The organism is Helicobacter muridarum, from assembly GCF_000765805.2.
Lineage (GTDB): Bacteria > Campylobacterota > Campylobacteria > Campylobacterales > Helicobacteraceae > Helicobacter_A > Helicobacter_A muridarum.
The window spans coordinates 1-49,017 of record NZ_JRPD02000014.1; the positions used below are offsets into that span (position 1 = coordinate 1).

The 49,017-nt window shown below is 32.3% G+C and carries 46 protein-coding genes and 1 pseudogene; 19 read left to right on the forward strand and 28 right to left on the reverse strand.

The annotated features are described in order from the left end of the window. Window positions 1-514: 514 nt before the first annotated feature. From LS73_RS06480 to LS73_RS06495, 4 genes are all read right to left on the reverse strand, one after another. Window positions 515-1,405 carry an alpha-1,2-fucosyltransferase gene (locus LS73_RS06480; RefSeq protein ID WP_138070004.1) on the reverse strand — a complete coding sequence of 297 codons (891 nt, stop codon included), beginning with the start codon at window positions 1,403-1,405 and terminating at the stop codon, window positions 515-517. A 318-nt stretch (window positions 1,406-1,723) separates the two neighbouring features. Further along, the gene (gene trmD, locus LS73_RS06485; RefSeq protein ID WP_034557049.1) at window positions 1,724-2,395 is read right to left on the reverse strand and encodes a tRNA (guanosine(37)-N1)-methyltransferase TrmD; all 672 of its coding nucleotides are present in this window, start codon (window positions 2,393-2,395) and stop codon (window positions 1,724-1,726) included. A gap of 44 nt (window positions 2,396-2,439) precedes the next feature. After that, window positions 2,440-3,366: a D-2-hydroxyacid dehydrogenase gene (locus LS73_RS06490; RefSeq protein WP_034557048.1), complete on the reverse strand. Its 927-nt coding sequence runs from the start codon at window positions 3,364-3,366 to the stop codon at window positions 2,440-2,442. Between the two features lie 55 nt (window positions 3,367-3,421). Then, the gene (locus LS73_RS06495; protein ID WP_034557047.1) at window positions 3,422-4,630 is read right to left on the reverse strand and encodes a DegT/DnrJ/EryC1/StrS family aminotransferase; all 1,209 of its coding nucleotides are present in this window, start codon (window positions 4,628-4,630) and stop codon (window positions 3,422-3,424) included. Window positions 4,631-4,723: 93 nt separating this feature from the next. Between LS73_RS06495 and tal the strand changes: the two genes are divergently transcribed. From tal to rsmG, 3 genes are all read left to right on the forward strand, one after another. Continuing rightward, window positions 4,724-5,782 carry a transaldolase gene (gene tal / locus LS73_RS06500; protein ID WP_034557046.1) on the forward strand — a complete coding sequence of 353 codons (1,059 nt, stop codon included), beginning with the start codon at window positions 4,724-4,726 and terminating at the stop codon, window positions 5,780-5,782. Further along, entirely contained in the window at window positions 5,782-6,636 is an 855-nt protein-coding gene (folD, locus tag LS73_RS06505; RefSeq protein ID WP_034557045.1) for a bifunctional methylenetetrahydrofolate dehydrogenase/methenyltetrahydrofolate cyclohydrolase FolD, read from the forward strand. Before tal ends, folD begins: the two co-directional genes overlap by 1 nt. A 210-nt stretch (window positions 6,637-6,846) precedes the next feature. Beyond that, window positions 6,847-7,554, forward strand: coding sequence for a 16S rRNA (guanine(527)-N(7))-methyltransferase RsmG (gene rsmG, locus LS73_RS06510; protein ID WP_158654950.1), 708 nt, complete (start codon window positions 6,847-6,849; stop codon window positions 7,552-7,554). A gap of 77 nt (window positions 7,555-7,631) precedes the next feature. Here rsmG and LS73_RS06515 read toward each other — a convergent pair whose 3' ends face one another. Beyond that, window positions 7,632-8,411, reverse strand: a complete 780-nt coding sequence (locus LS73_RS06515; protein WP_034557975.1) for a TSUP family transporter — start codon at window positions 8,409-8,411, stop codon at window positions 7,632-7,634. A gap of 421 nt (window positions 8,412-8,832) precedes the next feature. Then, the gene (gene ppa / locus LS73_RS06520) at window positions 8,833-9,354 is read right to left on the reverse strand and encodes an inorganic diphosphatase (protein WP_104692177.1); all 522 of its coding nucleotides are present in this window, start codon (window positions 9,352-9,354) and stop codon (window positions 8,833-8,835) included. A gap of 131 nt (window positions 9,355-9,485) precedes the next feature. On the opposite strand from ppa, the gene LS73_RS06525 reads away from it, so the two are divergent. Next, window positions 9,486-10,445, forward strand: a complete 960-nt coding sequence (locus LS73_RS06525; RefSeq protein WP_052089632.1) for a polyprenyl synthetase family protein — start codon at window positions 9,486-9,488, stop codon at window positions 10,443-10,445. Beyond that, window positions 10,445-11,863: a glutamyl-tRNA reductase gene (locus LS73_RS06530; protein ID WP_034557976.1), complete on the forward strand. Its 1,419-nt coding sequence runs from the start codon at window positions 10,445-10,447 to the stop codon at window positions 11,861-11,863. Before LS73_RS06525 ends, LS73_RS06530 begins: the two co-directional genes overlap by 1 nt. A gap of 206 nt (window positions 11,864-12,069) precedes the next feature. On the opposite strand, the gene rpmA is transcribed toward LS73_RS06530, so the two are convergent. Beyond that, the gene (gene rpmA / locus LS73_RS06535) at window positions 12,070-12,327 is read right to left on the reverse strand and encodes a 50S ribosomal protein L27 (protein ID WP_034557977.1); all 258 of its coding nucleotides are present in this window, start codon (window positions 12,325-12,327) and stop codon (window positions 12,070-12,072) included. A 9-nt stretch (window positions 12,328-12,336) separates the two neighbouring features. Beyond that, complete coding sequence (rplU, locus tag LS73_RS06540) at window positions 12,337-12,657, reverse strand: 50S ribosomal protein L21 (RefSeq protein ID WP_034557978.1); 321 nt, start codon at window positions 12,655-12,657, stop codon at window positions 12,337-12,339. Window positions 12,658-12,869: 212 nt separating this feature from the next. On the opposite strand from rplU, the gene LS73_RS06545 reads away from it, so the two are divergent. Beyond that, entirely contained in the window at window positions 12,870-13,388 is a 519-nt protein-coding gene (locus LS73_RS06545) for a hypothetical protein (protein ID WP_034557979.1), read from the forward strand. A 34-nt stretch (window positions 13,389-13,422) separates the two neighbouring features. Beyond that, window positions 13,423-15,405 carry an ABC-F family ATP-binding cassette domain-containing protein gene (locus LS73_RS06550; RefSeq protein WP_034557980.1) on the forward strand — a complete coding sequence of 661 codons (1,983 nt, stop codon included), beginning with the start codon at window positions 13,423-13,425 and terminating at the stop codon, window positions 15,403-15,405. Between the two features lie 20 nt (window positions 15,406-15,425). Here the strand turns inward: LS73_RS06550 and LS73_RS06555 are convergent, their stop codons facing one another. Then, window positions 15,426-15,674: a FeoA family protein gene (locus LS73_RS06555; protein WP_034557981.1), complete on the reverse strand. Its 249-nt coding sequence runs from the start codon at window positions 15,672-15,674 to the stop codon at window positions 15,426-15,428. Between the two features lie 112 nt (window positions 15,675-15,786). Here LS73_RS06555 and hisC point away from each other — a divergent pair, with 112 nt between their 5' ends. Genes hisC through LS73_RS06585 form a run of 6 tightly spaced genes read left to right on the forward strand, consistent with a single transcriptional unit; the run spans window position 15,787 to window position 21,650 of the window. Next, window positions 15,787-16,899 carry a histidinol-phosphate transaminase gene (hisC, locus tag LS73_RS06560; RefSeq protein ID WP_034557982.1) on the forward strand — a complete coding sequence of 371 codons (1,113 nt, stop codon included), beginning with the start codon at window positions 15,787-15,789 and terminating at the stop codon, window positions 16,897-16,899. 31 nt (window positions 16,900-16,930) lie between these two features. Further along, the gene (fliF, locus tag LS73_RS06565; RefSeq protein WP_034557983.1) at window positions 16,931-18,622 is read left to right on the forward strand and encodes a flagellar basal-body MS-ring/collar protein FliF; all 1,692 of its coding nucleotides are present in this window, start codon (window positions 16,931-16,933) and stop codon (window positions 18,620-18,622) included. 28 nt (window positions 18,623-18,650) lie between these two features. Beyond that, window positions 18,651-19,682 carry a flagellar motor switch protein FliG gene (gene fliG / locus LS73_RS06570; protein ID WP_034557984.1) on the forward strand — a complete coding sequence of 344 codons (1,032 nt, stop codon included), beginning with the start codon at window positions 18,651-18,653 and terminating at the stop codon, window positions 19,680-19,682. Further along, window positions 19,669-20,475 (forward strand): flagellar assembly protein FliH, encoded by an 807-nt coding sequence (gene fliH, locus LS73_RS06575; protein ID WP_034557985.1) that lies wholly within the window; start codon window positions 19,669-19,671, stop codon window positions 20,473-20,475. Before fliG ends, fliH begins: the two co-directional genes overlap by 14 nt. Before the next feature lie 35 nt (window positions 20,476-20,510). Beyond that, the gene (gene hisA / locus LS73_RS06580) at window positions 20,511-21,215 is read left to right on the forward strand and encodes a 1-(5-phosphoribosyl)-5-[(5-phosphoribosylamino)methylideneamino]imidazole-4-carboxamide isomerase (RefSeq protein ID WP_034557986.1); all 705 of its coding nucleotides are present in this window, start codon (window positions 20,511-20,513) and stop codon (window positions 21,213-21,215) included. Window positions 21,216-21,275: 60 nt separating this feature from the next. Next, window positions 21,276-21,650: a chemotaxis response regulator CheY gene (locus LS73_RS06585; RefSeq protein ID WP_034557987.1), complete on the forward strand. Its 375-nt coding sequence runs from the start codon at window positions 21,276-21,278 to the stop codon at window positions 21,648-21,650. A gap of 195 nt (window positions 21,651-21,845) precedes the next feature. Here the strand turns inward: LS73_RS06585 and LS73_RS06590 are convergent, their stop codons facing one another. The 7 genes and pseudogenes from LS73_RS06590 to LS73_RS06615 form a co-directional block, all read right to left on the reverse strand. Then, the gene (locus LS73_RS06590; RefSeq protein ID WP_034557988.1) at window positions 21,846-22,484 is read right to left on the reverse strand and encodes a hypothetical protein; all 639 of its coding nucleotides are present in this window, start codon (window positions 22,482-22,484) and stop codon (window positions 21,846-21,848) included. A gap of 75 nt (window positions 22,485-22,559) precedes the next feature. Further along, window positions 22,560-23,009 (reverse strand): hypothetical protein, encoded by a 450-nt coding sequence (locus LS73_RS06595; protein ID WP_034557989.1) that lies wholly within the window; start codon window positions 23,007-23,009, stop codon window positions 22,560-22,562. Window positions 23,010-23,040: 31 nt separating this feature from the next. After that, the gene (locus LS73_RS06600; RefSeq protein WP_052089634.1) at window positions 23,041-23,718 is read right to left on the reverse strand and encodes a hypothetical protein; all 678 of its coding nucleotides are present in this window, start codon (window positions 23,716-23,718) and stop codon (window positions 23,041-23,043) included. A gap of 173 nt (window positions 23,719-23,891) precedes the next feature. After that, window positions 23,892-24,281: a methyl-accepting chemotaxis protein gene (locus tag LS73_RS10645; RefSeq protein ID WP_407918759.1), complete on the reverse strand. Its 390-nt coding sequence runs from the start codon at window positions 24,279-24,281 to the stop codon at window positions 23,892-23,894. Window positions 24,282-24,407: 126 nt separating this feature from the next. Then, a pseudogene (locus LS73_RS10650) lies at window positions 24,408-25,184 on the reverse strand (PAS domain-containing protein); the annotation flags it as partial. 204 nt (window positions 25,185-25,388) lie between these two features. After that, on the reverse strand, window positions 25,389-26,615 hold the full coding sequence (locus LS73_RS06610; RefSeq protein WP_034557051.1) for a phosphoglycerate kinase: 1,227 nt from the start codon (window positions 26,613-26,615) through the stop codon (window positions 25,389-25,391). A gap of 136 nt (window positions 26,616-26,751) precedes the next feature. Then, complete coding sequence (locus LS73_RS06615; RefSeq protein ID WP_034557052.1) at window positions 26,752-27,039, reverse strand: HU family DNA-binding protein; 288 nt, start codon at window positions 27,037-27,039, stop codon at window positions 26,752-26,754. Between the two features lie 182 nt (window positions 27,040-27,221). Between LS73_RS06615 and gap the strand changes: the two genes are divergently transcribed. Continuing rightward, window positions 27,222-28,208, forward strand: coding sequence for a type I glyceraldehyde-3-phosphate dehydrogenase (gene gap, locus LS73_RS06620; RefSeq protein WP_034557972.1), 987 nt, complete (start codon window positions 27,222-27,224; stop codon window positions 28,206-28,208). A gap of 449 nt (window positions 28,209-28,657) precedes the next feature. Here the strand turns inward: gap and LS73_RS06625 are convergent, their stop codons facing one another. Continuing rightward, window positions 28,658-29,149 carry a flavodoxin gene (locus LS73_RS06625; RefSeq protein WP_034557971.1) on the reverse strand — a complete coding sequence of 164 codons (492 nt, stop codon included), beginning with the start codon at window positions 29,147-29,149 and terminating at the stop codon, window positions 28,658-28,660. A gap of 135 nt (window positions 29,150-29,284) precedes the next feature. Here LS73_RS06625 and LS73_RS06630 point away from each other — a divergent pair, with 135 nt between their 5' ends. Then, the gene (locus LS73_RS06630; protein WP_052089629.1) at window positions 29,285-30,433 is read left to right on the forward strand and encodes a pyridoxal-phosphate-dependent aminotransferase family protein; all 1,149 of its coding nucleotides are present in this window, start codon (window positions 29,285-29,287) and stop codon (window positions 30,431-30,433) included. Window positions 30,434-30,550: 117 nt separating this feature from the next. Here the strand turns inward: LS73_RS06630 and LS73_RS06635 are convergent, their stop codons facing one another. The 9 genes from LS73_RS06635 to LS73_RS06675 all read right to left on the reverse strand — a co-directional run bounded on the left by LS73_RS06635 (window position 30,551) and on the right by LS73_RS06675 (window position 39,836). Further along, window positions 30,551-31,888 carry an MFS transporter gene (locus LS73_RS06635; RefSeq protein ID WP_104692176.1) on the reverse strand — a complete coding sequence of 446 codons (1,338 nt, stop codon included), beginning with the start codon at window positions 31,886-31,888 and terminating at the stop codon, window positions 30,551-30,553. A 322-nt stretch (window positions 31,889-32,210) separates the two neighbouring features. Then, window positions 32,211-32,897, reverse strand: coding sequence for a hypothetical protein (locus LS73_RS06640; protein ID WP_104692175.1), 687 nt, complete (start codon window positions 32,895-32,897; stop codon window positions 32,211-32,213). A gap of 163 nt (window positions 32,898-33,060) precedes the next feature. Next, window positions 33,061-34,317 (reverse strand): TolC family protein, encoded by a 1,257-nt coding sequence (locus tag LS73_RS06645; protein WP_034558710.1) that lies wholly within the window; start codon window positions 34,315-34,317, stop codon window positions 33,061-33,063. 22 nt (window positions 34,318-34,339) lie between these two features. Beyond that, window positions 34,340-35,578, reverse strand: a complete 1,239-nt coding sequence (gltS, locus tag LS73_RS06650; protein ID WP_034558994.1) for a sodium/glutamate symporter — start codon at window positions 35,576-35,578, stop codon at window positions 34,340-34,342. Window positions 35,579-36,065: 487 nt separating this feature from the next. Further along, window positions 36,066-36,278: a hypothetical protein gene (locus tag LS73_RS06655; protein ID WP_034558713.1), complete on the reverse strand. Its 213-nt coding sequence runs from the start codon at window positions 36,276-36,278 to the stop codon at window positions 36,066-36,068. Between the two features lie 358 nt (window positions 36,279-36,636). Next, window positions 36,637-37,581: a thiamine pyrophosphate-dependent enzyme gene (locus LS73_RS06660; RefSeq protein ID WP_034558716.1), complete on the reverse strand. Its 945-nt coding sequence runs from the start codon at window positions 37,579-37,581 to the stop codon at window positions 36,637-36,639. Between the two features lie 33 nt (window positions 37,582-37,614). Next, a complete protein-coding gene (locus LS73_RS06665; protein WP_034558719.1) occupies window positions 37,615-38,835 on the reverse strand; it encodes a 2-oxoacid:ferredoxin oxidoreductase subunit alpha in 1,221 nt (406 codons plus the stop codon). A gap of 2 nt (window positions 38,836-38,837) precedes the next feature. Continuing rightward, window positions 38,838-39,242, reverse strand: a complete 405-nt coding sequence (locus tag LS73_RS06670; protein ID WP_034558720.1) for a 4Fe-4S dicluster-binding protein — start codon at window positions 39,240-39,242, stop codon at window positions 38,838-38,840. A 33-nt stretch (window positions 39,243-39,275) separates the two neighbouring features. Then, the gene (locus LS73_RS06675) at window positions 39,276-39,836 is read right to left on the reverse strand and encodes a pyruvate flavodoxin oxidoreductase subunit gamma (RefSeq protein ID WP_034558722.1); all 561 of its coding nucleotides are present in this window, start codon (window positions 39,834-39,836) and stop codon (window positions 39,276-39,278) included. 628 nt (window positions 39,837-40,464) lie between these two features. Here LS73_RS06675 and LS73_RS06680 point away from each other — a divergent pair. The 3 genes from LS73_RS06680 to dnaK all read left to right on the forward strand — a co-directional run bounded on the left by LS73_RS06680 (window position 40,465) and on the right by dnaK (window position 43,830). Continuing rightward, entirely contained in the window at window positions 40,465-41,286 is an 822-nt protein-coding gene (locus LS73_RS06680; RefSeq protein WP_034558724.1) for a hypothetical protein, read from the forward strand. A 90-nt stretch (window positions 41,287-41,376) separates the two neighbouring features. Continuing rightward, complete coding sequence (gene grpE, locus LS73_RS06685; RefSeq protein WP_034558726.1) at window positions 41,377-41,919, forward strand: nucleotide exchange factor GrpE; 543 nt, start codon at window positions 41,377-41,379, stop codon at window positions 41,917-41,919. 21 nt (window positions 41,920-41,940) lie between these two features. Beyond that, complete coding sequence (gene dnaK / locus LS73_RS06690) at window positions 41,941-43,830, forward strand: molecular chaperone DnaK (protein WP_034558728.1); 1,890 nt, start codon at window positions 41,941-41,943, stop codon at window positions 43,828-43,830. Window positions 43,831-44,608: 778 nt separating this feature from the next. Here dnaK and LS73_RS06695 read toward each other — a convergent pair. Together LS73_RS06695 and LS73_RS06700 are read right to left on the reverse strand one after the other, a co-directional pair. Continuing rightward, the gene (locus tag LS73_RS06695; RefSeq protein ID WP_034558997.1) at window positions 44,609-45,064 is read right to left on the reverse strand and encodes a DUF302 domain-containing protein; all 456 of its coding nucleotides are present in this window, start codon (window positions 45,062-45,064) and stop codon (window positions 44,609-44,611) included. Between the two features lie 787 nt (window positions 45,065-45,851). After that, window positions 45,852-47,768 (reverse strand): DUF1561 family protein, encoded by a 1,917-nt coding sequence (locus LS73_RS06700; RefSeq protein WP_104692174.1) that lies wholly within the window; start codon window positions 47,766-47,768, stop codon window positions 45,852-45,854. Between the two features lie 402 nt (window positions 47,769-48,170). On the opposite strand from LS73_RS06700, the gene LS73_RS06705 reads away from it, so the two are divergent. Then, entirely contained in the window at window positions 48,171-48,815 is a 645-nt protein-coding gene (locus LS73_RS06705) for an HAD family hydrolase (protein ID WP_034558731.1), read from the forward strand. The last annotated feature ends 202 nt before the right edge of the window (window positions 48,816-49,017 follow it).

Consider the following 49,017-nt stretch of genomic DNA (forward strand, 5'->3'; position numbering starts at 1 on the left):
TTACAGAATCCTTAATTATCTGATTGTGGATTGCTTTATGCTTGTTTTACATAGTATTCCTTTTGTGTTATGAGTTTTAATTAACCTTTTATAAAATGACAAGATGATTTTAGATTCTATTTATCATAGAATCTTTTGTTTAGAGATTATAATGATTTAGAGAATTAAAGATATAGAATCTTTTTTGTTATTTATTAATTGTAGATACTTTATCTAGGTTTAGGCTAGTTTAGAGTGATAAGATAGCAAATTAGAATAACAGAGGAGGAAGGTTGTCATATTTGGGCATTTAAAGAAACTAAAGAATCTCTAATTGTCATATTGAAGGAGTGAAATGATTAAAATATCTTTATTAATAGAATCAAATTTGTCATATTTGTAGTCAAGGGTAAATCCTTGAGGATTGCAAGAGGTTTTTACATAGTAAAAGATGAAATATCTCCTTTGCCATGATTTAAGCCTCTATTTTTTGTTATATTAAAGGAGCTAGTGAGTGAAATATCTTAAAAGTAAATTAAGACTTTGCTTCTAGTCTAGACTCTAGCTTTATCCAATCATCACAAATAATATTTTCATAACCAAACAACCAATAGCTAGGAGCAATTATTATCTTTGCTTCATTATTAATAAGATACGCAGCCCACCAGCTATAAGTGCTATTTGCTATTATGCCATGTTTACATGACATCATTAGCATCATATCTAAATGGCTTTGATTAGCTCCAGCATCCCTTGTCGTCATATCTATAAATGGATAACCAAGATCTAGATTCCGCACAAATTCTAAGTCTTCGCAAAATAAAAATAGCTCCATGTTTTCCACTCGCTCAGACATATATTTAATAGCTCTCAACTGATAATCTATATGAAGCTGCCATGATAATCCTACATAATCTCCTCGTCTTATATGCACAAATACACTATTTTTAGATTCTAGAATTTGTGCTAGTTTTTGCTTATATTGCTCTTTGTGTTCGGAATCTTGTGGGGGGAGGGGGGGGGGGGTGAATGTTTGCTTGATTATTGAAGATATAGAAGCAAAATATCTTGGATCTTGGAAACAACCACGAAAGTAGATTAAACGGCTTGGCTTTAGAAGCTTGGGAATATATTCAAATTCTATATTATTGCTAATTCTATACAAATCAAGTCTTTTTAATATACTTCTTATAAGTTTTGGCTTATTTTCCATCATTTTGGCATAATCAATTTGCTGTTGATTGGCATATTTCAAATCAATGTTAAAAAGATTTAAACCCAATTCTCTTAAATCACTATATCCATCAAACCAAGTAACATCAAGTAGCACAGGCACGTCTAAACTCACTTGCAAGCTTTTAGCAAAGGCGTATTGAAACATTTGATTCCCAAGTCCACCAGATATCTGCACAATCTTAAACTCCATAACACTCCTTAGTAAAATATGTTATTTAGTGCAAATAATAGCTAGTCATAAATTTTTTGTCAAAGCTTAAACAGAATTGTATATGATAAATCCAAAGCCAGTAATATTCTAAGATGATTCAATCAAATTTGATTTATGTTTTATTGTTCAATTATTAAGCACGTTTATAGATTTTCATATTTTTTATAGCGTTTATCTTTAGATATTATTCGTCTAAAGCTTCCGCTCTTGTCATATTAAAGAAGCTAGCTAGTGAAATATCTCTTTATTGCTTAAGAATCTTTTTAGATAGTATTAGGATAATTTAGAGCCTAAATATTACTTAAGTAAATCAGGTCTAAAATATAGCGTTTTCATTGTTGCCATATTGTGCTTAATTTTCTTTATCACAGCATGATTACCATTAGAAAATTCAGATGGAGGCTTAATATTATATTTTCTATCAAATTCTCTTGATTTTGTGAAATTGGGAGATTCTAAGAGATTTGCTTCAAAGCTCTCTTCTTCTAGGGATTTAGCATTGCCTAACACTCCTTCCTTATGTCTTATTATAGAATCAGCTATGCACAATGCCCCGAGCTCACCGCCTGTAAGTATGAAATCTCCAATACTAAAAATTTCTGTAGCATAAAGCTCTATAATACGCTCATCAAAGCCTTCATATCGCCCACATACAAAGGATATATGTGAATACTTGCTTAGCCTTTTTGAGTCTTTATAACTAAATTTAGCACCACATGGGCTAAGGAATATAATTCTTGAATCTTTTAATCCTTTCAATGCCAAATCTAATACATAGGGCTCAAGTAACATACCGGCCCCTCCACCTATTAGTGCTTTATCTACCTTTTTATATGCATTAGTAGAAAAGTCTCTAATATTGATATAGTCTATTGATATTATATTTGCTTGCTTAGCGCGTCCAATAATGCTAGAGTTAAGATATGATTCAATCACATTTGGAAATAAGCTCAAAAAGCTAAGTCGCACAGCTTTATCCAGTATCTAGTTATAATCTATATAATAGAAATCAATCATGATCGCAGGAATTCCTTAATATTGTCTACGACCATACTTATGAGCTTATCTTTGGTATCCTTGTAAGCCCATGCTATATGGGGCGTTATTATGACTTTGCTTGCTATGTCTGGATTTAGCAATGGGTGATTTGGAATCATGGGTTCTTTTTCTAACACATCACTACCAAAATAGAAGTCTTGTTCTTTTAGCCGTGCTGCTAAATCCTGTTCATTTACAATACCACCTCGCCCAAGATTTAATAAGATAGCTCCTTTTTTAAGAAGACGCAGCTCTTTGTCTGCAATCAAATTTTGTGTTTTAGGATTAAATGGTGCATGAATAGATATGATATCGCTTGTTTGCAGTAAAGACTCTATGCTTTTGTGTTGAATACCTGCTTGTATATTTCCGCTAGTAGAGTGATAGCTAACTCTAGCTCCAAATGCCTTGACTAAATGACAAACCTGTCTACCGATATTACCAAGCCCAATGATACCCCATTCCTTATCCTTTAGGTCTATTATGGGATAGGCTAGATGGCAGAATATCTCACTTTTTGCCCATTCTCCACTTGCTACATATTGCGAATAATATGTTAGTTTTGATAAGAGATTTAGGGCTAGTGTTAATGTATGTTGGGCTACAGAATATGTTGAATATCCTACTACGTTTTTTACTGGGATACCTCTTTTTTTTGCAGTTTCTAAATCGATATTATTTGTGCCTGTGGCAGCTACGCAAATTAACTTTAGATTACTAAGAGATTCTATTATATTTGCATCTAACACAACTTTATTCACGATTACTATATCTGCATCTTTACAACGAGGTATTACTTCATCTGATTTTGTTGTGGGGTAAAAACTAAAATTTCCAAGTTTTGAAAAGATATTTGTATCAAATTCTCCTAATGTTAGTGAATCTAGCATAACAATATTCATTATATCCTCCTTAAATTGCCCCTTAATTTATTTGTAGCAATATATGCTATTAATATTAGCAAATCTTTTTAAAAGTGCGCAAGATAATATCTGCTATATTTTTTGCAAGTGCTATGTCCATATTTTGGTGACATGGCAAAGATAGCTCTGCGCGCCAAAAATCTTCAGCATTGCGCAAAAGAGTATAAGATATTGGCAATTCTTGATACAGTGTAAAATGATATATAGGCTTATAGTGCACTTGTACGCCTACATTTTGGCTTAAAAGCTCTTGGATTATAGATTCCTTATTGCATAGATATTTTGGATCTAATAACACAGGATAGAGATGTCTGCTGCTTTTTTTGTAGCTTTCAATGCTTGGGGTGTAGAAGTATGGATTATTTTTAAAATAATCATCATAAAATCTAGCAATTTCTTCTCTTTTTGCTATAAATAATTCTAAGCGGTCTAACTGTGAGATTCCAAGTGCTGCGCTTAATTCGTTCATTCTAAAGTTAAATCCAAGCTTTAAGCAATCATGATTATAGTGATTTTTCTTTATCATTCCATGCGAGCAAATTAATCTCGCATTGTTTGCGAAGATTTTGTTATTTGTAGTTAAAGCACCACCCTCGCAAGTGGTAATGGGTTTAACTGCATGAAAGCTAAATATACACATATCAGCTTCTTCATTATTATTGCTAGCTATTTTTTTGTTGTTAAATTCTGCACCAAAGGAATGGCTAGAATCCGAAATCCACAATATTTTATTTCTATTAGCAAATTCTCTTAACTCTACTCTATCTACACTTTTACCACCATAATCAACAGAGCAAATAGCAATCGTATCTTCACGTATGCAAGATTCTAGCTTTTTTGGATTTATGTTGCCGTCCATAGTAATATCTGCAAAAATTGGCAGGATATTATTTGCTAACATCATATTAGCAGTTGATACAAAGCTAATTGGTGTTGTGATGATACTATATGTTTTAGAATCTCTAGCGTGTTTTAGATAAGTGGAATTAGCTAGCATTGAACAATCTTCAAACAAACTATTATCAATATAATCCCTTAATGTTGAAAAAGCAGCATAAAGTGCTGATGTTGCGGAATTATATGCAATGGTGTGGCTTGTGTTAATGTAGCTTGCAATTTTTTGTTCGAATTGTTCTACATATTGCCCTTGCGTTAGATGTGATGAAGACAATGCTTTTATTACCATTTCTTTGTCGGATTCTGTAATGTTTTGCGTGCTATATGGTGTGAAATAAGGAAGCATTTATATCCTTTATGTCTTTTCTAAGGAGTGGAATCTTTAGTTATAATATTGCCTGAATTATAGCTTAAAGGAATGCTATGAAAAGGATAAATTATGATAAGTATATGGTGTGATTTTATTGAACGCGAGTTTTTGCGATTGGATTTTAGGGAATTAGTAAATAAGGGCTTAGTTAACGGGGCTACAAGTAATCCTAATATATTCGCAGAAGCTTTAAAGGGTGATAGTTATTCTAATGATATAGAATTTATTTTTAATGATTCTTCAATTCAATCCATGCCAAAAGATATGCAAAAAAAAGCAATCTATGAACATTTAGCTTTGCAAGACATAAAAATTGCTGCTGATATATTATTGCCTCTATATGATGAGAATCCAATGAATGGGCTAATAAGCATAGAGATTGATCCATACTTTTGTAATAATATAGATTCTAGTGTGAATGAGGGTAAAAGGCTTTGGGAGAGCTTGAAATGCTCTAATGTCATGATAAAAGTGCCAGCTACTAGTAGCGGCTTTGTTATTATGGAGCAGCTTATGAGCATAGGAATAAATGTAAATGCTACATTAGTTTTTAGTCAAGAACAAGCTCAAAAGACTTTAAAGGCGTTTCAAGAAGGATATAAGCAATTAAATAAAAATCTAGCTAGTCCAAATGCAAGTATAAATCATGCAGTGGCTAATCCGCAAGGAGTAATTAGCGTATTTGTTTCTCGTTTTGATAGAGAAATAGATTCAAAGCTAGATTTTTCTTTGCGCGGAAAATATGGTATATGTAATGCTACTGTTATTTATCATGATTTCCTAACCCGTAATAACAATAAAAACTTTAGAATTCTCTTTGCTAGCACAGGCGTAAAGGAACAAAACAGCACATATAACGATCTTGGTTATTATGTCTATCCCTTAGCATTTCCTGATTGTATTAATACTGTCCCCTTATCTACTCTTAGGTCAATTAACTATGATAGGCTAGATGGACAAGTATCTAGTGAATTTAGTAATTCATTGTTAAATGATATAAGAGATAGATTGCATGTAATTGGTGTTGATTATAGGCATGTAGAGGCTAATTTATTAGATCAAGGTTTGCGAAGCTTTCAAGCAAGTTTTAAAGATATGCTAGATTCTCTTGTGAAGAAGGATAATTAATGACTATAATGGATGGTAAAACATTAGCTAATGAGATTCAAAAAGATATAGCAAAAGAAGTGCTAAATCTCTCTAAAGAGGGCATTATACCAAGCCTTGCTGTAATATTAGTAGGTAGCGATCCTGCTAGCCAAACCTATGTAAATATGAAGTCTAAGGCTTGCAAGAATGTAGGTATTACATCAATATTACATGAAATGCCTGATAATATATCACAAAAAGATTTAATCGCTATGATTGAAAATTTGAATAACAACATTAATATAGATGGCATACTCATTCAGCTTCCGCTACCTAGTCATATTAATACTAATGCTATTTTAGAGGCTGTGTTACCTAATAAGGATGTAGATGGATTCCATACCAAAAATAGCGGGAAGCTACATAGCGGAATTTGTGGCTTTGTACCTGCTACTCCGCTAGGTATTATGTCTTTGCTAGCTCATTATGATATTTGTGTAAAGGGTAAAGATGTAGTAATCATAGGTGCTAGCAATATAGTAGGTAAGCCATTAGGTGCTCTTATGCTTAATGCTGGTGCAACCATTAGTATATGCCATATACATACTAAAGACATTGCATCATATACTAAGCGCGCAGATATTATATGTGTGGCTGTTGGTAAACCAAATCTTATTACTAAAGATATGGTAAAGCAAGGAGTAGTTATTATGGATATAGGAATCAATCGCTTGCCAAATGGTAAGATTGTAGGCGATGTGGATTTTGAAAATGTTGCACCTATATGTTCATTTATTACACCTGTGCCCGGTGGCGTTGGTCCTATGACAATTGCATCATTATTGCAAAATACTATAAAAAGCGCGAAATCAAGATTACAAAATTTGGTTTAGTCTTTTTAAATTTTTTATATATAAAACAGCGAACTCTATAAAATATCTAATCATAGGAGCATATATAAAATGATATAAGGTTTTGAGTATGCATAGTAGGGTTAGCATATTTAATCTACCCCCCCCCCCCCCCAATATTATTTGCTAAACCCTAAATTATTGAGCAATAAAAGTTAAATTTCAAAAGAATTTATAAAAATAAGGACTAGTGTGAAGAATCATATAAACGTAAAAAATTCTATTATATTTCAAAATAGCCAAAACCTAAATCAAGATTCTAAAATCACCAAAGCTAGTTTGTATGTAGATTCTATACATACTAAAGACAAATCTGTATTATTAAATACTGGTGAATCCTATAATCTCTCAAATGAATGTATTTCGCGTTTAGATGAGTTTTGCTCTGTTTTATTGCATTGGAATACTATACATAATCTAACTGGAGCAAAAAATACAAGGGATATTCAAATTCACATTAATGATAGCTTATACCCTTTGTCATTTTTGCAACCATTTGATATTTGTGTAGATATTGGTAGCGGAGCTGGATTCCCTGCTATTGCGCTAGCCTGTCATTGTTTGGATTCTCATTTTTATCTAATTGAGCCACGTAAAAAGAAGGCGGCATTCTTACAATATGTAATATCTAGGCTACGCCTTAGTAACGCGAAAGTCATAGCTGATTTTTCCTACAATATATCATCTATTGGAGATTTTGGAGCTAGTTTAATTACTTCCAGAGCTGTTTGTGATGGACATTCTTTAGTTAAGGGTAGCAAACATCTCTTAGCTAATAATGGTAAATATTTACTATTTAAGGGGACTAGTAGCATTCAAGATTGTGAGCATATAGAGGGATTTTTGCTTCAGCGATTTTATTATAAGCAAAGAATCTATGCGTATTTGCATAGTAAGTAATATAGACTTATTTTTGCAATTCAATATAATATTAAACGTTATATTTCTGCTGCAACAACTCAATACTATAATAAAGCCTAAAAAAATTCCTTGATGATTAGTTGTAATGACAAAATAAAAGAAGTCCCAACGATAAGCGGTCTAATGATTTTTGCACCATGTTTTATAGCTAGTTTGGCTCCTATGCTAGCACCTATTACTTGCCCTATGCACATGATAATTCCTAGTGCCCATAGTATATTTCCGCTTATTATAAATATACATGCAGATGCCAAATTTACACTAAAGACAATCCAACGTGAATAAGCTACAGCCTTGCTTAGTCCATATCCACCAATGCTAACAAGTATAGCTAATATAAATGAGCCAATCCCAACACCCAAAAGCCCACCATAGAATCCAGCTAAAACCATTGTGATGTAAAGTATGATTTTATTTGGATTCTTAGCTTTATCTTCATCGCTAATATTTTTTGAAAATAAGAAGTAAGCGCATACTATAATCATTGCAAAAGGTAGGATTTTAGATAGCAAGCTTAGCTCTATATATTGCACTGTAGCAGTGCCTAACGCGCCAAATGTTACTCCAATTATCATTAGAATCCTACCCTGTCGCATATCTACTAAGCCTTGTTTATAATAATGTGCTGCACTTGTGAATGAGCCAACACAGGCTTGTAGTTTATTCACAGCTAGGGCTATTATTGGATTTAATCCGCTAAGTAACAAAATAGGCATGGTTATCATACCAGCACCCCCAGACATAGAGCCAACAATACCGCCAATAGTAGAAGCCATAAATAGCACTATATACCAATATATCTCCATGCCATTATATATGTATGTTGTGTCAAACATACGTTCTCCTTTGTGTGTGGTTATTTATTAAGTATATTCAGAATACTTAAGATTGCGCAATTTTTATCTAAAAAAACAATGTTTGATTTATTAGCAGGGTAAATTATTGAAATTTTTTACATATTAGTTTTGTTTTACGGCTTAACTAAATAAGCCCTATCTTATGCTCTTTTATAGTGATGATTTTCATTCTATCACTCTAATAAATATTATAAAAAGCTTAAATTACTAAAATAGTGTTTTGTGATCAAATAATAGTCTTAATAAAATTATATTGGGTAATAAATGTTTCTATTTGGTAATTCAAGCAAAACACAACAATGTGGTTTAGCCATATTTAAATATGGCTAAGGTGTGACAATCAGCTAAGCTTAATTATTGGTAAATATATGGATTAGTAGTTATTATATTGGGTAAGATTCTAGCCTTTGTAATTTTTCACTGCTTTTTCTAGTATATTTTGGGCTTCTTTTACACCTTTAAAGTCAGTAACCTTTACCCACTTTTCAGGTTCTAACATCTTATATGTTTCAAAGAAATTTTTGATTCTATCAAGTGTTATTTGAGGTAAGTCTTTATAGCTTTTTACGTCTTTATAGGTTGGGTCTATTTTATCAATGGCAACTGCTAAAAGCTTCTCGTCCATGCCGCCTTCATCTTCCATTAATAACACGCCAATTAACCTAGCTTTAATCACAGAGCCAGCTTGAAGTGGATATTCATTAAGGACTAAGATATCCATAGGATCATCATCATCTGCTAATGTGTGTGGGACAAAGCCATAGTTGGCTGGATAATACACAGCCGAACGCATGATTCTATCCACCACAACAGCACCACTATCTTTGTCAATTTCATATTTTATATCAGAGCCAAAAGGAATCTCTATTACTACATTAATGGAATCTGGAATACTGCCTAAGCTAATTTTTGAAATATCCATGATTTCTCCTTTATTAAATAAATTTAAAATTATAGCATATTAAATCTATTAGCCCATTCCAAAGCTAATATCAAAAAAATACTAAAAACATGTTAGAATAGCTGTTCTCATGTTTAAAATAAGGCTTACTTATGGATAATAATGAAAAAAGAAAGATTTCGCAGTTAGCATTATCAATCATACAAGATACAAAAAGCCCCCTAGCTATATCGTTATATGAACATTTGCAAGAGGGTAAGATGTTACGCTCAAAGCTAATTTTGGACATAGTAAATCATGAGTTTGCATATATATTATGCGCTATTGTAGAGCTTATACAAAGTGCGTCTTTGCTACATGATGATGTAATAGATGAGAGCGATTTAAGACGTGGCAAGCCTAGTATAAATGCGGAATTTGGTAATAAAAAAGCAATTATGCTAGGTGATATTTTATATTCGCGTGCATTTTATGAGTTATCAAAACTTCATCCACTCATAGCGCAAAGTTTATCATTAAGTGTTTGTAAATTAAGCATTGGGGAATTAGAAGATGTGCATTTAGAGCAAAATTTTAATGAAGACGAAGAAAAATATTTGCATATGATAGAGCATAAAAGTGCCGATTTGATTGCTGCAAGTGTCAAGAGCGCGTCTATCTTGCAGGATTGTTTGGCAGTTGATTCTATCAATCCACATGCAGTTAAATTAGATATTGCTTCTTGTGATAAGGCTGATTTACATTATAAGTATGGTTTATATCTTGGTATGGCATTTCAAATTGTTGATGATATTTTAGACATTACACAGGATACAAAGACTCTTGGTAAACCAGCTATGATGGATTTTGTTAGCGGTAAAACAACACTACCATATATATATCTTTATCATGAATTAGATAGTGCACAAAAATTTTGGTTACTTTCTCTTTTTAAAAAAAATATGTCCATTGAAGATAAACAAAGACTATGTTCATTATTGGCAGAAAAATCACTTGATAAAGCTAAACAAAAGGCATTATATTATGCAAATATAGCTAAGGAATATGCAGTAATACTTAATAATGCTAAGTTGGAATCCGTAATCGACATAATGATAAAAAGGGATTTTTAATGTATGCTTTGGTAAGTTTTTCACATCAAAATACCGACATGTCGTTACGCGAAAAGTTACATTTCAGTGATAAGGAATCTAAAGCATTTTTGCCTATTTTGCTAAATATTAATGGAATAGTAGAGATTATACTGTTATCTACTTGTAATCGTTGTGAGATATATCTATTTTTAGATTCTGCCAAATTTATAGATTCTAAACCTGAATCTGTATTTGATAATATTATAGAGGCTATCTCTAATAAGAAGTTCATTCAAAAAGAAACTCTAAAGGATAAAGCCTTGATTTTGCAAGGCAAAGATGCTATATATCATAGCTTTTGTGTAGCTAGCTCTTTGTTATCGCTAGCATTAGGGGAAACACAAATTAGCGGACAACTTAAGAATGCTTATAAAGTTAGCTATGATAATGGCTTTTGTGCTAAACATTTAACAAGGCTTATGCATTTTGCATTTCGTTGTGCAGCAGAAGTTAGAAATAAAACAGATATTTCTAAGAATCCTATTTCTATAGCTTCTGTTGCAGTTGGATATGGGCTTGATTTTCTTAATAGTGTGGACAATATAAATTCTATTGTTATATCGAAGAATTTAGAACTTATGAATGATTTGGAGATAGATTCTAATATTAGGCAAGTTGAATATAAAGATGAGGAATATAAGCCACGTATTCTTGTTATTGGTATTGGTGAAATGGGTGTTTTATGTCTAAAATATTTAACTCGTTATCCTCTTGATATTACTATTTGTAATCGTACATTAGCTAACGCGCAACAAATATTACTAGATTTAGGGTTACAAAAGAGTGTAAAAATTTTGGATTTTTCTTCTCTAAAACCTTGTATCAATGATTATGATGTTGTGTTTAGTGCAGTAGGTGGGGGAATATTACTAACCAAAGATAGCTTATATCGTAAGGATTCTAAGAGGTTGTTTATAGACTTGTCAATTCCACGCAATATTGCATTTGATACTCATGATATAGAAAAGTATAAATTAGGAGAAATAGAAGTAATAGGTGTAGATAATCTTAAAAGCAAAGCAGATGAATTTATTAATTCTCGCAAGCAAAGTGCCAAAGAAGCACATGAGATTGTTGCTAGGGTAACGATTGAGTTTTTACATTGGTTATCTACTCTTGAGATTGATCCAATTATTAAGGGCATGAGAGCAAGGGCAAAGCAAGCTAGCATAAAGGAGATAAATAGAGCTATTAAAAAAGGCTTTATACCTGAAGCATTGCGAGATAATGCTATGAAACTCCTTCATAGTGCATTTAATGAATTTTTGCATTCTCCGACTATGAAGCTAAAAGCAATGGCAGAGCATGAGAGTTATGACACTGTGTTAGAATCTATTGGTAATGTTTTTGGAGATGGTGAGCAAGTCTTACTAAATCAATATAAATGTGAAAAATAACTATTATAGAATCTCTTTTATATCCATCCAAATTATATATGTTTAATAGCTTAAGTATAGAGATTTTATTTTTTAATTTGGTTTATTATGTAAATAATTAATTATGGACTTATCCTAAGCCCTATGTAGTTGTAGTTAAATTTTATTGGTTTAGTGGACTAACTACTCAATCATTGAATATATCAATTTTAGTTAGATTCATGAGATTAATTGTTAGGTATAACAGATACCTTTTTTCTATATTTATCCTTGCTTTTAAACTGCACTATACCATCAATGAGCGCATATATAGTGTGGTCTCTTCCTATGCCTACGTTATCTCCTGCATGAATCTTAGTTCCTCTTTGGCGAACTATGATATTACCAGCTCTAACGAATTGAGAGCCAAATTTCTTTATTCCTAATCTTCTTCCTGCAGAATCTCTATTATTCTGAGTGCTACCTTGTCCTTTCTTGTGTGCCATATTGTGTCCTTATTTTGTAATATTAGTAACTTTTACTCTTGTAAAGTCTCTTCTAAAGCCTCTTTTTGTTTTGCTATCTTTTCTGCGCCGTTTCTTGAAGATAATGACTTTTTTGCCTCTGCCTTCATTAATCACTTCTAACTCTACTTTTGCGTTTGGTATAAAAGGAGAACCTAGCTCAATATTATTTTCTATTGAGTCATCTAATATTGCTAGAACCTCATTGATTTCTAGCTTTGACTTTGGCTCAAGGCTTAGTTTATCAAGTAGCAAAATATCGCCTACTTGTGCCTTGTATTGCTTGCCTCCGTTCTTAAATATTGCTTGCATTAGCATTCCTTTCTCAAAATAATTAAAGGCAATGATTATAACGCATTTTACTAAATTTATTATAATTAGTATTTAAATTAATTGTAAAATCTTGTATATTCTATTATATATATTCTATCCGTGTTGTTGTGTGCCTATGTGTAGTTTTGGAGTTTTGTAATACCATGATTAATAATTTAATAAATATCTTATCAGGAAGGAAAATCCTTATAATGTCAATTGTTTTGCTAGTAATACTAATGCTAGCAACCATGTATTATAAACCACATTGGCTATATTCTACAATGGTAGCCATGCTATCATATATAGCTACTGCGATTGCATCATTTTATTCTATTAGCAAGAAAATAAAACAAAAGGTTATTAAAGCGCAAAATGATATGTCCAAGGAGGAACTAGCTCAAAGTTATATAAATGATGTAGACAATATAGATAAAACATCAAGTCAATCTAGCATAGATATTAATGATATGAAAAACATATCAAATTCACCAAAATCATCGCAACAACACAAAAAAGATAGATACAGAAAAATGCTTAAATTCCTAGATATATCTAAAGTTAGTTTAGGCTTTGAGCTTAGTTTTTCATATGTTAGAATCTTAGCTTTATTTTTTATGTGTTTTGGTTTTGCATTATTGATATATTGCAATTTGTTCTATCCTATTGCATATATTTTAGGTATTTTGTTTGGTGTAATTGTAGTGGTTAGTTATTTGCTTTGTAAATAAAGCATTACAATTTTATATATTTTAAGGAAATTATATGTCTCTTCTTAGCTTGCTTGAAGTCTCCAAGCAATATGGGGATAATTTGTTATTAAATAATTTATCATTAACAATTAACGAGAAAGAGAGGATAGCACTCATTGGGAAAAATGGCAGTGGCAAAAGCACATTGCTTGGAATTATTGATTCATCTATTCAACAAGATAGCGGTCAACGTATAGTAAGAAATAATCTAAAGATTGCTACCTTACCACAGCATATTTCATTTGATTCCAGTCACACAGTGCAACAGAGTATAGAATCTAGTCTAAGCCATATTAGAGAGGCTCATGATAGATGGATTCAAATCTCAAATACTCAAGATTTCTTGCATGACTGTATTCTTAAACAAGAATATAATATGCTATATAGCTATATTTCACAGCATGATGGTTGGGATTTGGAATCAAAAGTAAAATACATTATGCAGAGCTTTGACATAATGCAATATAAAGATAGATTAAGCATTTCTCTTAGCGGTGGTGAACAAAAAAGAGTAATCTTAGCATGTATTCTATTGTCAGATTGTGATATTGTTATACTTGATGAGCCTACCAATCACCTAGATGTAGAAATGGTTGAATTCTTAGAAAAAACTCTCTGCAATATGTCAAAATCTATTATATTTGTTAGTCATGATAGATATTTCATTGATAAGGTAGCTACTAGAATTATTGAGCTTGAAAATGGAAAACTAAATAACTTTATTCAAAATAATAGTGCACAAGGAGCATACCTAAGTTATTTACAAGCAAAGCAACAAATGCTACATAATCTCCAAAAAGAGCAAGAGGTGCTAAAAAAGATTCTAAAAAATGAAGAGCAATGGCTACAAAGGGGTGTAAAAGCTAGACTTAAGAGAAATGAGGGGCGAAAAGAAAGACTTTTTGCCCTAAGGGAAAAAGTAAAATCCATGCCAACTTCACTTCGTAGCATTGCCCAAACTCTTGAGAAGACATTTGATAATATTATCCAAGAGAAATCCAAGAATGCTAAAAAGATTTTATTTGAGTTACATGATTTTTCAATCAAGATAGGTAATATTACATTGCTTGATAGCTTGAATCTTATTATCTCACAGGGTGATAAACTTGGTATAGTTGGGAAAAATGGTAGCGGCAAAAGCACTTTTTTGAGAGCTTTATTAGGGAAATTACAAGATTCGCATATTAAAACTTCGGGATTAATCTCTAGGTCTGATATTAGTATTGGCTATTTTGATCAGCATAAAAGTATGTTGCAAGATTCTAAAACTTTGATTGAGACATTTTGCCCAAATGGTGGTGATACAATTGATATTGATGGAAAAAGTATCCATGTATATGGGTATTTGAAAGGCTTTTTGTTTCCTAAGAGTGAGTTACAAAAAAAAGTAGGATTACTTAGTGGCGGTGAGAAGTCGCGTGTTGCTCTAGCCTTGCTTCTTACAAAGCAATATGATTGTCTAATACTAGATGAACCTACAAACGACTTAGATATAGCAACTATGAATATTGTAGAATCGTATCTGCAAAGCTACAAAGGTGCTATTATATTTGTTAGCCATGATCGCTATTTTACAGATAAAATTGCACAAAGACTTTTGGTTATTCAGCCCAAAGATTCTTTGTTTAATAAGGCTACACATTTTATTTCTCATAGTAGCTATAGTGAAATAATAGAGAGACACAATGAGATTAAAGAATTATCATATCAAATTCAACATGAAGTAAATCAAAGTCCAAAGTCCAATAATGTAAATCCTACAAATATTAAGCCACAAAAGAAATTGAGCTACAAGGAACAGTTAGAATATGATACTTTAGAGTTGGAGATACAAGAGCTAGAAAATATAGCAAAACAATTAGAGAGTTATTTAGCAAATCCAGATGAATATATGCGCTATGGTGTGGAGAAGCTTAGCCAAGATCTCTTAACAACTAAAGAAAACCTAGAATTTAAATGGGAAAGATTTATTGAGCTATCTAATAAATGCAGTTAGGCTCTATTGTTAATTTGATTCTAAGACATATTGGAATCTAGCTCTTGTTCTTGTATGACTACTAGCTTTGCTTCACTTTTGCGCAAAGCCACATGAGAGCCCTGAATATTAAAGCTATATGTATCTTTTGCTAGAGATACATGTTGCAATGTAACAACGCTTCCTTCATATAATCCCATAGCATAGAATCTTTGCTGTAAATCGTATGAAACATTATCTATAGCAGTTATAATATATTGTTTATTTGGTTTAGAATCCACTAAAGTCATTAATATCTCCTTTATGTCTTAATGTATATAAGCTTATTATAAAATACTACTCAAAAGTATTAAATCCAAATCATATGCTATAATAATGCCGATATAGATTTTAGGATTTTTTATGAAGTTTCATGACTATTTATTCGATTTACCTACTTATCAAGCTGGCAAACCGTTAGAAGAGGTGATGGCTAGTTACCATATTCCACCAGAGAATATTATAAAGCTAGGTAGTAATGAGAACCCTTTTGGTGTAGCTCCAAGTGCTAAAAAAGCTATTATTGAATATGCTAACCTAGCTAGTGTTTATCCTGATGATTCCTATAGCGATATTAAGAAATCACTAGCCAATAAATATGATGTTAAAAGTGATAATATTATTATTGGTAGTGGGAGTGATCAGATCATTGAATTTTGTGTGCATTCTATTTGTGATTCTGCCAAGACGATACTTATGGCTCAATATACTTTTGCTATGTATGAGATATATGCAAAGCAATGTAATGCCAATATTATTAAAACTACAAGTTTTTTTCACGATTTGGATTCTATGATAGACATGTATCATAGGCATAAACCAGATATTATATTCATTTGCACTCCCAATAATCCACTAGGTGAGGCTCTAAAGAGAGTTGATTTAATTGAATTTTTAAATAAAATTTCTACTGATTGTTTGGTTATTCTTGATTGTGCGTATATGGAGTATTGCGCATACAAAGATAATGATTTTGCCATTTATCCTAAGGATATAGTGGAATTTCCAAATGTCATATATCTTGGGACATTTTCTAAGATATATGGTTTGGGCGGCATGAGAATTGGCTATGGTATAGCAAATGATAATATCATATCTCTTTTGCATAAGCTACGCCCACCCTTTAATGTTACTACCTTGAGCCTTAGGGCTGCTAATGCCTCTTTGCAGGATATTGATTTTATTAGCAAAACACTACAGAATAATTTTACACAAATGCAAAGATATTATGTTTTTGCAGATGAGTATGGTTTAGAGATTATTGAATCTTATGGAAACTTTGTAACTTTTTTATTGCATGATAAGTTAAATTCTACTACAATATCCAGTTTTTTGTTGAAACAAGGAATCGTTGTTAGAGACCTTTCTAGTTATGGGTTGAATGCGATGAGGATTACAATAGGAACGCCTAGTCAAAATGATTTTTTGCTTAGCAAAATGGCAGGGATACTAATTAGTTATAAAGATTCTTTTTGATAACACATTATTTATGATAAGGTAGCTAGCCGTGGATTTTAAAGCGATATTTGTGCAATTACAAAACCTTATTAATAAGCTGAATAAAAAACAACAAATTGTTGTTTTAGTTACTGTTATTGTAATTGTTGCATTTTTGTCATATCTTCTTGTTTCGTCTTTAGGCGAAAGGCAATCAGGAAGTTCAGATGGTTTTCAGGTTTTATTTTCAGCCGAGAATCCCAGTGATACAGGTGCTGCAATTTCTTATCTTAAACAGCAAAATATTCCATATCGTATGACAAATGAGAATACAATAGTTGTTCCTCAAAATAAAGTTTATGAAGTTCGTAATGAGCTTGCAATGCAGGGAATACCAAAAGGTAGAGTTGATTATGGAATCTTTGATGAAAGCACTTTTGGGCAGACTTCTGAAGAGATACGAATTAAGACATATAGAGCTAGAAAAGGACAATTAGAGCAGACTCTTATGGTGCTTAGTCCAATAAAGGAAGCTAGGGTTGAAGTATCAGAGCCAAAAGATGATGTATTTGTTCAAAGTAAGGCTTTACCAAAGGCTAGCGTTGCTTTAGTTTTATATGAAAATACTAGCCTTAGCCCTAAGCAAATATTTGGAATCAAAAATCTTGTTGCTAATTCCTTTAATGGTCTAATTCCAGAAAATGTTTTTATTACAGATCAAATGGGTAGGGCACTAGGTGAGCAAAATCCAGATGAAGTTGAGAATGAAAGAGCTTTCAAGGAGCTTCAATATCGCATTCAGGCTGAAAAAGAGACTACATTAAAGATTCAGCAAGCTATAGCCAAGTATGTTGGTGGACTGGATAGAATGAGTGTTAGTGTCAATATGGACTTTGATTTTGGTAAGCAAGAAAGCATAGAGGAGGTGTATAGTAAGGATTCTGCTGTTGTTAGTGAGAGTGCTTTAGAGGAAAAGAGAGAAGGGCTAGCACCAAAAGAGCCTGGTGGTGTCCCTGGAGTTATCAATAATATTAAAGAAGTTAATGATTTAGATGGTGGCAATAGGGAGAAATATGAGAAGTCCCAATCTGCTACCAACTATTTGCCAGACAAGAAGCAAACTACTACAAAAGTTCAATATCCACAACTAAAAAGAATGACTGTTGCTGTTGTAGTAGATGGGACTTACACAGAGAATGTCAATGAGGAAACAGGTGTTATAACTATGCAGTATTCTCCTAGGAGCGCAGAAGATCTAGCAAACATTCAAAAAACGGTTGAAGCTGCATCGGGATTTAAGGTAGATAGAGGCGATATAGTGAGTGTTGTTCCAGGTCAGCTTAATTCTGTTGGATCTGGTATTCCTCCTCTAACTAATTTTGAAAAAGTGGCTCAAGCTGTAGAGAAGTATCTCGGTCCTTTTATGCCATTGTTACGATATGTGCTAGTAATTATTGTGTTATTCTTCTTCTATAAGAAAGTTATTGTTCCTTTTGCCGAGAGAATGTTAGAAGTTCATGAAGAAGAGGAGTCAGAGCAACAGCCCCTATTTGACTTTGATGATGATGACGATACTCTTAACCGTGCCAATGAGATGAGAAAAAGGGTTGAAGAGCAATTAGGAATTGGGGAAGGATTTAATGAAGATGCTGTAAAATATGATGTATTGCTTGAGAAAATTAAGGAGGCTGTAAGGTCTAAACCAGATGAAGTGGCCGGATTGTTTCAAGCATTGATACGAGATGAAATAGAAATGAAATAATCTATTAATTTTAATTGAGGAGTATGGTATGGCTTTGACATTAACACAAAAGCAAAGATCTCAATATGATGAATTATCAATGTCTGAAAAAGTGGCTATTTTGCTTATTCAAGTTGGAGAGGAAATTACAAGTGAAGTATTTCATCATCTAGATATAGAATCTATTACAGAAATAAGCAAGCATATTATGCAACTTGGTGGCACTGATAAAGCTGTTGGTGCTGCTGTTTTAGAAGAGTTTTATACCATTTTACAATCTAATCAATATATCAATTCTGGCGGTGTTGATTATGCTAGAGAGTTGCTTATACGAACTCTTGGTCCTGATGTAGCTAGAAGAGTGCTTGATAAGCTCGCAAAAACTATGCAATCTACAAAGAACTTTGGTTATCTTGATAAGGTTAAGCCGCAGCAGCTTGCTGATTTTATTGTAAATGAGCATCCTCAAACAATTGCTCTTATTTTAGCTCATATGGATTCAGGTGGTGCGGCTGAAACATTAGGATTTTTTACTGATGAGTTGAGGGCGGAAATATCTATTCGTATGGCAAATCTTGGTGATATTTCTCCATCTGTTGTTAAACGTGTTTCAGCTGTCCTTGAGCAACAAGTAGAATCTCTTACTAGCTACAAGGTTGAGGTTGGTGGTCCTCGTGCTGTTGCAGAAATGTTTAACAGAATGGGACAAAAAACTTCAAAAGCTACGCTTGCGCAGATTGAGCAAAGAGATGAGCAGCTTGCAAATGAAATCAAAGAGATGATGTTTACATTTGAAGATATGATTAAACTTGATAAGTCTGCTATTATTGAGATATTAAAGGTAGCTGATAAAAAAGATTTAGCATTGGCATTAAAGTCTAGCGCAGATGAATTGAAGCAAAAGTTTATGAGCAATATGAGTTCTAGGGCAAGTGAGCAGTTTGCTGAAGAAATACAGTTCCTTGGGGCTGTTAAAGTAAGGGATATTGAAGCAGCCCAAAGAAAGATTATCGAAATTGTTCAAAATCTTTCTGAACAAGGTCTAATCCAGCTAGGGGAACAAGACGATGTTATCTCGTAGTCATAATCTCATACAAGAAGAGCAGATGAGTGCGCATGTTGTAAATAAATATCAATTTAAGTCTATACAACAATATCCTAGCAAGCCTTTAATGCAGAAAGGCGATACGACTGTTGCTAACGGTGATGAGAATTCGCCTCAATTATCTGATGATATTGAAAAAAATTCTATGACTGCTTCTCTTGAGAAAGAACTGATTGAGAAGTTATTGCATAAGAGCGATGAGCTTTCTGGTAATCTTGCAAAACTACAAATGCAGTTTGAAAAATCTCAAGTTGACATGCAAGAAACAATTAATAAAACTACAGATGAGTCATATAAGAGGGGATTTGAAGAAGGTAAAAATGAGGCTAAGGCAGAGATGGAATCTGTTATTTCTCAAGAAAGAGAAAAAATTGTTCAATCTCTAATTACTTTAGAGAATACATTGAAGCAATCTCAAGCTCATTTAGAAGACCTTGAGAAAGAATTAAGCAGTATAGCTATAGATATGGCTAGAGAAGTAATTGTTAAAGAGATTGATGATAATTCTCAAAAAGTTGCATTAGAACTTACAAAATCTCTTTTGTCTAATATTATAGAAGCTACACAAATTAATATAAAAGTGAATCCTATTGATTATGTTTTTCTTAAAGAGAATTTAAAGGGAAATGAGAAAGTTCAGATTGAAGCTGATAATGCTATATCTCGTGGAGGTGTGGTTATTTCCTCTAACCTAGGCAGTCTTGATGGCAATATTATGTCTAGATATAAGATGCTAAAGCAGTCTGTTTTGGATAATTTGAAAGATTAATTTTTGCTCGTTATCTACCTTTTTAGGAGTGTGATATGAAGATATTTCCAGCTATTGATTTGTTGGACTCTAAGGCTGTGCGTTTGGTAAAGGGGGATATTAAAAGTGCGAAGATTTATGGAAACGCGCTAGATTTTGCTAAATATTTTGAAGATTGTGGGGCAGAGTGGATACATATCGTTGATTTGAATGGAGCCTTTGAGGGTAGTCCCAAAAATCTTTCTACAATAGAAAATATTATTAGTGATACTTCTCTTAAGATTCAAGTTGGTGGTGGTATACGTAGTGAGGAATACATTATTAGATATAGAAATAGTGGTGCTACAAGAGTTATACTTGGCTCTGCGGCCTTAAATAACCCTAACTGGGCAAAAGATATGGCAAATTTATATTCAATAGCAATTAGTATAGATTCTAGGGAATCTAAAGTAGCTACAGATGGTTGGGTGGAAGATAACGATGTATCTGCATTGGACTTTGCAGAGAAATTTCGAGCCTCTTGTGTTGAGGCTATTATTTGCACTGATATTAGTAGAGATGGTCTTTTGTCTGGAATTAATATTGAGTTGACTTGTGATATAGCTAGGCGAAGTGGAATCTTTACTATTGCTAGTGGTGGTTTTTCTGGCTATCATGAGTTAGAAGCATTATGTAATTGCGATGAAATATCTGCAGTGATTGTTGGTAAAGCGTTTTATGAGAAAAAGCTTGATTTTAAAAACATAAGATTTACTTTTTAATTTCAAAAGATATGTTATAATAACGGTCATTTTAAAATCTAAGCTATTGAGGAGCAGAAATTGAAATTGCTTGTAGTTGATGATAGTTCTACAATGAGAAGAATTATAAAAAATACTTTGCAGAGATTGGGATATGAGGATATTTTAGAAGCTGAGCATGGAGTAGATGCTTGGAATCAGATGACTTCCGTAGAAGGAATTAACGTCCTCATTACTGATTGGAATATGCCCGAGATGAATGGCTTGGAGTTAGTCAAGAAAGTTAGAGCAGAAGATAAGTATAAAGATATACCTATTATTATGGTAACAACAGAGGGCGGTAAATCAGAGGTTATTACTGCTTTGAAGGCTGGCGTTAATAATTACATTGTAAAGCCTTTTACTCCTCAAGTTTTAAAAGAAAAATTGGAGGTTGTTTTAGGTATAAATGAGTGATTTACTAGTCTCAATAATTGACTTTTGTATTAATTGTTAAATTTTACTATATTAGTGCTTCATATTGTGATGATTCTATCACAGTTATCAAGTCATTATTTTTTTCTAAATATTATCTTGTCTTGCATTTTGATGATTGCTTCTTAGCTTATTCTTAGATTAGTTTTTACTTGGTGTCAGTTTCTATAAAATTTTTTATTGCTTTAACCATGCCATGTTGTCATATATTATGACTTGTTCATTGTATTTTTCAAAGAGCAATTCTCCAACTATTTCCTCTTTTTCATATAATTTTATTTGAATTGCTTTGTCATCTTTCCATTTATATTCAACTGTAATATCATTTTCATGTGTTATTTTAGTATTTTCTTTTGGTAGAATTGGTTCTAACATATCTTTATAATCAGAGATTTCTAATCTCTGTATATATGCAGTTTCTAAGTTGGAATCTTCAAATACATATTTAATAAAGGGCATATTTTTGTCATTGCAATCGCAATAGTATATGCAGGTTTTTGCTCTACATTCTTGCATTAATTGGCATGTACAAGATTTAAAAATCATGTCATCTTTGTTAATTTGCTTCTTATTGACTTTTTCTAATTTATTTTGTTGGTATAAGTTTCTTTGCTTTTGCATTATAGTGGATTCATCTATATCTTCTTTTGTTTCTATGTATTTATATTGTAAATTTCCAAAATTGGATTTATATCCTTTTTGTTCTATAGCATGTATTTTGTTGGCTAGTATTAATATTAATGTAGAAATTATGCATTTATTGATGAAGTTGTATTTTGTTATTGTTTTGTAGATTGTAAAATAGAGGTATACCATATATTGTTTCCTTTGGGAATTGATGTTTAGTAAACTTTCCAAAAGTATATGTATTTAAAGATATATTTATAATAATTATTTTATTTGAAAAGCCATCAACAGTTTGTTTAAGTTCTTTCTACGGGCTCTTGCAGAGATAAGAAATATGTCAATGATCCACCAAATTGTTGCAATAGTTATCATTGTATAACCTATTATAACTAATACAAATGAAAATTCATACTCAGTAAATTTATTAACAATTATGCTTGCTATAATGCTTAATAATGAGATTATGATTAGTGTTATTTTTAGGCTTCCTATTAATTTATCTCCAACCATAAAACGTCCAACACCCAAAATTCCAAGTAGCACACCACCAACCCAAAATACAATTTCAACATTATACATTCGTAATAGCGGCATTCTCAATATAGTCTTTGCTAGACCTAGTTTATCGAGTTTATGTAGTTTATCCTTTATAAAAGGTATGCTTTCAGGTGGAATCTTATTATACAAATGCAACATAATAAGCGAAGCTATCATATCATTCCTTTTTAACTAATACATTATGCGATTATAGCACAATATCTTTGAGTGTATTTTTGAATATAGCATTTAGAATTTCATCTTGTTTTATGCTATTTGGTGAAACTTCTTTGTTATATTTTTTTTCAAGAACTTTACAGAGACTTATAATGCAAAATGGACAAATTTTTAGCGGATGTTCATAAAATAATCTAGTATCCACACCATTAGAACGGACTCTATAATCAAATGCATTTATTTTTGGTATACATATTTTTAGATAATTTGGATTTATTGCTTGTATCTCTTGGCATTTGCTAAAGTGAAGAGCTGGAAATGGATTTTTGCTAAATGTTCTTTCATCTATAATATGATTGTAAGCGCATGCAAGATATAGTGTTGAACCTATATACATTTTGAAGAATATAGAATCTATTTCAATATTTATTGATTTAAATTTTAATCCTTTTTCTAGATCTTTTTCATTAAAGATGCTTAAATTTGAAATTTTATCTAACTCAATTTGTGTTTTCTGGAATATTGATTCTATATTATGTTTCTTTATGTAGTTTGCATGGGACTCTATTTTTGCTTGCGAGCTATTTTCGCTGTTTGTTTTATTTTGTAGATTTGGATTATATGCATCTTTTGCTGGCTTATTTATATCTACCAAGTCATATTTTTGTTCAACATTAGGATTTTTATTAATAGCTTCATTTTGTGTCATATAAAGCCTCCCTCAAGCTAAATAATATCAAATGATAGCTATGTTTTTATTAATTTGATATTTGAGAGTTAATTAACTGATGATTAATAACACTTGAAATACAAAATATTATAATAATAAAGGTGTTTTATGATTACATAGAATTATTTTGTATATTTTGATATTCAATGTTGTTATTGTGTTATTGCTTTTGCAACTTGATTTGAGCTAGCACAAATTTTTTCGATGACTTCTTTTGTCTGATTTGCCAATTCTACACTAGAGCTAACTTCATTGATTGATTCTTCAATGCTGCCAACTACCTGCGACGTTACATCTCTTATTGAATTAATTGTTGCCGTAATTTCTGAAATAGATCTGCTAGTTCTCTCTGCTAGCTTTCTAACTTCATCGGCAACGACTGCAAAGCCCCTACCATGCTCACCTGCTCTTGCTGCTTCTATTGCTGCGTTAAGTGCTAGTAGATTGGTTTGATCTGCTATATCTTTTATTGTTTGAATGATAGAAGTGATTTCATCAGATTGTGTATTTAACTGTGATACTAAGCTAGAACTTGTTTGCATAATTTCTGCAATATGTTGAATATTATTTGTTGTAGTCTGTATTGCCTGTGCTCCTTCATTGCTTAGAGAATCGTTTCGTGAGGCTAGCTCAATGGCTATTTTGCTTCGCTCTTTATCGCTGTTGACTTGCTCTGAAATATCTGTTGCAAACTTAATAACTTTGCACACCTTTCCGCTTAAATCAACTATTGGGTTATAGCTTGCTTCTAAATATACATTTTGTCCATTTTTTCCTATTCGTGTAAATTTACCACTTTGAAATTTTCCGCTTCTAAGATTGTCCCAAAACTTCTTATAATCTGCAGATTGTGAGTAGCCTTGCTCAACAAAAATAGAATGTCTCTTACCTTTTATTTCGCTTAATGTATAGCCCATTGTATTTAGGAAGTTTTCATTTGCGTCTATAATAGTTCCGTCTAAGTCGAATTCTATCATCGCCATAGAGCGATTGATTGCTTTTAAAATATTTTTTGTGTCATTTGATTCTAATTTTGCTTTAGTCACATCAGAAGCGAACTTAATAACTTTTATTGGTTTACCATCTTCGTTAAATACGGGGTTGTATGTAGCTTCTAGCCATACCTGCTCTCGATTTTTTTTAATTCGTAAAAATACACCGCTTTGAAATTCGCCCCTTCTTAAGTTGCCCCAAAATGATGTATATTCGCTGCTATTTACATAATCTGGGTCACAAAAGATTCTATGATGTTTACCTTTTATTTCGCTTAATGTATAGCCCATTGTATTTAGGAAGTTTTCATTTGCGTCTATAATAGTTCCGTCTAAGTCGAATTCTATCATCGCCATAGAGCGATTGATTGCTTTTAAAATTGCTTCTTTATTTGCTAGTATTTGCTTTACTTCTTGTAGTTGTTGTTTTGTTTCACTTTTTTTGAATAACATTTTATTCCTCTTTCTTTATAATTTGATAAAATATAGATTTTACTTAAAGTTAGAAAATATATTACAATATTATTTAATTATTTTAAAATGTGTTAATAATATTTTCTAGTTACACCATCATTTAGTATATTATATTAATAAGGTTTATTTAGTAAACATACTAATCTTATAACCATATTAAAATTTATTTTATATCCTATAAATTTAAACTAATAGAATCTTAGGTTTTTTATCTAAAACTTCAAATGCTGGCAGTATATTGCCTTCTAATAATTCTAAGCTAGCTCCGCCACCAGTTGAGACAAAACTCATATTTTCTCTTTGTCCAGCCTTATCGATTGCATCAGTAGTATCCCCGCCGCCTATAAAGCTAAATGCATAGGTATTTGCTAGAGTATGCGCTAGGTTAAATGTTCCTCGTGAGAATTGATTTATTTCATAGACTCCAAGCGGACCATTCCATATTACTGTTTGGCATGATGTTATAACTTGAGTGAAAAGCTTCACGCTAGCGGGTCCAATATCTGCTGCTATAAGATTTTCTGGAATATCTTGGGAAGGTGTGATATGTATTTGTTTTGGTAGTTCTATACTGTCGGTGCTAACAATATCAACGGGTAGATAAATTTTTACATTTTTTTTCCTTGCAACTTTCATGATTCTAATTGCATCGTTAATTAGGTCTGCTTCTATAAGGCTTTTTTGCATATTATAACCTAATGCCATAAGAAAGGTATTGCTCATAGCACCGCCTATAATGATCTTATCTACAACATCAAGCACTTTTTGCAATAAGCCAAGCTTTGAGCTAACCTTGCTTCCCCCAACAATAAGCAAAAGAGGGCGCAATGGATTGTTTATAACTTTGGCAAAGTTATCAATTTCTTTCTTAAGCAATATTCCAGCTACTTTTTGTGGCACAAATTCTGCAATTCCATATGTGCTAGCATGAGCTCTATGGCTAGTTCCAAAGGCATCATTTACATAAACATCGCATAGACTAGCTAATTTCTTGCTAAGTTCTTTGTCGTTTTTTGTTTCCCCTTCATAGAACCTAATATTCTCTAGGAGTATAACTTGATGAGTGTTCATATCTTGCTGTCGTTTAGCTGATTCAATATTTTCAGCAAAAAATACTTCTCTATTAAGCAATCTTTCAAATCTTTTTATTACATGTTTAAGTGAAAAATTTGGATTCCTGCCTTTTGGTCTGCCAAGATGACTAACTAGTACAATACTTTTAGCTTGATTGTCTATACAGTAATTAATCGTAGGTAATGCCTCTCGTATCCTAGTATCATCGCTAATGTTAAAATCCTTATCCATAGGGACATTAAAGTCCACACGGATAAGAACATTCTTATATTTAATATCTATATCTCTTATACTACTTGACTCTTGCATAAGGGATATACTAGCGACTTTTGACATATTCGCTCCTCTCTAAATGTTATTTATGTAAATTGAAACTCAATTTTATCATCAAAGAATTCAATTCGATGAATAAAAGCAAATATGCAATTTGGAAATTGTTACAATATAATATTTTTCCAAGAAATATTTATTTTTATGCCTTGATTTTTGCTATTTCGTCTTTTAGTGCTTTGCCTGGTTTAAATTTTGGAACCCATTTATCATCAGTTTTATATGTCCTATCACTACCTGGAACTTTACCTTCTTTGCCTTTTTGCAGGGCGTTCTCAAATTTCCCAAACCCTACTAATTCAACTGTATCATTTGCTTTTAATGCAGATTCTACAGCCTTTACAAAAGAGTCTAATGCTCTTTCTGCTTCTTTCTTTTCTTTATATCCTCCAATTTCCTTTATAGTTGCAATAAATTCACTTTTATTCATAAAAAACTCCTTAATTAAGAATATTTAAATATCCCTTCTACACACTAAGTAAGCTAGCTTGGAAGAAACTAAGCAATTCTATTTTTTTTTCGATTTAAAATCAAGCGGTTTTTATGTGAAAGTGCAAAAATCCCAACTTTCTGATACAATTTCAAGCAAATAATATCACTAAGGATAGGTTAATGAGTATAAAATTGGCAATCAATGGGACAGGTAGAATTGGACTTTGTGCTGCTAGAATTATCTCAAAGATGAGTGATGTCGAATTAGTAGCTATGAATAGCACAGCAGATGTTGATACGTTAGTGCATCTTTTGCGATATGACTCTGTTCATGGCTCTTTTGACGTTATAAAAAAGGATTCTAATACATTATCATTTGGAAATAGTAAGAATGTAAGAATTCTAGGAGATAGGGATCCATTAAAGCTAGACTTTGGTGAGGCTACTTGTGTGATTGAGTGCACAGGTAAATTTAATTCTCTAGAAAAGGCTAGAGCACATATTAATGGAAATGTAAAAAAAGTAATTATCTCTGCACCTGCTGATAATGTGCCTACATTTGTTTATGGAGTTAATCATACTCAATATGATAACCAAAGTGTAATATCTAATGCCTCTTGCACTACAAATTGCCTTGCTCCCATAGTAAAACTTATTGATGAGAGTTTTGGTATAGAAGATGGATTGATGACAACCATTCACAGCTATACCAATGATCAAAATCTTCTTGATGTGAAGCATAAAGATTTGCGTAGAGCAAGAGCTGCAGGATTAAATATGATTCCAACTAGCACGGGTGCTGCAAAAGCAATAGGTTTGGTATTGCCACATTTAAGCGGCAAGCTAAATGGTATTGCTGTGCGCGTTCCTACACCAGATGTAAGCTTAGTGGACATTAGTATAAATCTAAAGCAATCTGTTAGCAGGGAAATTATAAATGAAGTCTTTTATAAGGCTCAAGATTCTACAATGAAGGGTATTATTCTTGTTGATGATGAAAAAAGAGTATCGAGTGATTTTATTGGTTCCACATTTAGCGCGATTATTGTTCCAGATAAAACAATTGTAACGAGTGATAGACATGCTAAAATTATTGCTTGGTATGACAATGAAATAGGGTATACCCAAAGACTTATAGATATGACATTATTTATTAATAGGTATTAGTTATTTTATTAATCATTTGTATTCTTATAATTATCTTCTATTTACAATCATTATAAATGATTTTATAGATTGTTTTGATTGGTTTTTAGAAATAGTTGGCATATATTATTGTTATATACTTTATAAAAATCCTATTTTAATATTTATTTGATTTATATAAATAATGTCGGAGGCAATTAGCAATAAATCACTAAGTAATTAATTTTTCTTTGGAGAGGTTATACAAAAGGTCTACATAAGTTGACACTATATTGCAATATTATATGATTTTGTTATTGTATAAATTGAATTAATGTATTATTTTATTGTATTTTTTAGATTATTTGAGATTATATGAATGTTGTTTTAATAATAAGCATGTGCCTATAATACAAATTATAGCACTTGCTAAAATGTTTTATATTTAATTTGCTTATCCAAAACTTACAATCGTGCAGAAATTATATTTATTAGAATCCAGAAGATTTAAGCTGTTTTGCCCAAGCGTCCAATCTTTCTTCTGTTTTGTCATCTTGGTTGATTTCATCAATAGCTAAACCTACAAATTTTCCATTTTCCACACCTTTTGAAGAGTCAAATTCATAACCGTCAGTTGAAGTAGCACCTACTATATTTGCTCCTTTTGCTGCATTTTTGAGATGATATAAAGCATCGCAAAATGTTTCGCTATAACCATCAGAATCGCCTAGTCCTAGTAATGCAACATTTTTGCCTGCAAAGCTTGTTCCAGATAACGAATCTGCAAAGCTTTCCCAATCACTTTGCAATTCTCCATCTCCCCATGTAGAGCTAGCCAGTATAATATTATTATATTTTGCAATATCATCTGGTGATGCACTAGCTACATCGACTAAATCAGCTCCCCCTAATTTGCTAGCTAATCTCTCACATACATCTGTTGTAGTGCCGTTATCACTTCCAAAAAATATTCCAATACTCATTAGTTTTCCTTTTTATTGCTATATAAATCACAAATCTCAAGATGATTTGTCTATGTTTAAAAGGATACTATATTTTACCTAACTACACCTTACATTTTGCTATACTTCGCCCAAATATTTTTTCAAGGGGAAAAAATGAAATTACAAAGTAATCTTATTAATAGATTTGCTACTCCATTGCTTTTTACACCAGGTCCTACACCATGTCCAGAGTTTATTCGTATTGCTATGTCGCAGCCTACACTTCATCATAGAACTAAGGAATTTGAATCAATATTTGCTAGTGTTAGAGAATCTCTTATACGTTTATTGGGTATGTCAGATGTTTTGATGTTAGCAAGTAGTGGGACTGGTGCTATGGAGGCATGTATAGATGTTCTATCTTCTAAGAAGATCTTAACCATTAATAGCGGTAAATTTGGTGAGAGGTTTGGCTCTATTGGCAGGGCATTGCAAAGAGAAGTTATTGAGATAAGCAATGAATGGGATACTCCTGTATCGTTAAATGAAGTTATAAATGCCATGAAACAACATAATAATATTGAGTGTGTTTGCCTGCAAATTTGCGAATCATCTGGGGGTGTTGCACATCCTTATAATGATATTTTTCATTTTATCAAAGAGAACTATCCAAATGTTTTTACTATAGCTGATGGTATTACTGCTGTTGGTGTAGAAGAGATTGATGTATCGCATATAGATGCTTTGATTGGAGGAAGTCAAAAGGCTTTTATGTTGCCGCCCGGTCTTGCTGTAATAGGATTAAGTGATTTTGCAATTAATTTTATTCAATCTAATCCTAATGGATATTATTTTAATCTTTCTAAAGAATTGAAGTATCAACAAAAAAATACTACAGCATATACTGCAGCGACTTCTATCATTATGGGATTAAAGGCATACTTTGATATGCTTGATTCCAAAGAGTTATCAATTAAGGATATTTATAGCTACACAGAGATTCTTGCTAATGCTGTATCTAAGTCTATGTGTTCAATTGGCTTAAAGATTTATCCAAAAACTCCTGCAAAAAGTATGACTGTTGTGCAATCTGAATATGCTAAAGAGATCATAGCCACACTTAAGTCGCAATACAATATAAATGTAGCAAACGGTCAAGATCATTTGAAAGATAAGATATTTAGAATTAATCAAATGGGATATGTCCCACTCCATGAAGTAGCATTTGTTGTTAATGCTATTGAGTTAAGCCTTAGCACGCTTGGTTTGAGGGACTTTGATTCCACTGCCAATAGAGTGTTTTTCGAATCAATTGCTATATAACATAACATTTTGCGATTTAATTTGTTTGTTTTATAACAAAGCTTTATTTGCTATCTACATAAACACTAAAATTGGCATTAGAAATTAATCAACTAACTATGCAACTATATTTTAGTCTTAATCATTTTGCTTTTCTAGCTCTGTTTGATTGGGAATGTTGATTGCTACTATCATGCAACAAAATAAGAAAAACATGATGTATATAAAATATCCATATTCAGATAAGCCTAGATTAGTTCCAAAAAATGTACCACCAGTTTTAAACCATAAAGCCACACTAGGCACAGTTCCACCAAAGCATGCGACAGCAATAGCATATGGAAATCCAGTTCCCAATGCCCTTATTTTTTCAGGAAATAGCGTAGCTTTAGCAATACCTGCAATGGAAGTATAAAATCCAGAGATAATTAATCCTATTGCTATAAAAATAAATGCTAGAATAGCACTATTAATGTTTCCTTTGGGACCGCTTTCAATTATTCCGCTCATTAATGGAAATACGGCAATAAATCCTATGCTACTAAACAGTGCAAGCATCTTTTTTACTCCTATTTTATCACCAATCATTCCCATAAAAGGCTGTATAATCATACCAAATCCTAAGGCAAGAATGGTAATCATATATACAGTATTGCTATCAAAGCCAGCACTTTTATCTAAAAATGTCCTCATATATGCTGTGAAGTTGTAATAACACATACTTCCTGCAGCAGTTAGTCCAAACACCAATATGCAATATTTTCTATATTTCCATAAAGTCTTCAAAGAACCTTTCTCTTTATCTTCTTTGTGTAACTCTTTTGCACTTTCGTGCATATTTGTTCTCATAAATAGTGAACCAATGGCTAGTATTCCTGCTAGTAAAAATAGATAACGCCATGATGATTCTCTCATCGATTCTTCACCGAAGTATCCTAATGCAATCCAAACGCATGCAATAGCAATTAATTGTGCTGCAATTAATGTTACATATTGGAATGATGAGAAGAATCCTCTACTACCCTTTAGTGCTATTTCAGATATATATGTAGCAACTAAGCCTCCTTCACCGCCAACAGAGAGTCCTTGAATCATGCGAGCCGCTAAGAGTATAATCACAGCCCATATTCCAATACTTTCTTTAGTAGGGGTAAAAGCTATTATGAAATTACCTAAAGACATGAGCAAAATAGCATACACCATAGTCTTTTGCCTACCAATTTTATCAGCCCATGAACCAAATATATAACTACCGATAGGACGCATAAAGAATCCTATTGAGAACACAGCATATGTTTGCATTAGTCTTATTGTTTCATCTGAAGAGTCAAAGAATAGATGATTGAAATATGGTGCTAAAGCTATATAGATATAAAAATCAAACCATTCTACAAAATTCCCTGAGCTGGCCGCTAGAATGGATCGAATCCTCTGTCCTTTAGTTAGATTGCTGTGTGATGTTGAGTTATATTTCATGATTTTCCTTATTTAATACATTAGATATTCTTTCTAGTTATAAGCATGGAATAATTTATTGTATTGCTATGATGCTTAATATTACAACTATGATTGTTAATAAAACTAATTAAAGATATAGCAAATTGATTATTTTACTTTTAAGATTTAGAATCTAACTTGCTTGAAATGTATATTTGGTATTTGGTGTGTATAGCTTTTATATCTCATATTTTCTCAACAGGATATAAGTCTATGATGAGATTGATAAAAACACTATATTGTATTGATGATTCTTCACAGCAAAATATGTATGAACAGACATTAGTTATTTAACTATGATTTAAAGTAGCTTTTCGGTTAGGATTCTAAAACCTAGACTTACAAAGTGATTTTTTCCATAGAAGTTATTTCCATATGTTGAATCTAATTGCAAAATATCCTTAATAAGCCATGTTCTTAGCCCTATTTGATAAATGACAGGATCAAAGCGCACATAATATACTTCCCCTACAATATACATATTGTTGGACATTAATGCCACTTCCATGCCAATTCCTAACGTCCATATAGAATCTCTAAAGCTTTGGATATTGTATCCCACATTGATATGCCAAATAAATCTAGCATCCAATAGTTCTATTGTTGCAGGGATATAAAAGTATATATCATTGCTATGTTCTTTAATATCTAAATAGTTGTATGTATTACCAATTGTTGCTCCAATTCCCCAACCTTTTTTACTAGTATCCACAAATAATTTTTTGACTTGAAATTGTAATGAGTTTGTTTTTAGTCCCATCATGCCACCCAGGCTTATTTCTATATCCCAAAAAAAATTGCATGATGGCAAAGCCCATATTTCGCTTGATTGATATTTATGAGCTTCAATCCATGTTTCTAATTGACATTGGTTTTTGCCTACTATATTGGCATCATCTGTGTTAAATGGTCTTGCTGCGAAGCTAGATTCTATGTAGATAAAGAAATATAATAAAGAAGTTGGTAAGATTTTATATGATATTCTCATGATTATCCTATTAATATTTGTGATAATTATGCGCATTGTATCAAAAAGTGAAAAGCAATGTTTTTATTTGATTCCAATCAAAACTCTTGACATTAGAAATTACTTGTTTTTATTTTAATCATGGCTTTATTGGTAAATCTAATGTTAAATCCCATATATAAGGCTAGAATTGCTGATTTTGGAAATGACTAATTTTAGCAATATTTGTAGCGATGTCGTATTGTGCATTTACGAGCGCGCTTTTTGCATTAGTTAGGAGCAGTTCTGCATTAAGCAGTTCTATATAGTTGATGATATTTTGCTGATAACGATTGCTAATTATTCGATAATTTTCTTCGGCTTGGTGCAAGGCTATTCTTGCTAATGATAATTGTTGCTTTGCAACACTAAGGCTATTTATCAGATTTGATATTTGAGTGTCAATATCTTTACGTAGGTCTAAATATTGAGCATTTAGTGCTATGGCATTGGCTTTTTGACTTTGACTTTGATAGAAAGTTGTGTAACTATTTGTTAGATTCCATGTAGCTTGTAGCTGAAATCTTGATTGTTGCGTGAGCGGCAAAGCGGTATTATTTGAGTCTATGAAGAACCAGAATTTCTGCCCGCTTAGTGATATACTAGGATAGTATTGTGCTTGGGAAATTTTTGTGTCATATAGATTTTGTTGTATTAGTAATGTCATATATCGAAATTGTGGATTTTTCTGATATATATCTTGCAGCAACTTTTCCTTATCATAATCTATATTTTCTTTAATTTCTATATCCTCTAGGGAATCTAGGCTAAAGCTTCTTCCGCTTAATTTGTGTAATATGTCTAGATTATGATTTATTGCTAATTGGACCCTTGCTAACTCAATTTTAGCGTTAGCTAAACTCACTTCTATGCTTAGGACTGCGCTTTTGTCGCTTATTCCCTGTATGTAAAATTGTGTTGTAACATGAAGCTGAATTTCTAATATTTTGATTGATTCTCTAGCAATCTTTAGAGATTCTTTATTTTGTAGAATCTGAATATATGCTAGCTTTGTGTTAAGGACTATGTCATTTTTATTTGAGTCTAGATTGTTTTCTTGTATTTGAATGTCATTAGCAGACTTCTTATATAGATATATATCCTGCATTCCACGAAAAAGATTAATTTGAGCGTTAATATTAATTGAGTTTTGTAAGAAAGAGGGGCGATTTTGCGGAGAGTTAAATCCAAAAGTATATCCAAATTCTACATTAGGAAAGAACACACTATATATACCTTTGCGATTTAGCTTTGATGATTCTATGAGGTACTTTCGACTTTCTAACTGATAATTGTTATTTAAAGACATTTGGATAATATCTTGCATTGTTACAGTGTATCCCATATGTATACACATAATAACATAGCTTGATATAGACGCTAATATCTTATATATGCGCATGAGAAACCTTAGTTTTAACCTCCTAGAATGGTAAAAGCTTTAATACACTCTGAATCAAAATTGCATTGATTATATCTATGAAAAATGCTCCAACAAGTGGAACAATGATAAATGCCATATGGCTTGGACCATAATGTGAGGTAACAGTTTGCATATTAACCATAGCTGTAGGAGTAGCTCCTAAACCAAATCCACAGTGTCCTGCTGCAAGCACTGCTGCGTCATAGTCTCGTCCGCAGAATCTAAATGTAACAAATATTGCAAAAGTTATCATGCAAATTGCTTGTGCAATTAGGATTAATGTCATGGGTAAGGCTAGGGCTACAAGCTGCCATAGATTTAAGGTCATCATAGCAAATGCTAAGAATAGGGATAAAGATACATTACCTATCACGGATACTTCTCTATCAAACACCTTATGTATGTTAAATGCGCTTAACGCATTACGTAATACTACACCTGTAAAGAGGCAATATACAAAAGTAGGTAGATTAAATGAAGGGAAGAAACTCTTGTTATAGCTACTAAGTAAAGTTCCAATAAGCAAGCAGAGTGCTATTAAGGCTAGAGATTCTACAAAGCTTATTGGAGTAATTAATCTCTCTTTATTTGGTGTTTCAAATCCATGCTTGCTATTATAATCTTGTTTAATACCAGGAATTTTAAGATTATATTTCTTAATCAAATAGCGCGCTGTTGGTCCACCAATAAGTCCTCCCATCACTAGACCAAATGTTGCACAAGCCATAGCTACCTCGGTTGCAGCAGCAAAATTATATGGAGGATCTTTAAAAACCCCTGCCCACGCAGCACCTGTTCCATGTCCTCCGCTCATAGTTATAGAACCTCCTAGCATACCAAGTAAAGGATTCTGTCCCATAGCATAGCTTACGCCTAAGCCAATAATATTTTGTAATAACAAAAGTATTGCCACAAAGATTAGGAAAATACCTAACATTTTTCCGCCTTTCTTAAGTGATGCAAAGTCAGCACTTAGTCCAATGCTTGAAAAGAAAGCTAGCATTAGCGGATCTTTTAGTGAAGAGTCAAAACGAAATTCTATATGTAAGTATTGATAACAAACAAAAATTATAACTGCAACAATAATACCGCCAACTACTGGCTCTGGGATATTGTAATCTTGTAAAACTTTTAATTTAGATATAACATACCGTCCGATTAAGAGGACTAATACCATACAAACAAGGGTGAAATAAAAATCAAATGAAAGTGTCTGTAAGCGTGCATCATCTGCATTGATATAACCACTTATAGTTGTCTTATCTTTTTGCTTTATTTCAATTTGTAAAAACTCCCCATGATGGGCTATGGCTGTGATCTTCTGTCCTTCTGCAATGGTAGTATTTGATTGGCAGGACTTTGATGGTGCTGTGTGTAGGTTAGTATCATGTGTAATGATATATTGATTCGCCCATGATGAGATTGGATTTGGTGCTATCTGACTAGAGCTGCTACATTCAATATTTATCTCATTCTTATTTGCGTTAGTATCTGCATAAAGTAGATGTGTAGAAATAAAAAAAAGTATCAATACTCTGATATACATTGCAACGTATATATTGGGCGAATTGTTCATAATTTCTCCTTAAATAGTGAGGTAATTTTCATTATAGTAATAAAATAACAAATATAGTAAAATAAATATTTATATTCATGTGATACTTATTAAATATCACCAATTTGTAAAAATACATTCTTTAGTTATAATATTGCATTAAAATATTTATTTATTGACTATTTGTAAAATCCTTAATAAATAGTCCCTTTTCATTTGCATCTATTGCATATTTTTCACCTGTTTGCATATCAATTAGATAGCACTGCTCCATAGTTTCTATAATTGCTCTTTGAGGTGGGACTTGCTTTAAATGTCTTAGAACATCATCAAAATCCTTGCATAGATCTGGAAATCCAAACAAAAAAAGTTTATATCGAAACATATAAATCTCCTTATTAATGCGATCGATTAAAGATAATATCACTTAGCATTATACAGAAATAAGACTTATTTTAAAAATTAATGAACTAGATTCTTAATTAATAATGCATATTTTAAAATATTATTTTTACAACTAATCGATATTCTAAAATTATATTTTATTGTATTCTAGCTATTATTGTAATTTGAAGCGATATATAGATACAATCAGTTTGAATATCTACTAATACGCAACTATTCTTAATTAAGCTAGCGTTAATTCGTAGCCTTAGCGGCGAATTAGCTGTATTGTAGGGTTTATAAAAAGCTTTATTCTTCCGCTCTTAATTGTTACAAATCACAAGAGAAATATCTAGTTGCTATAGCTTAGCTTCTTCACGTCTTTGTAGCATTTCCCACCTAGCATCTACATCTTTTTGGAATTGTTCTATTACATGTTCATTCTCTGGTTTGAATAAATGTTTAAAACGTCCTTGCGCGGCTAGATAATCTTTAACAGGAATGATCTTTTTAGGACGATATGTAATACGTAATTCATGTCCATTTAGAATCTCATATAAAGGGAAAACTAAGCTATCAACAGCTAAATCGCTCATTTCGACAGTATTATTTGAATCAAATTTCCATTCAGTTGTGCAAGCACTCATAGCGTTAATGAAAGTTGGCCCTTCCGTATCGATTGCTTTTTTTATTTTTGCATTCATATCTTTCCATTTATTTGGTGCTACTTGCGCTACATATGGACTACCATGTGCTGCCATAATATTTACTAAATCTTTCTTTTTTTGTTTTTTGCCATAGCTTACTCGCCCAGCTGGAGTTGTAGAGGTGCTAGCCCCAAGAGGAGTTGAACCGCTTCTTTGTCCACCTGTGTTAGCATAGACTTCATTGTCAAGACATATGTAGGTAAAATCATGCCCCCTTTCAAAGCAACCACTAATAAATTGAAATCCAATATCATAGCTAGCACCATCTCCGCCAAATGCTACAAATTTTGGTCTTTGTCCTTTATATTTACCTTTTTTTTCAAGAGCTTTATACATTGCCTCTACACCGCAAATAGCCGTTGAGCCATTTTCAAATCCTATATGTATCCAAGGAACATTCCATGATGTATGTGGATATACAGCGGTAGAAACCTCCAAGCAGCCAGTTGAGCTAGCAATAGCAAGTGGTCCATCTACAGCGTTTAGCACTTCACGAACAATCATTCCATGAGCACAGCCAGGGCATAATAAATGAGCACCCTCAAATCTTTCTGCAGTTTTACTAAATTGTTTGAGATTCTTAATTTCTTTTGTCATTATGTTTCCTTTTTCTTATTAATTGGACATTAATTAATAGAAGCCCATTTCTTTACCACGTAGGCAAATCCATTGTTGTGTGTTATGGGTTAACTTCCCAGCTTTCACATCTTCACTCAATTCCTCATATATTTTCATAATATCTTTTTGTGTCAAATCTCTTTCACCTAGACCATATATATAATTGGACACAATAGGCTTTTCTTTATTTGTATGGTATGTAGCAGCGCAAACCTCATTAAATAAAGCACCCATTGCACCTGCTGGAGAGGATTTATCCATTATTGCCAAAGCTTTTATGCTTTTCAATGCCTCTGCAATCTTATCATATGGGAATGGTCGTAAAACATGAATTGTAACCACACCAGCTTTTATACCTTTAGCTCTCATTTGCTTTGCAGCAACTCTAGCAGATTCTGCTGTTGTGCCAATAGCAAATATTGCTACTTCTGCATCACTCATATCATAGCTCATTACAGGATGATATTCTCTGCCTGTTTTATCTTTGAATTCTCTAAATACCCTCTCAATTACGGGCATAGATTCCATTATAGCAGAGTGTAATTGCGCTTTATGCTCATAATGCCAATCTTCTTCTGCTTGCACTCCGTAAGTTACTGGTTTGCTAAAATCTAGCATTGCATTTTTTACTTTATATTCTCCAATAAATTCATATGCTTCCTTATCGCTTAATGGTCGGACATTTTGAGCAGTGTGAGAACTTAGGAATCCATCTTGATTTACTATCGTTGGAACTCGAACATCGTAATCTTCAGCGATTTTAAATGCCATTAGATTGAAATCATAAGCTTCTTGTGGATTGCATGTGCAAAGTTGAATCCAACCTGCATCTCTGCATAAATACATATCAGAATGGTCTCCGTGAATATTTAATGGGGAAGCTAATGCGCGATTTACTAGATTTAACACAATAGGTAATCTCATACCACTTGCTTGATATAATACTTCAATCATTAAAGCTAAACCTTGCGAGCTTGTAGCGGTAGCCACTCTTCCACCAGCTGCAGCTGCGCCAACGCAACCGCTCATAGCAGCATGTTCTGATTCTACTAATACAAATTCTCCATCTATATATCCATTTCCAACAAAGCTACCATAGTCTTGCACAATAGGTGTTGATGGTGTAATTGGATATGCTGCCATTACATCAATTTGAGCCTGTCTTAGTGCATGGCTTGCTGCAACATTACCGTCCCATACTTCTACTTGTTGTAATTCGTAAACCTTAGCCATAACTACTCCTTAGATTTTTTCGCCTTAGCTGGCCATTTGCTAATAGCGTCCTCTATTTCTATGAAATCTTGATACATAATTAGAGATTTTGGATTTGTTGGACATACATTCGCACATACTCCGCAACCTTTGCAGTGTTTGTAATCAACGCCTGTCATTTTTTCTCCCCTAACTAAAATAGAACTATCGGGGCAATATACCCAACACTGATAGCAATTAATGCAATGATCTGTGTTATAAACAGGCTTTTCCGTTCTCCAGTGTGCAACGCTTAGGGTATAAGAGCTGTATTCTGTGTATTTTCTATCCTCTTGATGTAGGCTTAAGCTTTTTTCTCCCTCTGTTTCCAATGGAAAAACAACTGCTCCGGGAAGTAAATCATTCCAACCTTTAGTAATATTTTGCATGTATCTTCCTTTCTTTCACATTTAATAACATGTTTATTTTACTTCATCATATGCTCTTTGAATGGCTAGCATATTTGCGTCAATAATTTTTTGTGGTAGTTTCTTTCCTAAAACTTTTTTGAAAGCTTCTTTGAATTCTTCTATATCTAAGATTCCAGATTCTCTTACAAATGCACCAAGCATAGGGGCATTTGGGATTGGTCTGCCTAAGGTTTCTAAAGAAATCCTAATACAATCTACAATAAAAAATGTTTTCTCTTTAAGCTCTGGTTTCTTGGCGATTAACTCTTCTTTGCTTAAGTGTGTTGTGATGATATATTTTGTAGTTGGCTTTTCATTCTCAAAAATATCTGCAATAAAGGTTAAGCCAGGGTCAATAACTAGTACATAATCTGGCTCCATATATTTTTCATGATTTAATATTGGCTCATCATCAAATCTATCAAAAGCAGCCATGGTGGCACCTCTTTTTGCAGATCCATAAGTAGCAAATGCTTGCACCTCTTTTCCTGTTCCAGCAATTACATCTGCTAGTCCCTTAGCACCTGTTACAGCCCCTTGACCAGCTCTACTATGCCATCTGATCTCTAGCATTATTATCTCCTTACAATTGGGTTAATTCTGTGAATTAAAATAGATAATCTAGCCTAAATTAATGCTAATAGCTATTTATCTATCAATTTCATTTTTTAAGTATAGTTCATCTATTTATGTAATTGTTGATTTGTTTGGAATCGCCTAAATAGAATAGGACGTTAAATAAACAATACCACGCAATTCCACAGAGATTTATGTAACAAATAAGACCTTAGATAGCAGACTATGTCTTATTCATAACCTAAACCTAAAATATATTTTATCTCAATAATCAGTCCATTTGATAGTTTTTTACACTTTGTTATATTAAGCAGATAATCTTGTGTTGTAAAAAATACACATCTTTTCATAATCATAACTTCATATTTTGTTTTTATAGTGCACAATATGCTTAATTTGGTATTTATAGATGACTTATGCTTTTAAATATTATCTATGCAATTTTATGATAGTTTAGGATATTTAGTGCATACTATAAGATTTTTTGATTAAAAATATTTAAAAAACTTTACTTAATAAGACTAAATATTTAGAATAATTAGCAATTTTTATTTATAAGTGCTAATTTCATTTACTTTTTTTGATATAATTCCAAACATGATTTTTACTTAAGAGGCTATTTTTAATGAATATTAAGACTAAATTGCTGATTGGTATTATTCAAGAGTATATTAAGAGCAAGGAACCAATTGGTTCGGAGTTTTTAAAATCACAGCAAAATTTTGATGTTTCATCAGCTACTATTAGAAATTATTGCAAGATATTAGAGAAGGAGGGCGCATTATTTCAACCACATACAAGTAGTGGACGTATTCCTACTAATGCGAGCTTATCTTCATATTGGAAGGATGCATTGCAATTATTTGTCAACGATGAGTTGGAAATAGATATTCATCAAATAGCTAATCTTAGCAAGCGTTATGAAGTATTTTGCATTTTGATTCCAAAAGAGAGCAATATTTTAGAAAATGTATTAGATGTTGAGAATAACTATTTGATTCTTGAGTTTAGTCGGAATGAAGCTGTCATAGGCTTTTCTGATGTTTTGTTGCGTTTTACAAGAAGTCTTGTTGGGTTAGAGGTTCATGATATTATAAGAGTTGCAGGAGAAGTAGGAGCAAAAGAGTTAAAAGAAAAGATTTTATGTCTTAGTCATTTTGATTTTAATATAACTAGCTATCGTTATGGTAGTGAATTTTTGAAAGATATAGTTTTTGGGGATGCTAGTGTTTTTATGGATTTTTATAATGCTTATGCACTTTTGAAATATCAAAATGGAGTTTATTTTAATATCCTGCCTAGCGGTTATTTGACGCTAATTCATGATATTTCATATTTTAATCATAATAGCGGCGAGAGCAATAAGGCAAGAATGCTTTGTGCTGGAAGTATGCTATCTGATTATAGGAGTTTTTATAAAGAATTACATATGGGCTGTATAGACTGATGGATATCATTATTTCTAATGCAGTATATACGAGTTCTTTATTAAGATTCTTAATATACAAGAATCTAATGCTTAGCAAAAAGGAGTAGTATGCAACAAGAAGATTCTAAACAACAAGAACAAGAACAAGAAGAAGAAAATCAAGCTCAAGAGGTAGAAGAATCAACAGAATCTAGTGATACTAAAGATGATAATACTATATTGAAGCAAAAGATAAAGGAGTTAGAAGATCAATATCTACGAGCGTATGCAGATTTTGAAAATGTGAAAAAGAGGCTTGAGAAAGATAAGTCTCAAGCACTCGAATATGCACACGAAAAAATTTTAAAGGATATGTTACCTGTTGCAGATACGCTTGATAAGGCTTTAGAATCTGCGCAAAATACAGAAAATGGTGAAAAGATAGCAGAGGGCTTAAAGCTAACTATTGATAATTTCCAAAAAGTTTTTAATAAATATGGTGTGGAGGTGATAGAGGTAAATAATGAGTTTAATCCTGAATTGCATGATGCAATCATGCATGTTGTTGATGAAAGCAAAGAAAATGGACAGATTGCACAAGTGTTGCAAAAGGGATATAAATATAAAGAAAGAATATTGCGAGCAGCAATGGTAAGCATAGTAAAGAATTAGTTTGATTGAAAGGATGACAATATGGGTAAAGTTTTAGGAATAGATTTAGGCACAACAAATTCTGCAATGGCAGTTTATGAAGGCAATGAAGGAAAAATTATAGCTAACAAAGAAGGTAAGAATACTACTCCTTCTATAGTGGCTTTTACTGATAAAGGTGAAATTTTGGTTGGAGAGCCAGCAAAAAGGCAGGCTATCACGAATCCAAAGAAGACCATTTATTCAATCAAGAGAATCATGGGCTTGATGTTTGATGAGGATAAGGCAAAAGAAGCTGAAAAGAGGCTGCCATACAGTATCATAGATAGGAATGGAGCATGTGCAGTTGAAATTGCAGATAAGATTTATACTCCACAAGAGATTTCTGCAAAGATTCTAATTAAGCTTAAAGAAGATGCTCAAGATTATCTTGGTGAGGAAGTAACTGAAGCAGTAATAACTGTTCCAGCGTATTTTAATGATGCTCAAAGAAAGGCGACAAAAGAGGCTGGCACTATTGCAGGTCTAAATGTACTAAGAATCATTAATGAGCCTACTTCAGCTGCTCTTGCTTATGGATTAGATAAAAAAGATGCAGAGAAGATTATGGTTTATGATTTGGGGGGTGGCACATTTGATGTAACAGTTCTTGAGACGGGGGATGGAGTTGTAGAGGTATTGGCTACAGGTGGAGATGCGTTCTTGGGTGGAGATGACTTCGATAACAAGATCATTGATTGGATTGTTGATGAATTCAAGAGCGATGAGGGAATTGATCTAAAAAATGATGTTATGGCATTACAAAGATTAAAAGATTCCGCAGAGAATGCAAAAAAAGAGTTAAGTTCTGCAACAGAAACAGAAATTAATTTACCGTTTATAACAGCCGATGCAAATGGTCCAAAACACCTAACTAAGAAGTTAACTCGTGCAAAGTTTGAAACATTAATTAACCATTTGATTGAAGATACTATTAAAAAGATTGATGGAGTTATTAAAGACGCGGGATTAAGTAAGGGTGATATTAGTGAAGTTGTTATGGTTGGAGGCTCTACTAGGATTCCAAAGGTGCAACAAAGAGTAAAGGAATTTATTGGTAAGGACTTAAATAAATCAGTAAATCCAGATGAAGTGGTAGCAGTTGGTGCTGCGATACAAGGCGGTGTTTTAAAAGGTGATGTAAAGGATGTCTTGCTTCTTGATGTAACTCCACTAAGCCTTGGAATTGAGACTTTAGGTGGTGTTATGTCAAAAATTATAGAGAAGGGTACAACAATTCCGGTTAAAAAAAGTCAAGTGTTCTCAACAGCAGAGGACAATCAGCCAGCAGTTACAATACAAATCTATCAAGGCGAGAGAGAATTAGCAAAAGATAATAAAAAGCTTGGAAACTTTGATTTACAAGGAATTCCGCCAGCTCCAAGAGGTGTCCCCCAAATCGAAGTAACACTTGATATAGATGCAAATGGAATCTTGACTGTATCTGCAAAGGACAAAAATACAGGTAAGTCTCAAGAAATTAAAATTACCGGTTCTAGCGGTTTATCTGATGAAGAAATACAAAAAATGGTAAAAGATGCCGAGCTTCATAAAGAAGAAGATTCCAAGCGCAAGGAGATTATTGAGGTTAGAAATCAAGCTGATAGCCTTGTATATCAAGTAGAAAAGAGCATAGAGGATATGCGCAAAGATGAGAACAAGGGTAAAGTTGATGATGGAGTGCTATCTCAGGTTGAGAGTCTAAAAGATTCCTTAAAAGATACATTAAAGAATGCAGATTCCTCAAAAGAGGAGATAGAATCTAAAATTAAAGCTTTAAATGATGGTTTTCAAAATATTATGACATCGCAGGCTCAATCACAGCAAGCAGGTGGAAAACAAAGCAGCAACAAGAAAAAAGATGATGATGTGATTGATGCGGAAGTTGTGTAAGTTTTTAGATTCTTTATGTAGCGTGAAATTTGTAATATAATAGAAGTATATAACGTTATAATATATATGCAGTTGATATATAATTATAAATTTTATAACTTCTATGATTTTTTACAACAATCATCTTCAGCTCTTAGTTTTTGACTAATTGATAATTGTCGAATTTGGTTCAATATCTCTAAAATTGTAATAATCTTGTTAAGTGTAATCTAGTTATAGAAATATTATTAGAAATAATATTTCTAATAATATTAGAATTAAAGTGCCTTATGTATAATAGAATAAGTGATTATATATAGAATATAAATCTTACTTAATGATGTAGACATAGATTTATAATTAGATTTCTTCTGTAAACAGAATCTAATTATAAATCTATGCGATCTTCTTATTATTTTATATTCTGAAAATTTACTAAGCAATAAAGCTTTTTACCAACGTTTTCTACTACTTGTATATTTGTATAATATGATGTATAGAATCTACCTTTGCTATTTAAAAAAATGATTTTACATGATCTTATCAGCTTTTTAATACATAAATTTTTATTAAGCATTAAATGTTTTAAATTATTAGATCATTTTTTATATGTGTTACAGTAGTATAGCTTCCATTATATATAATCAATCTACTATGGATAAAATATTATGAGGTATTTTCATTATCTCACAAGGCTTGTTTGTAGATCTAAAATTAGGTAAGATAAATCTATCAATATTAGAAGTCTAAAACATAATATCTATCAAGATATAGATATTACAAATACCAAAAATTTAGCTTATTTTGTAGCATTTTCTACAATTTGTGCTAAAAGCTTTGCTATATTATCTATAACTTTTTGATTTTTTATACCATATCTTTTTGCTATATCTTTTATATCCGTGGTATTTACAAATACTTTTCCATTAGGGTCCTGCCATACAACTATTTTTAATGGTAACTCTATTGCTATATTCTGATTTTCTCTCATTAAAGCGGTGCCAACTTTTGGGTTTCCAAATACTATTACTTTAGTTGGATTTAGCTCTTCATCTACACTACTTGCCCAATCAGAATGCTTAAATTCAGCAAATATTGTTATATTCTTCTCTTTTAGAAATTTCTCTACATTCTCAAAAGTTGTTTCAAAACTATGCCTACTTTGCATCGCTTTTTTTATATTGCTTTCTTTTGCGTCAATTATATTTGTAACCATACCAACCACCAGTATTATTGTATATATCAAATTTTTCATTATTATCTCACTTTTAGGATATTTGCCATTATACAATGTTATTGCTTAATGTATATTGGTCTTTTCAAAATATATTACATTTGCTTATTTTATGTATTTTCATTTAATTTATTATATTACTAGGTTTATGCCAATAATATAATTTTATCTTGGTGTATTATTTGCCAACTCTTTTTACATTTTTATCTTTTGCTTCAATATAGTCACAGCCCATTACCACACAACCAAGCCTTAACTCACTTATTCTAACTCTCTTATTTGTGCTTTTTTGTTGCTATTCCTTGTAAAGTGCATTTTTTTGCCTATTCTGCATTTTTATAAAATTTTTAGAATCTCTATAGACTTAAGGTAAATATACTAAGCTTTGCAGAGGTCTTTAAAAAATCTTTGCTTTTATTTGTGCTATAAAAATTTTAATGATTTTAATGATATGTAATTTAGAAGAAGAAAAACAAATTTTTAGAATTTGCTAAACTTAATGAAATGACTTTTTAAGGTGGGTAGTTTTAATGCAAATTATAGAGAGGCACTTGCACTTGACAATGTGTGGTTAATGTTGTGTTATTGGCACTTTGGAAAAAATATATTTTAGAATTTTACAAAATCGAAAATACCAAAATAGAAATTGATAGCAAATATTGACCAAAAAATATTTAATAATATAAAATACAAATTTAATGTATTTTTCTAAGCCACAATGGTAAAGAATTATAGAATCCGAGCAAATGCTCAAAATTCTATAAGAGACACTATTAAAAAGGTAATTTAAAAACAACAATATGTAGCCCTAAAAACATCTCCCACTTATACATTGATTAAGTAGCTCTGGCAAAGGAATAAGCGTATTTCCTCTCCTGCCCTCACCCTCTCCAGTGCAATCACGTACAGAAATCATAGATTCAAACTCATTCTCATGTATTCCCCTCACTTCAAAAATACCCAAACCTAACACTTCTCTTCGTTGGCTAAAACTCCCTGCCCTCTCTAGGGCTAAATGGAGTTCATCGGCATTTCTTGCAGGAGTAAGACTTTGGGTAAAAGCCTCTAAAGTAGTTTGTATATTTGTAGGAATGGCAATCACACCATTATTTGTCCTTAATAAAACCATAGCATGCACAGCAAAACCGCTCCCAGAAGCACCTGTTCTAACATATGTCGCAAGATAGATTCTACCTGCATCTGCATTAAAGAGCCTAGAGAGTAATGTATCAACCTCCGCTGCCCTATCAACTCTGCCAAACAAATCCCATTCATATTGAGGGAGCATAGAAATAGAACCCGCATAAGCTCTATCTAATGTGCGATAAAACGCATCGCCAACAGTACTTAAGGGTCTATTGATATATTCTGAAATATCCGCTAGGGTATCATGCAAGATAGAATGTCTTTCCCTAAAAGAAATAAAAGGGTTGGTATGGGCTGCGGTATTGAAAAAATACCCTCCGCTAGGGCGTGTCTGATAAGGATTTTCTAGTAATTCAGCAATCATTTGGTAAGAATGCAATAAACATGTCCCACAAAACCCACTTGATGCAGGAGTGGCACCAACTCCTACAGAAGCACCCGCAGTAGTTTGAGATATGGCATAAAGCCTGTGTATCCACTCTGGGCTAAGCTCGAAATTTGAGGGAAACCACGGGCTTTGCTTTAATCTCCTTTGTAGATTATGCCCTCCAGCAGGGCAAGATTCTAAATTAGCACCCACATTTGCATTAATAAAACGTCTCAATTCTCTAAAATCCTTATCTGTTAAAAACTCTGAAGTTTGGCTCTTGCCCGTATCTTCTGGTAAAAATGTTGGTTTAACGGCATAAGGCACGCCCCAATGTGCTCCATATCCAGTAACTCTTAAGATATTCCCATCTTTATCTTCAAAGGCAAATTTATTCTCTGAGATACTTATAGGATTCCAAAAAGGTTTATCTTTCTCCTTAGGTTTTGAATCACTGCATTTCCCCCAACTTATCCAATTCCAATCATTACTTCCTACATTAGAATACATACAATATAATATGCCAGCTAAGCTATTATATTGTGCTATGTATCCTCTATCTAAATTGTAATATAGGGGAGTTGTATTTTTCTGTGAAGCATCATTGTAGAGAAAATAACGCTCACTCCCTTCTTTAGTTGATAGCTCCCAAGAAAGTGAAGTAATAATACTAATATTTCCGGGTATTGCAATAGTATCCATCCATTCATTCATGGAGGGGGTAAGTTTATGTTGTTTTAGATTTTTTGCAACTCTATGCACCGCATACAAATAAGAACCATCATCTTGAATACTATAGCTTTCATCAAGGCTATAAAATATTCTATTTTTAATTTTCCATTTTTGTCTTGAATCATTAATCACACAAGGGCGAAGATAAACATAATCTGCTATCCATCTATCATAGGTAGCGACACTATCTGGAGCAGTGATACATTGCCAAATATTATTAATATAAAAGCCTATTCTGCCAAATACATCATATCTTGCAGCTCTTGCTTCCTTTAAAGAACAATTAAGAATCCCTATATAAGAACCATTGTCTGCCCCTAAAGAAAAGGTGGGGATATAACAAAGCTTACCCGAAGAGGTATAAACCTGAATTGACCTATCTTTTGGGGTTTGCACAGGCTTTTGGATAATAGAATCTGCACCAAAAACAAAATCTGTAACAAAAAGCAATAACATCATATAAAAAAACAATTTCCTCATAAAACCTCCTTTTATCTTTTATGATGAAGTAGATAAATTAATACCTTAAAGTCTTTTAATTAAAACTTAGATCTTCAATATTAAACTTTATAATAACTCTATATTATTTTTTATAAAAAATAAAAGTCTTAATATCAATTCATCTCTAGCACAAACAAGTAAAAATTTAAACAAAATTTAGCAAGCTTTCTTTAATGCCTTGCAATAGAGCAATTTTATATTAAAACTTACAAAGATAAAAAAGCTAGATTTAATAATTCTTAAAGCAAAATATTCCTACTACTCACATTTAGTTTCTAATGCCAATTTTTATTCCAACAAATCCTCTAAATCCAAAATATCCCAACTAAGCCTATTCTTACCCAATCTAACTTATAATTTTTAAAACCACAAGGAGAGCCAATGATAAATGTGATTTTTGATATGGATGGGACATTGCTTAATAGTGAGGATTGCATTTGTGCTGCAGTTGCTGAAATTCGCAAGGACAGACAATTACCAGAGATTCCAAAATCTACCATACAACACGCTATACACACTCCCGGCATTGATTGTGCCAAAGTTTTTTATAATATTGATAATTTTCCCCACAGGAGCTACAAAGTCGGCTTTGAATCATACTTTAAAAAGCATTATGAGCAAAATGCGGCGTTATTTGAAAACGTGCGTGAAATGCTCGAAACTTGCAAAATAAGACAATATTTTCTAGCCCTTGCTTCTAATGCTCCCCAAGAAAAACTAAAACCAATTTTGCAAAGACATAATATCGCAGAATATTTTGACATTATAATTGGCACAAACCCCGATATAGAATCTAAACCCAGCCCTATGATGATTTACCATATCTTACAAAAAGCCCCTTTTAAGCAAAGTGTTTTTGTGGGGAATTGCCTTAAAGATGAGCAAGCAGCAGCCAATGCAAAAATCCCCTATCTACAAGCTAAATGGAGAGAAGCTAATGCTAAAAATGAGATTCTTCAAAACAACGAGTTTTCCACAAAAGATGAGCTTTTAGCTATGCTTGAAAAATATGAAAGTTTATTTTAATAAAATCCATAATTACCACATTCAAATTTAAACTATAAAACTTATTCTAATATGCTTTATAAAAAGATAGTAAAGGTGTCAAATATTGAAATGTTATGGACTACCCTCTACATCCACTCCACCTCTTTCTGTTATAATCTACTTCATTTTTCATTCTATTCTATTTATTCTATTTGTTGTAAGACTTTTATGCTCTTTAACT

What these genes read in the sequence shown, in the direction of transcription:
- LS73_RS06480 (WP_138070004.1), bottom strand. Translation starts at nt 1,405, where the DNA reads ATGGAGTTTAAGATTGTGCAGATATCTGGTGGACTTGGGAATCAAATG.
- LS73_RS06490 (WP_034557048.1), bottom strand. Translation starts at nt 3,366, where the DNA reads ATGAATATTGTTATGCTAGATTCACTAACATTAGGAGAATTTGATACA.
- LS73_RS06495 (WP_034557047.1), bottom strand. Translation starts at nt 4,630, where the DNA reads ATGCTTCCTTATTTCACACCATATAGCACGCAAAACATTACAGAATCC.
- tal (WP_034557046.1), top strand. Translation starts at nt 4,724, where the DNA reads ATGATAAGTATATGGTGTGATTTTATTGAACGCGAGTTTTTGCGATTG.
- folD (WP_034557045.1), top strand. Translation starts at nt 5,782, where the DNA reads ATGACTATAATGGATGGTAAAACATTAGCTAATGAGATTCAAAAAGAT.
- LS73_RS06515 (WP_034557975.1), bottom strand. Translation starts at nt 8,411, where the DNA reads ATGTTTGACACAACATACATATATAATGGCATGGAGATATATTGGTAT.
- ppa (WP_104692177.1), bottom strand. Translation starts at nt 9,354, where the DNA reads ATGGATATTTCAAAAATTAGCTTAGGCAGTATTCCAGATTCCATTAAT.
- LS73_RS06525 (WP_052089632.1), top strand. Translation starts at nt 9,486, where the DNA reads ATGGATAATAATGAAAAAAGAAAGATTTCGCAGTTAGCATTATCAATC.
- LS73_RS06530 (WP_034557976.1), top strand. Translation starts at nt 10,445, where the DNA reads ATGTATGCTTTGGTAAGTTTTTCACATCAAAATACCGACATGTCGTTA.
- rpmA (WP_034557977.1), bottom strand. Translation starts at nt 12,327, where the DNA reads ATGGCACACAAGAAAGGACAAGGTAGCACTCAGAATAATAGAGATTCT.
- rplU (WP_034557978.1), bottom strand. Translation starts at nt 12,657, where the DNA reads ATGCAAGCAATATTTAAGAACGGAGGCAAGCAATACAAGGCACAAGTA.
- LS73_RS06545 (WP_034557979.1), top strand. Translation starts at nt 12,870, where the DNA reads ATGTCAATTGTTTTGCTAGTAATACTAATGCTAGCAACCATGTATTAT.
- LS73_RS06550 (WP_034557980.1), top strand. Translation starts at nt 13,423, where the DNA reads ATGTCTCTTCTTAGCTTGCTTGAAGTCTCCAAGCAATATGGGGATAAT.
- LS73_RS06555 (WP_034557981.1), bottom strand. Translation starts at nt 15,674, where the DNA reads ATGACTTTAGTGGATTCTAAACCAAATAAACAATATATTATAACTGCT.
- hisC (WP_034557982.1), top strand. Translation starts at nt 15,787, where the DNA reads ATGAAGTTTCATGACTATTTATTCGATTTACCTACTTATCAAGCTGGC.
- fliG (WP_034557984.1), top strand. Translation starts at nt 18,651, where the DNA reads ATGGCTTTGACATTAACACAAAAGCAAAGATCTCAATATGATGAATTA.
- fliH (WP_034557985.1), top strand. Translation starts at nt 19,669, where the DNA reads ATGTTATCTCGTAGTCATAATCTCATACAAGAAGAGCAGATGAGTGCG.
- hisA (WP_034557986.1), top strand. Translation starts at nt 20,511, where the DNA reads ATGAAGATATTTCCAGCTATTGATTTGTTGGACTCTAAGGCTGTGCGT.
- LS73_RS06590 (WP_034557988.1), bottom strand. Translation starts at nt 22,484, where the DNA reads ATGGTATACCTCTATTTTACAATCTACAAAACAATAACAAAATACAAC.
- LS73_RS06595 (WP_034557989.1), bottom strand. Translation starts at nt 23,009, where the DNA reads ATGATAGCTTCGCTTATTATGTTGCATTTGTATAATAAGATTCCACCT.
- LS73_RS06600 (WP_052089634.1), bottom strand. Translation starts at nt 23,718, where the DNA reads ATGACACAAAATGAAGCTATTAATAAAAATCCTAATGTTGAACAAAAA.
- LS73_RS10645 (WP_407918759.1), bottom strand. Translation starts at nt 24,281, where the DNA reads ATGCAAACAAGTTCTAGCTTAGTATCACAGTTAAATACACAATCTGAT.
- LS73_RS06610 (WP_034557051.1), bottom strand. Translation starts at nt 26,615, where the DNA reads ATGTCAAAAGTCGCTAGTATATCCCTTATGCAAGAGTCAAGTAGTATA.
- LS73_RS06615 (WP_034557052.1), bottom strand. Translation starts at nt 27,039, where the DNA reads ATGAATAAAAGTGAATTTATTGCAACTATAAAGGAAATTGGAGGATAT.
- gap (WP_034557972.1), top strand. Translation starts at nt 27,222, where the DNA reads ATGAGTATAAAATTGGCAATCAATGGGACAGGTAGAATTGGACTTTGT.
- LS73_RS06625 (WP_034557971.1), bottom strand. Translation starts at nt 29,149, where the DNA reads ATGAGTATTGGAATATTTTTTGGAAGTGATAACGGCACTACAACAGAT.
- LS73_RS06630 (WP_052089629.1), top strand. Translation starts at nt 29,285, where the DNA reads ATGAAATTACAAAGTAATCTTATTAATAGATTTGCTACTCCATTGCTT.
- LS73_RS06635 (WP_104692176.1), bottom strand. Translation starts at nt 31,888, where the DNA reads ATGAAATATAACTCAACATCACACAGCAATCTAACTAAAGGACAGAGG.
- LS73_RS06640 (WP_104692175.1), bottom strand. Translation starts at nt 32,897, where the DNA reads ATGAGAATATCATATAAAATCTTACCAACTTCTTTATTATATTTCTTT.
- LS73_RS06645 (WP_034558710.1), bottom strand. Translation starts at nt 34,317, where the DNA reads ATGCGCATATATAAGATATTAGCGTCTATATCAAGCTATGTTATTATG.
- LS73_RS06655 (WP_034558713.1), bottom strand. Translation starts at nt 36,278, where the DNA reads ATGTTTCGATATAAACTTTTTTTGTTTGGATTTCCAGATCTATGCAAG.
- LS73_RS06660 (WP_034558716.1), bottom strand. Translation starts at nt 37,581, where the DNA reads ATGACAAAAGAAATTAAGAATCTCAAACAATTTAGTAAAACTGCAGAA.
- LS73_RS06665 (WP_034558719.1), bottom strand. Translation starts at nt 38,835, where the DNA reads ATGGCTAAGGTTTACGAATTACAACAAGTAGAAGTATGGGACGGTAAT.
- LS73_RS06670 (WP_034558720.1), bottom strand. Translation starts at nt 39,242, where the DNA reads ATGCAAAATATTACTAAAGGTTGGAATGATTTACTTCCCGGAGCAGTT.
- LS73_RS06675 (WP_034558722.1), bottom strand. Translation starts at nt 39,836, where the DNA reads ATGCTAGAGATCAGATGGCATAGTAGAGCTGGTCAAGGGGCTGTAACA.
- LS73_RS06680 (WP_034558724.1), top strand. Translation starts at nt 40,465, where the DNA reads ATGAATATTAAGACTAAATTGCTGATTGGTATTATTCAAGAGTATATT.
- grpE (WP_034558726.1), top strand. Translation starts at nt 41,377, where the DNA reads ATGCAACAAGAAGATTCTAAACAACAAGAACAAGAACAAGAAGAAGAA.
- dnaK (WP_034558728.1), top strand. Translation starts at nt 41,941, where the DNA reads ATGGGTAAAGTTTTAGGAATAGATTTAGGCACAACAAATTCTGCAATG.
- LS73_RS06695 (WP_034558997.1), bottom strand. Translation starts at nt 45,064, where the DNA reads ATGAAAAATTTGATATATACAATAATACTGGTGGTTGGTATGGTTACA.
- LS73_RS06700 (WP_104692174.1), bottom strand. Translation starts at nt 47,768, where the DNA reads ATGAGGAAATTGTTTTTTTATATGATGTTATTGCTTTTTGTTACAGAT.
- LS73_RS06705 (WP_034558731.1), top strand. Translation starts at nt 48,171, where the DNA reads ATGATAAATGTGATTTTTGATATGGATGGGACATTGCTTAATAGTGAG.